At 73.3% G+C, this 56,552-nt stretch carries 51 protein-coding genes and 1 pseudogene (1 of these 52 running past the window's edge); 37 read left to right on the top strand and 15 right to left on the bottom strand.

Translation table 11 applies throughout. The features are described from left to right. Positions 1–142 precede the first annotated feature (142 nt). Positions 143–340, top strand: a complete 198-nt coding sequence (locus tag ABZW17_RS07100) for a hypothetical protein (RefSeq protein ID WP_354810554.1) — start codon at positions 143–145, stop codon at positions 338–340. Between the two features lie 10 nt (positions 341–350). On the opposite strand, the gene ABZW17_RS07105 is transcribed toward ABZW17_RS07100, so the two are convergent. Beyond that, entirely contained in the window at positions 351–602 is a 252-nt protein-coding gene (locus ABZW17_RS07105; RefSeq protein WP_354810556.1) for a hypothetical protein, read from the bottom strand. 346 nt (positions 603–948) lie between these two features. Between ABZW17_RS07105 and ABZW17_RS07110 the strand changes: the two genes are divergently transcribed. Further along, on the top strand, positions 949–1,452 hold the full coding sequence (locus ABZW17_RS07110; RefSeq protein WP_354810558.1) for a MarR family transcriptional regulator: 504 nt from the start codon (positions 949–951) through the stop codon (positions 1,450–1,452). A gap of 6 nt (positions 1,453–1,458) precedes the next feature. On the opposite strand, the gene ABZW17_RS07115 is transcribed toward ABZW17_RS07110, so the two are convergent. After that, entirely contained in the window at positions 1,459–1,803 is a 345-nt protein-coding gene (locus ABZW17_RS07115; protein WP_354810560.1) for a spore germination protein GerW family protein, read from the bottom strand. A 159-nt stretch (positions 1,804–1,962) separates the two neighbouring features. Between ABZW17_RS07115 and ABZW17_RS07120 the strand changes: the two genes are divergently transcribed. Genes ABZW17_RS07120 through ABZW17_RS07160 form a run of 9 tightly spaced genes read left to right on the top strand, consistent with a single transcriptional unit; the run spans position 1,963 to position 11,761 of the window. Further along, the gene (locus ABZW17_RS07120) at positions 1,963–2,856 is read left to right on the top strand and encodes a fructose-bisphosphate aldolase (RefSeq protein ID WP_354810562.1); all 894 of its coding nucleotides are present in this window, start codon (positions 1,963–1,965) and stop codon (positions 2,854–2,856) included. Next, positions 2,853–3,449 carry a 2-oxoacid:acceptor oxidoreductase family protein gene (locus tag ABZW17_RS07125; protein ID WP_354810564.1) on the top strand — a complete coding sequence of 199 codons (597 nt, stop codon included), beginning with the start codon at positions 2,853–2,855 and terminating at the stop codon, positions 3,447–3,449. The genes ABZW17_RS07120 and ABZW17_RS07125 overlap by 4 nt, the downstream gene beginning before the upstream one ends. Then, positions 3,433–4,674, top strand: coding sequence for a transketolase C-terminal domain-containing protein (locus ABZW17_RS07130; RefSeq protein WP_354810566.1), 1,242 nt, complete (start codon positions 3,433–3,435; stop codon positions 4,672–4,674). The genes ABZW17_RS07125 and ABZW17_RS07130 overlap by 17 nt, the downstream gene beginning before the upstream one ends. A 4-nt stretch (positions 4,675–4,678) precedes the next feature. Further along, positions 4,679–5,674, top strand: coding sequence for a thiamine pyrophosphate-dependent enzyme (locus tag ABZW17_RS07135; RefSeq protein ID WP_354810568.1), 996 nt, complete (start codon positions 4,679–4,681; stop codon positions 5,672–5,674). A gap of 1 nt (position 5,675) precedes the next feature. After that, entirely contained in the window at positions 5,676–7,298 is a 1,623-nt protein-coding gene (locus ABZW17_RS07140) for an NAD(P)-binding protein (RefSeq protein ID WP_354810570.1), read from the top strand. A 9-nt stretch (positions 7,299–7,307) separates the two neighbouring features. Beyond that, on the top strand, positions 7,308–7,577 hold the full coding sequence (locus ABZW17_RS07145) for a DUF1876 domain-containing protein (RefSeq protein WP_354810572.1): 270 nt from the start codon (positions 7,308–7,310) through the stop codon (positions 7,575–7,577). An 11-nt stretch (positions 7,578–7,588) separates the two neighbouring features. After that, complete coding sequence (locus ABZW17_RS07150; protein WP_354810574.1) at positions 7,589–8,110, top strand: flavodoxin family protein; 522 nt, start codon at positions 7,589–7,591, stop codon at positions 8,108–8,110. A 4-nt stretch (positions 8,111–8,114) separates the two neighbouring features. Next, positions 8,115–9,179 carry a YbdK family carboxylate-amine ligase gene (locus ABZW17_RS07155; protein ID WP_354810576.1) on the top strand — a complete coding sequence of 355 codons (1,065 nt, stop codon included), beginning with the start codon at positions 8,115–8,117 and terminating at the stop codon, positions 9,177–9,179. 11 nt (positions 9,180–9,190) lie between these two features. Further along, complete coding sequence (locus ABZW17_RS07160) at positions 9,191–11,761, top strand: HAD-IC family P-type ATPase (RefSeq protein WP_354810578.1); 2,571 nt, start codon at positions 9,191–9,193, stop codon at positions 11,759–11,761. On the opposite strand, the gene ABZW17_RS07165 is transcribed toward ABZW17_RS07160, so the two are convergent. The 3 genes from ABZW17_RS07165 to ABZW17_RS07175 form a co-directional block, all read right to left on the bottom strand. Then, on the bottom strand, positions 11,739–12,692 hold the full coding sequence (locus ABZW17_RS07165; RefSeq protein ID WP_354810580.1) for a magnesium transporter CorA family protein: 954 nt from the start codon (positions 12,690–12,692) through the stop codon (positions 11,739–11,741). The genes ABZW17_RS07160 and ABZW17_RS07165 overlap by 23 nt on opposite strands. A gap of 4 nt (positions 12,693–12,696) precedes the next feature. Next, complete coding sequence (locus ABZW17_RS07170) at positions 12,697–13,137, bottom strand: hypothetical protein (protein WP_354810582.1); 441 nt, start codon at positions 13,135–13,137, stop codon at positions 12,697–12,699. 134 nt (positions 13,138–13,271) lie between these two features. Then, positions 13,272–14,144 (bottom strand): universal stress protein, encoded by an 873-nt coding sequence (locus ABZW17_RS07175; RefSeq protein WP_354810584.1) that lies wholly within the window; start codon positions 14,142–14,144, stop codon positions 13,272–13,274. A gap of 47 nt (positions 14,145–14,191) precedes the next feature. On the opposite strand from ABZW17_RS07175, the gene ABZW17_RS07180 reads away from it, so the two are divergent. Next, positions 14,192–14,443: a hypothetical protein gene (locus ABZW17_RS07180; RefSeq protein WP_354811020.1), complete on the top strand. Its 252-nt coding sequence runs from the start codon at positions 14,192–14,194 to the stop codon at positions 14,441–14,443. Between the two features lie 27 nt (positions 14,444–14,470). Here ABZW17_RS07180 and ABZW17_RS07185 read toward each other — a convergent pair. Next, positions 14,471–14,988, bottom strand: a pseudogene (locus ABZW17_RS07185) (cell division protein FtsH); the annotation flags it as partial. Between ABZW17_RS07185 and ABZW17_RS07190 the strand changes: the two are divergent. From ABZW17_RS07190 to ABZW17_RS07200, 3 genes are all read left to right on the top strand, one after another. Next, positions 14,954–15,955, top strand: a complete 1,002-nt coding sequence (locus ABZW17_RS07190; RefSeq protein WP_354810998.1) for a zinc-binding alcohol dehydrogenase family protein — start codon at positions 14,954–14,956, stop codon at positions 15,953–15,955. The pseudogene ABZW17_RS07185 and the gene ABZW17_RS07190 sit on opposite strands and share 35 nt — an antisense overlap. 302 nt (positions 15,956–16,257) lie before the next feature. Continuing rightward, positions 16,258–17,139 carry a universal stress protein gene (locus ABZW17_RS07195; protein ID WP_354810586.1) on the top strand — a complete coding sequence of 294 codons (882 nt, stop codon included), beginning with the start codon at positions 16,258–16,260 and terminating at the stop codon, positions 17,137–17,139. Positions 17,140–17,158: 19 nt separating this feature from the next. After that, entirely contained in the window at positions 17,159–17,782 is a 624-nt protein-coding gene (locus tag ABZW17_RS07200; protein WP_354810588.1) for a CBS domain-containing protein, read from the top strand. Positions 17,783–17,796: 14 nt separating this feature from the next. Here ABZW17_RS07200 and ABZW17_RS07205 read toward each other — a convergent pair whose 3' ends face one another. Then, complete coding sequence (locus ABZW17_RS07205; RefSeq protein WP_354810590.1) at positions 17,797–18,807, bottom strand: HAMP domain-containing sensor histidine kinase; 1,011 nt, start codon at positions 18,805–18,807, stop codon at positions 17,797–17,799. 52 nt (positions 18,808–18,859) lie between these two features. Further along, positions 18,860–19,534, bottom strand: coding sequence for a response regulator transcription factor (locus ABZW17_RS07210; RefSeq protein ID WP_354810592.1), 675 nt, complete (start codon positions 19,532–19,534; stop codon positions 18,860–18,862). Positions 19,535–19,760: 226 nt separating this feature from the next. Between ABZW17_RS07210 and ABZW17_RS07215 the strand changes: the two genes are divergently transcribed. From ABZW17_RS07215 to ABZW17_RS07240, 6 genes are read left to right on the top strand one after another with little or no spacing between them, the layout of a single operon-like run. Then, entirely contained in the window at positions 19,761–24,908 is a 5,148-nt protein-coding gene (locus ABZW17_RS07215; RefSeq protein ID WP_354810594.1) for an SdrD B-like domain-containing protein, read from the top strand. After that, positions 24,905–26,167 (top strand): multicopper oxidase domain-containing protein, encoded by a 1,263-nt coding sequence (locus ABZW17_RS07220; RefSeq protein WP_354810596.1) that lies wholly within the window; start codon positions 24,905–24,907, stop codon positions 26,165–26,167. Before ABZW17_RS07215 ends, ABZW17_RS07220 begins: the two co-directional genes overlap by 4 nt. Positions 26,168–26,181: 14 nt before the next feature. Continuing rightward, complete coding sequence (locus ABZW17_RS07225; RefSeq protein WP_354810598.1) at positions 26,182–27,480, top strand: multicopper oxidase domain-containing protein; 1,299 nt, start codon at positions 26,182–26,184, stop codon at positions 27,478–27,480. Positions 27,481–27,509: 29 nt separating this feature from the next. Beyond that, a complete protein-coding gene (locus ABZW17_RS07230; protein ID WP_354810600.1) occupies positions 27,510–30,572 on the top strand; it encodes a multicopper oxidase domain-containing protein in 3,063 nt (1,020 codons plus the stop codon). A 38-nt stretch (positions 30,573–30,610) separates the two neighbouring features. Then, positions 30,611–31,057 (top strand): hypothetical protein, encoded by a 447-nt coding sequence (locus tag ABZW17_RS07235; protein ID WP_354810602.1) that lies wholly within the window; start codon positions 30,611–30,613, stop codon positions 31,055–31,057. A 1-nt stretch (position 31,058) separates the two neighbouring features. Further along, complete coding sequence (locus tag ABZW17_RS07240; RefSeq protein ID WP_354810604.1) at positions 31,059–32,861, top strand: copper resistance protein CopC; 1,803 nt, start codon at positions 31,059–31,061, stop codon at positions 32,859–32,861. Between the two features lie 132 nt (positions 32,862–32,993). Here the strand turns inward: ABZW17_RS07240 and ABZW17_RS07245 are convergent, their stop codons facing one another. Continuing rightward, entirely contained in the window at positions 32,994–34,019 is a 1,026-nt protein-coding gene (locus tag ABZW17_RS07245; RefSeq protein WP_354810606.1) for a hypothetical protein, read from the bottom strand. Positions 34,020–34,173: 154 nt separating this feature from the next. Here ABZW17_RS07245 and ABZW17_RS07250 point away from each other — a divergent pair, with 154 nt between their 5' ends. Together ABZW17_RS07250 and ABZW17_RS07255 are read left to right on the top strand one after the other, a co-directional pair. After that, positions 34,174–34,380, top strand: coding sequence for a hypothetical protein (locus ABZW17_RS07250; protein ID WP_354810608.1), 207 nt, complete (start codon positions 34,174–34,176; stop codon positions 34,378–34,380). Then, entirely contained in the window at positions 34,370–36,634 is a 2,265-nt protein-coding gene (locus ABZW17_RS07255; protein ID WP_354810610.1) for a heavy metal translocating P-type ATPase, read from the top strand. The genes ABZW17_RS07250 and ABZW17_RS07255 overlap by 11 nt, the downstream gene beginning before the upstream one ends. 4 nt (positions 36,635–36,638) lie before the next feature. On the opposite strand, the gene narI is transcribed toward ABZW17_RS07255, so the two are convergent. The 4 genes from narI to ABZW17_RS07275 are packed head-to-tail and all read right to left on the bottom strand — an operon-like array spanning position 36,639 to position 43,321. After that, positions 36,639–37,385 (bottom strand): respiratory nitrate reductase subunit gamma, encoded by a 747-nt coding sequence (gene narI, locus ABZW17_RS07260; protein WP_354810612.1) that lies wholly within the window; start codon positions 37,383–37,385, stop codon positions 36,639–36,641. Further along, positions 37,382–37,993: a nitrate reductase molybdenum cofactor assembly chaperone gene (gene narJ, locus ABZW17_RS07265; protein WP_354810614.1), complete on the bottom strand. Its 612-nt coding sequence runs from the start codon at positions 37,991–37,993 to the stop codon at positions 37,382–37,384. The genes narI and narJ overlap by 4 nt, the downstream gene beginning before the upstream one ends. Further along, positions 37,990–39,639, bottom strand: a complete 1,650-nt coding sequence (narH, locus tag ABZW17_RS07270; RefSeq protein WP_354810616.1) for a nitrate reductase subunit beta — start codon at positions 39,637–39,639, stop codon at positions 37,990–37,992. Before narH ends, narJ begins: the two co-directional genes overlap by 4 nt. Before the next feature lies 1 nt (position 39,640). Then, positions 39,641–43,321, bottom strand: a complete 3,681-nt coding sequence (locus tag ABZW17_RS07275; protein ID WP_354810618.1) for a nitrate reductase subunit alpha — start codon at positions 43,319–43,321, stop codon at positions 39,641–39,643. Between the two features lie 157 nt (positions 43,322–43,478). On the opposite strand from ABZW17_RS07275, the gene ABZW17_RS07280 reads away from it, so the two are divergent. Next, entirely contained in the window at positions 43,479–44,687 is a 1,209-nt protein-coding gene (locus ABZW17_RS07280; protein WP_354810620.1) for an MFS transporter, read from the top strand. Between the two features lie 6 nt (positions 44,688–44,693). Here ABZW17_RS07280 and ABZW17_RS07285 read toward each other — a convergent pair whose 3' ends face one another. Further along, the gene (locus tag ABZW17_RS07285) at positions 44,694–45,404 is read right to left on the bottom strand and encodes a site-2 protease family protein (RefSeq protein ID WP_354810622.1); all 711 of its coding nucleotides are present in this window, start codon (positions 45,402–45,404) and stop codon (positions 44,694–44,696) included. A 129-nt stretch (positions 45,405–45,533) separates the two neighbouring features. On the opposite strand from ABZW17_RS07285, the gene ppk2 reads away from it, so the two are divergent. Both ppk2 and ABZW17_RS07295 read left to right on the top strand, forming a co-directional pair. After that, positions 45,534–46,340: a polyphosphate kinase 2 gene (ppk2, locus tag ABZW17_RS07290; protein ID WP_354810624.1), complete on the top strand. Its 807-nt coding sequence runs from the start codon at positions 45,534–45,536 to the stop codon at positions 46,338–46,340. A gap of 13 nt (positions 46,341–46,353) precedes the next feature. Continuing rightward, positions 46,354–46,545, top strand: a complete 192-nt coding sequence (locus ABZW17_RS07295) for a hypothetical protein (protein ID WP_354810626.1) — start codon at positions 46,354–46,356, stop codon at positions 46,543–46,545. On the opposite strand, the gene ABZW17_RS07300 is transcribed toward ABZW17_RS07295, so the two are convergent. Continuing rightward, entirely contained in the window at positions 46,536–46,706 is a 171-nt protein-coding gene (locus tag ABZW17_RS07300; protein ID WP_354810628.1) for a hypothetical protein, read from the bottom strand. The two genes, ABZW17_RS07295 and ABZW17_RS07300, sit on opposite strands and share 10 nt — an antisense overlap. 342 nt (positions 46,707–47,048) lie before the next feature. Between ABZW17_RS07300 and ABZW17_RS07305 the strand changes: the two genes are divergently transcribed. The 11 genes from ABZW17_RS07305 to ABZW17_RS07355 form a co-directional block, all read left to right on the top strand. Then, positions 47,049–47,834 (top strand): universal stress protein, encoded by a 786-nt coding sequence (locus ABZW17_RS07305; RefSeq protein WP_354810630.1) that lies wholly within the window; start codon positions 47,049–47,051, stop codon positions 47,832–47,834. 21 nt (positions 47,835–47,855) lie between these two features. Then, positions 47,856–48,440 carry a CBS domain-containing protein gene (locus ABZW17_RS07310; RefSeq protein WP_354810632.1) on the top strand — a complete coding sequence of 195 codons (585 nt, stop codon included), beginning with the start codon at positions 47,856–47,858 and terminating at the stop codon, positions 48,438–48,440. Beyond that, entirely contained in the window at positions 48,437–48,961 is a 525-nt protein-coding gene (locus ABZW17_RS07315; RefSeq protein ID WP_354810634.1) for a flavodoxin domain-containing protein, read from the top strand. The genes ABZW17_RS07310 and ABZW17_RS07315 overlap by 4 nt, the downstream gene beginning before the upstream one ends. Further along, on the top strand, positions 48,958–50,337 hold the full coding sequence (locus ABZW17_RS07320; RefSeq protein ID WP_354810636.1) for a DUF4389 domain-containing protein: 1,380 nt from the start codon (positions 48,958–48,960) through the stop codon (positions 50,335–50,337). Before ABZW17_RS07315 ends, ABZW17_RS07320 begins: the two co-directional genes overlap by 4 nt. Before the next feature lie 12 nt (positions 50,338–50,349). After that, the gene (locus ABZW17_RS07325) at positions 50,350–50,628 is read left to right on the top strand and encodes a DUF1918 domain-containing protein (RefSeq protein WP_354810638.1); all 279 of its coding nucleotides are present in this window, start codon (positions 50,350–50,352) and stop codon (positions 50,626–50,628) included. Further along, a complete protein-coding gene (locus ABZW17_RS07330; RefSeq protein WP_354810640.1) occupies positions 50,612–51,517 on the top strand; it encodes a universal stress protein in 906 nt (301 codons plus the stop codon). Before ABZW17_RS07325 ends, ABZW17_RS07330 begins: the two co-directional genes overlap by 17 nt. Then, complete coding sequence (locus tag ABZW17_RS07335) at positions 51,514–51,921, top strand: hypothetical protein (protein WP_354810642.1); 408 nt, start codon at positions 51,514–51,516, stop codon at positions 51,919–51,921. Before ABZW17_RS07330 ends, ABZW17_RS07335 begins: the two co-directional genes overlap by 4 nt. Further along, on the top strand, positions 51,918–53,048 hold the full coding sequence (locus tag ABZW17_RS07340; RefSeq protein ID WP_354810644.1) for a CHAD domain-containing protein: 1,131 nt from the start codon (positions 51,918–51,920) through the stop codon (positions 53,046–53,048). Before ABZW17_RS07335 ends, ABZW17_RS07340 begins: the two co-directional genes overlap by 4 nt. Positions 53,049–53,129: 81 nt before the next feature. After that, on the top strand, positions 53,130–53,738 hold the full coding sequence (locus tag ABZW17_RS07345) for a CBS domain-containing protein (protein ID WP_354810646.1): 609 nt from the start codon (positions 53,130–53,132) through the stop codon (positions 53,736–53,738). Beyond that, a complete protein-coding gene (locus ABZW17_RS07350; RefSeq protein ID WP_354810648.1) occupies positions 53,735–54,628 on the top strand; it encodes a universal stress protein in 894 nt (297 codons plus the stop codon). Before ABZW17_RS07345 ends, ABZW17_RS07350 begins: the two co-directional genes overlap by 4 nt. Beyond that, positions 54,625–56,552, top strand: partial view of a phosphoketolase family protein gene (locus ABZW17_RS07355; RefSeq protein WP_354810650.1) — the 5' portion only. 418 nt of this gene lie beyond the right edge of the window; 1,928 of the gene's 2,346 nt are visible here — the first part of the coding sequence; its start codon is at positions 54,625–54,627; its stop codon lies off the right edge, out of view. The genes ABZW17_RS07350 and ABZW17_RS07355 overlap by 4 nt, the downstream gene beginning before the upstream one ends.

A 56,552-nucleotide genomic window follows, 5' to 3' on the forward strand; every position in this document is an offset into this window, starting at 1 on the left:
CGCCCCCCGCGCGCACCTGCCCCCCTGCGGGGGTCGCCCGGGGCCCCCCCCCCCGGGGCCTGGGGGTGCCGCATGCCGGGACGCGCTGCCGGCGCCCCGCGGGGCGCCGGCAGCGCCGTGGTCCGGATTGGACGGTGTCGGAGTGGACGTGCCGGTGGTCATGCTCTGCGAGCGGTGCTGGCACCCGATCGACCCCGAGGCCGGCCATGTCGTGCGGCAGTTCCGCGACGAGGCGCACCCGTTGCTCGCCGTGCTGTACAGCTACTCCCACCTGGAGGACGACCCGGCCTGCCGCGCCGCGCGGCCGTCGCAGGTCAGGGACGAGCAGCCGGACGGGTGACGCCGCGGGTTCAGCCGCGGTCGTGGGGCGGCCGGGTGAGATCGGCGAAGGAGCCGACTACGGCGGGGCGTTGTTCGATGACCGCCAGGGCGTAGGTCAGCACGAGGTGAGCGGTGCGCGCCTGCTGCGCTTCCGGCGCGTCCGAGCGGCTGCGGCCCAGGACCAGGTTCGCTTCGCGGCGCAGCCAGCGGTTGCGTTCGCGGCGGAGGAGTGCGGCCTCGGGCTGCGGGGCCGGGGGTTCGGGGAACAGGGTGTCGGACATCGGTGGATCTCCTCGAAAACGGGCGTGCTGCAGCCAGGTTAACGAGGATTTCGACGATTCGCTGTCCGGTTCTTCAAGGGAGTTTCTTCGATTCGCGGTATCTCGGCGTCGATTTCGTCCGGCATTTCGCCGGGGTCGGAAAGTGTCCGGCGGCTTTCGCGTCCTTCCTGCGGAGCAACCTATGTGCGAGCGGACGGCGTCGTGATTCTCGGCTGTGATCTGTTTCGCGAGCGGAGAATCTTCGCTCGGACGAGCGACCCGGTGACGCACGGGCGTCTTGTGGCTAGTTGGGCTAGAATCTAGTTTAACTAGGTAGTTTCGACGGTGATCTTGTGGGTTGTGGGGTATGGAACGTCTGGCCGAGCAGCTGAGATCGGTGATCGTGGCCACCGACGAATACCGGCGCGCCATGGCGTCCGCCTTCGGGGTCGGCGTGCACGAAGCGGCGGTGCTGGGCGAATTGCTGCACGAGGGGCCGCTGCCCCCATCGGCGCTGGTGAAGCGGCTGGGCATCGCCTCGGCGAGCGTGACCGCGCTGCTCGACCGGCTCGAAGCGGCCGGCTACACCCGGCGCGAGCGGCACCCGACCGACCGGCGCAGCGTCCTGGTCATGCTGACCCCCGGCGGCCGGGCGGCCGTCGAGGCCAGTTTCACGCTGTTCACCGCCGACGTCTACCAGGCGGTCGCGAACTCGGAACCCGAGCACATCCGGGAGTTCACCGTCGTGCTCGCCAAGGTCGCCCAAGGACTGCGAGAGCGCGCCTCGCACCCCGGGGCGCTCGGCGAAGCGCTCACCGAGCAGGTCCGAACCGCCGTCAAGGAGGACCGTTCGGCCGAGCCGGCCGGATAGCCCGGATCAGGCCCCTCCGGCTACCCGGAGCTTCGCCAGACGTGTCGCGGCGAAGAGGGCCGCGACGGCGATCGCCCCCAGGGTCGCCAGCAGGCGGTTCACGTCGATCGCCGGTTCCCAGCGGAGCTTGCCGTCCTTGATGACGTACGCCCCGACCGGTTTGGCCGACAGCCCGAACCCGCCGCCTTCGCCGGAGCGGCCCTTCTCGTCGCGGCTGTCGCCGCCGCCACCGCCGGTGCCGACGCTGGACGCCACGATCACCGTGACGCCGTCGACCTCGTACGGCTCGCCGTAGACCATCTTGGTCTCCAGCCCGTCCTTCGCCTTCGCGAGCAGTTCGTCGACCTTCATGCGGCGAAGTCTCACCGCCGGGCGCGCGGGGAGCCCAGAGCCGATGGTCCTCTCCGCCGGTGACCGAGGGCCCCGGCGCCGGTGGCGTTCGCCCGCGGTGGTGGTCACCGCGGCGCGATTTGCTGGGCGAACACGAAACCAGCAACCCCGGAGGCCGCCATGGCGCACCGTCCCCCGCTGGCCGAACTCGGGCTGAACACCGGCAAGAAGGCCCGGCTGCACCGCATCCTGCACGAGCACGGCCTGCGCAACGGCACCGCGTTCGTCCTGCCCTACGACCAGGGACTGGAGCACGGCCCGCGCGACTTCTTCGCCAACCCGGCCGCGAGCGACCCGAAGTACGTCCTCAAGCTCGCCATCGAGGGCGGCTTCAACGGCATCGCGATCCAGATCGGGCTGGCGGAGAAGTTCTACTGGGACTACGCGGGCGAGCTGCCGCTGGTGCTGAAGCTCAACGGGAAGACCGAAATCCCCTCCGACGCCGAGGCGCTGTCCCCGCTGCACGGCAGCGTCGAGGACGCGGTCCGGCTCGGCGCGGACGCCGTCGGCTACACCCTCTACGTCGGAACGCCGGCCCAGGAGCGGGACTTCGCGCAGCTGCGGCAGGTCCGCGCCGAGGCACACCGGCTCGGCATGCCCCTCGTCGTCTGGGCCTACCCGCGTGGCTCGGCGATCGAAGCCAAGGGCGGCCGCGACTCCTTCTACGCCGTCGACTACGCCGCCCGGACCGCGTCCGAGCTGGGCGCCGACGTCGTCAAGGTCACCTTCCCGCACCCGGCGAAGATCGACAACGTGCCCGGCGGCTACGCGCGGGAGATCACCGGCCAGCAGGCGATCGACGCGGTCGTGCGGTCGGCCGGGCGGACCCTGCTGCTGGTGTCCGGCGGCGGCAAGGCCGGTGACGACGCGATGCTGGAGAAGGCCCGCGAGTCCATGGAAGCCGGCGCGACCGGGCTCATCTTCGGCCGCAACGTCTGGCAGCGCGACCACGACGAGTCCCTGCGGTTCGTTTCGGCGCTGCGGGACATCCTGGCGAAGTACCCGAGCGCATGAGCGCGACCGAGGTCCGCATCCACGGCCGCGGCGGCCAGGGCGTGGTGACCGCGGCCGAGCTGCTGTCGGTGGCCGCGTTCACCGAAGGCCGGCACGCACAGGCGTTCCCCAGCTTCGGCTCGGAACGGACCGGTGCGCCGGTGGTCTCGTTCTGCCGGATCTCCGACGCGGTCATCCGCACGCGGGAACCGGTCGTCGCGCCCGACGTGCTGATCGTGCAGGACGCCACGCTGCTGCACCAGGTGAACGTCTTCGAGGGCTTCGGCCCCGGCGGCTGTCTGCTGGTGAACTCCGCCCACGACTTCGGCGAACTGGGGCTGGGGGAGTTCGTCCGTGGCTTCCGGCGCGAGCGGCTGCTGGTGGTGCCCGCGACCGAGCTGGCGCAGAAGCACCTCGGCCGCCCGGTGCCCAACGCCGCGCTGCTCGGCGGGTTCGCCGCGTTGACCGGCGTGGTCGAGCTGCGCTCGGTGGTCGCCGCGATCTCCGGCCGGTTCACCGGGCCGAAGGCCGACGGCAACATCGCCGCGGCCACCGCCGCGTACGGGTTCGTCCGCGCCGAACGGGAGGAGCTGGCCGGTGCGCAGGCAGATTGAGGGGTCCCGGGCCGTCGCCGAGACGGTGGCACGGTGCCGGCCGGAGGTGGTCTGCGCGTACCCGATCTCGCCGCAGACCCACATCGTCGAGGGCCTGGCGGAGCTGGTGAAGTCCGGTGAGCTCGCGCCGTGCGAGTTCGTCAACGTCGAGTCGGAGTTCGCGGCGATGTCGGTCGCCATCGGGGCGTCCGCCGCCGGGGCGCGGGCCTACACCGCGACGGCCAGCCAGGGCCTCCTCTACATGACCGAGGCGGTGTTCAACGCCGCCGGGCTCGGCCTGCCGATCGTGATGACGGTGGCCAACCGGGCGATCGGGGCGCCGATCAACATCTGGAACGACCAGAGCGACAGCATGGCCCTGCGCGACGCCGGCTGGCTCCAGCTCTACGCCGAGACCAACCAGGAAGCGGCCGACCTGCACGTCCAGGCGTTCCGGATCGCCGAGGAGCTGTCCACCCCGGTGATGGTGTGCATGGACGGCTTCGTGCTGACCCACGCCTGGGAGCCGGTGGACGTCCCGGGCCAGGACGAGGTCGACGCGTTCCTGCCGCCGTACGAGCCCCGGCAGGTCCTCGACCCCGCCGAGCCGTCGTCGATCGGCGCGATGGTCGGGCCGGAGGCGTTCACCGAGGTGCGCTACCTCGGGCACGCCCGCCTGATGGCGGCCCTCGACGTCGTCCCGGACATCGCCGACCGGTTCGCCGAGGCGTTCGGCCGCAACTCCGGCGGCCTGGCGCGCTCGTACCGCACCGAAGACGCGGAGACGATCGTCGTCGCCCTCGGCTCGGTGCTGGGCACGCTCAAGGACACCGTCGACGAACTGCGCGAGGACGGCCTGCGCGTGGGTGTACTGGGCCTGACCTGCTTCCGGCCGTTCCCCGCCGCCGCCGTGCGCGCGGCCATCGGGCACGCCCGTCGGGTGATCGTGCTGGAACGCGCCTTCGAGCCGGGTGTCGGCGGCATCGTCACGCAGAACGTCGTGACGGCGGCGCCGGCGGCCGAGGTCCACGCCGTGATCGCCGGGCTGGGTGGCCGGGCGATCACGAAGAAGTCCCTGGACCGGCTGCTGCGGCAGGCGGATCGGTTGCCGCCGCTGACCTTCCTCGACCTCGACCGCCCGCTGATCGACCGGGAGCTGGGCCGCCTCGCGGCGAGCCGCCGGTCGGGGCCGACGGCCGAAAACCTCCTGCGCGACCTCGGTGCGGTCGCCTCGCGAATCGGGTGATGGCATGGTGGTGACGCCGATCAAGTTCTACCAGACCGGCAGCTTCGCGGTCGGCGGCCGGCTGCTCGGTGAAGACGAGCGCAGCGTGCAGTCCGACCGGCAGCGGATCAACTCCATCGACTGCGGCCACCGAGCGTGCCAGGGCTGCGGCGAGGCGCTGGGCGCGCGGTACGCGCTCGACGCGGCCATGCGCGCGACCGGGAACCGGATGGTGGCGGTCAACGCCACCGGCTGCCTCGAAGTCTTCTCGACGCCGTACCCGGAGACGTCGTGGCGGATCCCGTGGCTGCACTCCCTGTTCGGCAACGCGCCGGCCGTGGCGACCGGGGTCGCCGCGGCGCTGAAGGCCAAGGGCCGCACGGACGTCCGGGTGGTCGGTCAGGGCGGCGATGGCGGGACCGTCGACATCGGCTTCGCATGCCTGTCGGGGATGTTCGAGCGCAACGACGACGTGCTGTACATCTGCTACGACAACGAGGCCTACATGAACACCGGCGTCCAGCGGTCCGGTGCGACGCCGGCCGCCGCGCGCACGGCGACCACCCCCGCGCTCGGCCCGGAGCCGGGTGCGGTGTTCGGGCAGGGCAAGAACGTGCCGATGATCGCACTGGCCCACGAAATCCCTTACGTCGCCACGGCGACGGTCGCGGACCTGCGTGACCTCGAAGCCAAGGTGACGCGGGCCATGGAGTTCCGCGGGGCGCGCTACCTGCACGTACTGGTGCCGTGCCCGCTCGGGTGGGGCAGCGCGTCCCACGACACGATCCGGATCGCCCGCCTGGCGAAGGAAAGCGGGATCTTCCCGGTGTTCGAGGCGGAAGGCGGCGAAGTCGTGACGACGTCGAAGATCCGCCACCGCGTGCCGGTGGAGGACTACCTGCAGCTCCAGAACCGGTACGCGCACCTGTTCGGCGACCCGCCGCGCGCGGACGTGGTCGGGAAGATCCAGGCGCTCGCCGACCGCAACATCCGCCGGTTCGACCTGCTCGGGGAGGACTGAGATGGAGCACGGAAAGCCGTTCGCGATCACGCTCGACGTCGGCTCGAGCCGGGCGAACAAGACCGGTGCCTGGCGCTCCGAACGGCCGGTCTACGTCGACCTGCTGCCACCGTGCAACCAGGCCTGCCCGGCCGGCCAGGACATCCAGAAGTGGCTCTACCACGCCGAATCCGGCGACTACGAGACGGCGTGGCGCGGGATCATGGCCGACAACCCGCTGCCCGCGGTGCTCGGCCGGATCTGCTACCGGCCGTGCGAGAGCGCCTGCAACCGCGGCCAGCTCGACGAGGCCGTCGGAATCAACTCGATCGAGCGGTTCCTCGGCGACGAGGGCATCCGGCAGGACTGGACGATGCCGGTCGCCGAGCCGAGCGGCAAACGGGTGCTCGTCGTCGGTGCGGGCCCGGCGGGCCTGTCCGCCGCCTACCACCTGGCCCGGCTCGGGCACGCCGTCACCGTCCGCGACGCCGAAGCCGCCCCCGGCGGGATGCTGCGCTACGGCATCCCGCGCTACCGGCTGCCGCGCGAGGTTCTCGACGCCGAGATCCGCCGCATCGCGGCGATGGGCGTCGCCTTCGAGCAGAACAGCCGGGTCACCGACGTCGTGGCCGCGAAGGCCGGGTTCGACGCGGTCTTCCTGGCCGTGGGTGCCCAGGTCGGCAAGCGGGCCTACATCCCGGCGGGCGACACGGCCCACGTCCTCGACGCGGTTTCCCTGCTGCACGGCATGGAGAGCGGGGACCGGCCGTTGCTCGGCCGCCGGGTCGCCGTCTACGGCGGCGGCAACACCGCTATGGACGCCGCCCGGACGGCGATGCGGCTGGGCGCCACCGACCCCGTGGTGGTCTACCGCCGCACGCGGGCGCAGATGCCCGCGCACGAGTCCGAGGTGGCGGAAGCCGTCGAAGAGGGCGTGTCGATGCGCTGGCTGTCGACGATCAGTGAAATCGACGGCGAAGGCATCACCGTGCAGAAGATGCGGCTCGACGACGCCGGTTTCCCGCAGCCGACCGGCGAGTTCGAACGGCTCGCAGCCGACACCGTCGTACTGGCCCTCGGCCAGGACACCGATCTGTCCTTGGTGGACGCCCTGCCGGAGGTCGAACGCGCGGACGGCGTCGTGCGCGTCGGCACCGGGATGATGACCGGGCACCCGGGGATCTTCGCGGGTGGGGACATGGTGCCGTCGGGGCGGACCGCGACCGTGGCGGTGGGCCACGGCGGGAAGGCGGCCCGCGAGATCGACGCCTGGCTGCGCGGGCTCGCCGTCCCCGAGCCGCGGCCCCGGCGTGAAGCGACGTTCGGCGACCTCAACACCTGGTACTACAGCGACGCCGACCGGACCGTCCGGCCGCACCTGGACCTGTCCCGGCGCGTGTCCACCTTCGACGAGGTCAAAGGCGGCCTCGAAGCGTCGACGGCGTTGTTCGAGGCACGCCGCTGCCTGTCCTGCGGAAACTGCTTCGAATGCGACAACTGCTACGGCGTCTGCCCGGACAACGCGGTGCTCAAGCTCGAACCGGGGGAGCGGTACGCGATCGACCTCGACTACTGCAAGGGCTGCGGGATCTGCGTCGCCGAATGCCCGTGCGGCGCCATCGAAATGGTGCCCGAGGAAACCTGAGGAGAGATCATGCAGGAAAAGCGCTGGCACGTCGAAGTGCACATCGACGAAGACGACGCAGGCCGCACCCGGGCCACCGCCCGGCTCCACACGGCCGATGACACCCGGGTCTCCGGGACCGGCGTCGCGCGGCTCGACCCCGCCGACACCGACGTGCCCGAGATCGGCGACGAGCTGGCCGCTTCGCGCGCGCTGAGCGACCTGGCCCACAACCTGCTCGAATGCGCGGCGGGCGACATCGAAGCGTTGACCCGCAAGCCCGTCCGGCTCGACCGCTGAAAGGAGCGGACATGCGGATCCTCGTCATCTTCGAGTCGATGTTCGGCGCCACCGAGAAGGCGGCCGAGGCGATCGGCAGGGGGCTGGCCGGAGCCGGCCCGCTCGAGGTGGTCAATGTCGACAAGGCGCCCCGGGACCTGACCGGTGTCGGCCTGCTCGTCGTCGGCGGCCCCACCCACGCGCACGCGATGAGCCGGGCGTCGACCCGGAAGTCGGCCAAGGGCCAGGTGGCGTACCCGACGCGGTCGCAGACGGGCATCCGGGAGTGGCTGGACGCGCTCGACACGGTGCCGGCCGGATCGGCCGCCGCGGCCTTCGACACCCGGATCGACAAGCCGCGGGTGTTCACCGGGGCCGCGTCGCTCGGGGTGGCCAAGCGGCTGCGCCGGCGCGGGTGCCGGCTCGTCCTGCCCGCGGAGAGCTTCTTCGTCGGTACGGGAACGATCGACGCCGGCCTGGAGCCGGGCGAGGCCGAGCGGGCCGAGGCGTGGGGTGCCGCCCTCGGGGCGGCGCTGGCCCGCGCCGGTACCTGAAGCCGTGGCGTGCGCCCCGACGGTCGGCGTGGAGGAGGAGTTCGTGCTGCTGGACACGCGGACCGGGGCAGCTGTTCCGGCGGCTCCGCGGATCCTGGCCGCGCTGGCCGGCGAGCCCGGCGTGGTCCCGGAGTTCCTGCGCTTCCAGCTCGAAACGCTGACCCGGGTGTGCCGTTCGCTCGCCGAGGTCCGCGCGGACCTGACGCGGCTGCGCCGCCGGGTGAGCGAGGCGGCGGCGAACGCGGGGTGCCTGGCCGTGGCGACCGGCGTCGCCCCGTTCGGCGCCGCACCGCTGGTCACCGCCGACGCCCGGTACGAGCGGCTGGCCGCGCGCTTCCCCGCCCTGGTCCCCGGCGCGGGCACCTGCGCCTGCCACGTCCACGTCGGCGTCCCGTCGCGGGCGGCGGGCGTGCGCGCGCTCGCCGGGCTCCGGCCGTGGCTGGGGGTCCTGCTGGGCCTCAGCGCGAATTCGCCCTACGCCGGCGGCGCCGACTCGGGGTGGGCGAGCACGCGGTACCCGCTCTGGTCGCGCTGGCCGACCGCCCGGCCGCCCGCTGCGTGGCACGACGTCGCCGAGTACGACACGGCCGTCGCCGAGGCGATCCGCGGCGGTGCCGCGCCGGACGCCCGCGGGGTGTACTTCTACGCCCGCCTGTCGCCGCGGCACCCGACCGTGGAGGTGCGGATCGCCGATGTCTGCCTCGACGTGGCCGACGCCGTCGTGCTCGCCGGGCTGGTGCGGGCGCTCGTGGCCACGGCGCTGACCGGGGAACGGGCGGCACAGCCGTCGGACGCGGCGATGGCGCAGTCGCTCCGCGCCGCCGCCCGGCACGGCCTCGACCGCGCCGGAACCGCGCGGCTGCTGGCGCACGTCCGGCCCGCGCTGGAGGCGGCCGGCGATCTCGAGGTGGTCCAGCGGGATTGGTGCGTGCTCGCGGACCGGGGCGGTGGCGCGGTCCGGCAGCGGGCACTGCGGGCGGTGTCGGCCACCCCGGCCGAGTTCGCCGCCCGGCTGGCCACGGTGACCCGGGGAAGCGGAAACGACAATGACCTGGAGGCTGTGCAGTGAATCCCGCAACCGTGACCGGCACCGCGGGATTCCACGCGCTGCCGGCGGCCGCGGTCGCCGAGCAGCTCGGCGTCGATCCGGCGCTGGGCCTGAGCACCGAGGAGGCCGAAGCGCGGTTGGCTCGCTTCGGCGGCAACACCGTGCCCGTGCCCGCCGGACCCGGGCCGGTCCGGCGGCTGCTCGCCCAGTTCCACAACCCGCTGATCTACGTCCTGCTGCTGGCGGGGATCGTCACGTGGGTGTTCGGCGGGCACGTCGACGCCGGGGTGATCGGCGGCGTCGTGGTGCTGAACGCCGTCGTCGGGTTCGTCCAGGAATCCCGCGCCCAGCGCGCGCTGGAGGCGCTGTCGAAGCTGGTCCCGGTGGCGGCGATCGTCGTCCGCGACGGGGTGCCGCAACGCGTGCCCGCGGCCCGGCTGGTGCCCGGTGACGTCGTCGAGCTCGCCGCGGGCGACCGCGTGCCCGCCGACGTCCGGCTGGCCGAGGTGCACCTGGCCGAGATCGACGAGTCCGCGCTGACCGGCGAGTCGGTGCCGGTCGCGAAGTCCGCCGAACCGGTTCCGCCGTCGGCCGCGGTCGCCGACCGGGCCGGCTCGGCGTACTCGGGGACGCTGGTGACCCGGGGCCAGGCCCGCGGCCTGGTCACCGCGACCGGCGGCGCGACCCAGCTGGGCGGCATCCAGCACCTGGTCGCCACGGCCGAGGTCGTCGAGACGCCGCTCACGCGCAAGCTCGGCCGGTTTTCGCGGCAGCTGAGCCTGGTGATCGTCGCCGTCTCGGCCGGGGCGTTCGTGCTGGGCGTCCTGCGGGGCACACCGGCGCCGGAGATGTTCACCGCGGTGGTCGCCCTCGCCGTCGGCGCGATCCCCGAAGGCCTGCCGGCCGCGGTCGCGATCGTGCTGGCCATCGGCGTCGTCCGGATGTCCCGGCGCGGCGCGATCGTGCGGCACCTGCCTGCCGTCGAGACCCTCGGCGGCACCACGGTGATCTGCACCGACAAGACCGGCACGCTGACCCGCAACCACATGACGGTGACCACCCTCGCCGCGGCGGGGTCGCCGATCCCGGTCGGCGAAGCCGCGGAGACGCTGCGGGAGTGCCTGATCGCCGGCGTCCTGTGCAACGACGCGGAGCTCGGCGAAGGCGACCCCACCGAGATCGCGCTGCTCGGCTCGGCGACCGCTGCGGGGCTGGACCCGGTCGCGATCCGGGCGGGCGCGCCGCGCACCGGGACCGTGCCGTTCGAGTCCGAGACCCGGACGATGACGACGGTCCACGGTGACGTCGCCTACCTCAAGGGCGCGGTCGAAGAGGTCGCGGCCCGCTGCGGGGACGAGGTGGTCCCCGGCGGCGGTGTCCGGCCGCTCGACCGGGACGCGCTGAACCGGGTGCACGGGACGCTGACCGCGCGGGGACTGCGGGTGCTGGCGTTCGCGCGGGTCACGGCCGGGACGACGCCGGTTCTGCTGGGCTTGCAGGCGATGCACGACCCGCCGCGGCCGGAGGCTGCCACCGCGGTCGCGGCCTGCCGGAGCGCGGGCGTCGAGGTCAAGATGATCACCGGCGACCACGCCGGAACGGCCCGCGCGGTCGCCGGCGAGGTGGGGCTGGCGGCCGATCCCCGGGTCCTCACGGGGGCCGAGCTGGCCTCGTTGCCCGAAGGGGGATTCGACGACGCCGTGGCGGCCACGCAGGTGTTCGCGCGGGTGTCGCCGGGGCAGAAGCTGGAGCTGGTGCGGGCGTTGCAGCGCCGCGGCCACGTGGTCGCGATGACCGGCGACGGGGTGAACGACGCCCCGGCGTTGCGCCGCGCGGACATCGGCGTCGCGATGGGCCGGGGCGGCACCGACGCGGCCCGCCAGGCCGCGGACATGGTCCTGACCGACGACGACTTCGCGTCGATCGAGGCGGCCGTGCGGGTGGGCCGCGGGGTGTTCGACAACCTGCGCAAGTTCATCGCGTGGACGCTGCCGGCCAACATCGGTGAGGGGATGGTCGTGCTGGTGGCGATCCTGGTGGGCGCGGTACTGCCGATCGTGCCGGTGCAGATCCTGTGGATCAACATGACGACGGCGGTGTTCCTGGGCTTGACGCTGGCGTTCGAGCCGACCGAGGACGGCGTCATGCACCGTCCGCCGCGGCCACCGGAACGGCCGCTGTTCACGGGGACGCTGCTGCGCCGGGTGGTGCTCGTCTCGGTACTGCTCGTAGTGGCGGCCTTCGGTGCGTACCGGCTGTGTCTCACGTCGGGTGCTTCGGTGGCGGAAGCGCGGACGACGGCGATCAACGTGTTCGTCGGCGTCCAGGCGGCTTACCTGGTCAGCTGCCGTTCCCTCGATCGGCCGGTGGTGCGCTCGTGGCCGGGGCACAGCCGGATGTTCCTGCTGGGGCTGGGGTTGACGGCCGGGCTGCAGGTGCTGCTGACCTACGTGCCGGTGATGAACTCGTGGTTCCACACCGCGCCGGTGGGGTTCTCTTCGTGGCTGTGGGTGCTCGGTGCCGCGGTGGTGGCGTTCGCGGTGGTGGAGGCGGACAAACTGCTCTGGCGGTGGTTCACCGTCAAAGCCAGTCGCGGCGCTTGAACAGCGTGTACAGCGTCGCCGAAATCACCAGGATGGCCAGCGTCGACACCCACACTCCCGACGCCGACCCGAACCCCGGGTACGGGATGTTCTGGCCGTAGAACCCCGTGATCGCCGTCGGGACCGCGATGATCGCCGCCCAGCTGGTGACCTTCTTCATGATCGTGTTGAGGCGGTTGCCCTGGATGCTCAGCTGGGTCTCGCGGATCGTCGCGATCAGGTCGCGCAGGGACTCCGTCCACTCCGTCACCCGGAGGACGTGGTCGTAGACGTCCTGGAAGTAGGGCAGCAGGGTGTCGTCGCGGCGCATCAGGGCGGCGACGATCTCGCGCATCGGCACCGCCAGGTGCCGCAGGCGGCTGAGGCTGCGGCGCAGCCCGAGGGACCGGCGCTGCAGGTCCGTGTGGTCGACGTGGTCGGCGAACACGAGGTCTTCGAGCGCCTCGACCTGCTCGTCGAGGGCCTGGACGGCGTCGAGGTGGCCGTCGGCGACGTAGTCGAGCAGGCCGTGCAGCAGGAATCCGGCGCCGTTCTTGGCCAGTTCCGGCGTCGTGTCCCAACGCGCGGTGAGTGCGTCGATGTCGGTCGTGTTGTTGCGGTGCACCGTGACCAGCACGCGGTCGGTGACGAACGCGTCCAGCTCCGAAGCCGCCAGGACGCCGTCGGTCACGCGCACGGTGTACACCGCGAGGAACGAGTGCCGGTCGTAGCGGACGAGCTTGGGGCGCTGGTGGTCTTCGTCGAGCACGGAGGCGACGGCGAGCGGGTGCAGGCCGAGTTCGGTGGCCAGCGTCGCCAGGTCTTCGGGGGTGGGGGCGTCGAAGTCGAGCCACAGGGTCACCGACGGGTCGGCGAGGTGACGGGCGGCTTCGGTGGCGGGGAAATCCTCCCGCTCGAGAACACCGCTGCGGTACAGCCGGCTGCGCGTCATCGGCTCAGCGGTCGTGCGCGGCGGCCAGGCTCGCGCGACAGGCGCGGACCAGCTGGCGGGTGGCCCTCGTGGCGGGCGTTTCGCCGCACGACGGGCAGTGGACCGAGACGTCGCCGGCCAGCTGGTCGACCGCGACGTTCAGCGCGCATTCGCAGGCGCGGCACCAGCGGGTGCCGGTGACGATCACGACGTGCAGCGGCGACGCGACGCAGTCGTGCAGCCAGCGGCGGTGGGTGCGGCAGGTCACGCGCTCCAGCGGGTCCAGACCGTCCTCTTCGGACCGGTCTTCCGCGGTCAGGGTGCGTGCCAGGTGCCGGTCGGCGACGCCGGCGTAGCGGGGGTCGACGAAATCGGCGGGTCGCAGGGCGATCCGGTCGCGGCGGTTGCGGCGGGGGGACGTCGGCTCGGCTGTGGTCGCCGGGGCGATTCCGCGGTGGGTGTCCATGGTGTGCCTCACTTTCGTCGGAGTCCAGCGTCCGCCTGGTGAGGCCGGGGGAGGAGGGCCGGACCGCCCCGGTTCCCGGGGCCTCCCGGCCCCGGTTCCGGTGGGGCGAAGGCCCATCCGCGCGAGGACTTCCGTCAGGAGGCGGTGCGTACCAGGTACACCGGGCACGCGGCGTTGTGCAGCAGCGCCTGCCCCGTCGAGCCCAGCAGCAGGCCGGGGAAGCCGCCGCGGCCGCGGTCGCCGAGCACGACGAGCTGCGCGGTCCGGCTGCGTTCGATCAGCTCGCGGCGCGGGTGCCCGCGGACGACCACCCGCTCGACCGGGATGCCGCCGACGTCGTGTTCACCGGTGAGTTCGCCGAGCAGCCGCTCTCCGGCATCGGTGGCGGCCTGCGGGTCCAGGTGCGGTTCCGCCTCCGGGCGCGGCTCGTCCGCCGACGCGTGCACCACGATCAGGTGGGTCTTGCGCACCTTCGCCTCGGCTACAGCCGCTGCGAGGATGCGAGCGCTGGGGTCGCTGCCGTCGATCCCGGCGAGCACCGGCCGGTTCGCCGCCTCCGGATCATCCCAGGAGTCGCCGCGGACGACCACGACGTCGGAGGCGGCGTGCGCGCCGACGGCCGCGGCGACCGAGCCGGCGAGCAGGCCGGTGAGCCGGCCGCGGCCGCCCGAGCCGACCACGACCAGCGCCGCGGTCCGCGACGCGTCGATGAGCGCCGGTGCGGCGCGGTCGGAGTCCAGCCTGGTGGTCACGGTGGGCGCGCCCTGCGCCTCGGCGATCTCCCGCGCCGCCCGCAGGTAGCGCTGCCCGTGCGCGCGGAGGACGTCTTTCATCTCCTCCGGCGGCGGGACGACCCCGCCGGCGAGCAGCGCCGGGAAGTCGAGGGCGTGCACGATCTCCAACGGGACTTCGCGCAGCCGGGCGACGCGGGCCGCCCAGCGGACGGCGTCGAGCGCCTCGCCCGACCCGTCGACTCCGGTGACGATGGATCGTCCTGTCGTGTTCATCGGCGGCTCCCGGTACGGCGGTCGTCCGCCGACCGTAGGGCGACGCCGTGACCGTCCGCTGCGGCCGGAAGTCCTCCCGCGAGGGGACTTCCGGCGGCCTCTTCCCGCAGCGCCGCGTCGCCGTCGACCGTCTCGTGCTCCTGCAGCTGCCCGGCGAGCGCGTCCAGGGCACGCCGGTGCTGTTGCAGCAGGCCGGCCGCCCGGTCCTGCGCCGGGCGATCTCCTCGTCGACGGCCCGCTGGGTCTGTTCCGAACACGGCCGGCCCAGCAGCTCCGGCTGTCCCTCGGGCGCGCGGTAGCCGATCGGGCCCAGCTCCGGCGAGGTCGTTGGCCGCTCCGGTCGAGGTCTCGCCGAACACCACCAGCTCGGCCGCGCGGCCGCCCAGGCGGACCGCGAGCAGGTCCGCGAGGTGGCTTTCGCGGTCTCGGCCTCCGGCAGCCGCTCGGTTGCGCCCAAGGCCATCCCGGCGGGCAGGATCGTCACCTTCGCCACCGGGTCGGCGTGCTCACAGAGCGCGGCGACCAGCGCGTGCCCGGATTCGTGCACGGCGACCGAGTGCCGTTCTTCGGGCAGGAGGGCGTTCGACCTGTCGCGCCGGCCCAGCAGCACCCGCTCGCGGGCGGCCGCGAGGTCGGCTGCGCTCAGCACCGTGCGGTCGTCCCGGACGGCGTTGATGGCCTGCCGGGGACGAAGGGCCCAACGTCCCCGGCCGGAACGACCGGGGCGCGTCGCGCGGCCGCGGCCGGCGGGGCATCCTGGCCTGGGAGTTCCCGCGGCCCGAGGAGGACGGATGACCCTGCCGACGACCATGGCGGCCTGGCGCGTCACCCGGCCCGGGCCCATGCCCTCCGGCCCCCTGGAACGGTCGCGGGTGCCGGTGCCGCGGCCCGCCGCCGGTGAGCTGCTGGTGCGGGTGCTGGTGTGCGGGGTCTGCCGGACGGACCTGCACGTCGCCGAGGGTGACCTGCCGGTGCACCGGCCCGGGGTGATCCCGGGGCACGAGGTCGTCGGCGAGGTCGTGGCCGCCGGGGCGGGCACCACCGGGTTCCGCGCCGGTGACCGGGTGGGAATCGCGTGGCTGCGCGAGACGTGCGGCGAGTGCCGGTTCTGCCTGCGCGGCCGGGAGAACCTCTGTCCCGGATCGCGCTACACCGGCTGGGACGCCGACGGCGGCTACGCGGAGTACGCCGTCGTCCCGGCCGCCTACGCGTTGCCGTTGCCCGGCGGCTACACCGATGACGAACTCGCCCCGCTGCTGTGCGCCGGGCTGATCGGCTACCACGCCCTGACCCGCGCCGAGGTGCCGGAAAACGGCCGCCTGGGCATCTACGGGTTCGGCGGCAGCGCGCACCTGACCGCCCAGGTGGCGATCGCCCGCGGCGCCACCGTGCACGTCATGACGCGCAGCGCCGCCGCGCGCGAGCTGGCGCTGGAGCTGGGCGCCGCGTCAGCCGGGGACGCCGCCGATCCACCGCCGGAGCCGCTGGACTCCGCGATCCTGTTCGCGCCGGTGGGCGAGCTGGTGGCGCCGGCGCTGGCCGCGCTCGACCGCGGCGGCACGCTGGCCATCGCCGGGATCCACCTCTCCGACGTGCCGCCGTTGGACTACCAGCAGCACCTGTTCCAGGAGCGGCAGGTGCGCAGCGTCACGGCGAACACGCGCGATGACGCGCGGGAGTTCCTGGACTTCGCCGGCACGCACCACCTCAGCGTCAGCACCGTGCCCTACCTGCTGGCCGACGCGGACCGGGCGCTGGCCGACCTGGCCGCGGACCGCGTGAACGGCGCGGCGGTGCTCCGGGCCGGCTGAACCGGGCAGCAGCCGGACGGTCACGGCCGCCCGGCCGGGGTCCGGAGTGCCGGACGGTCGAAACCACCCACAGCACGGCGAGCGGGCTGCCGTCGCCGGTGACGAGGGCCAGGACCGCGGCGGCGAGCGCGACCGCGCCATTCCTCGTGCATCGCGGATACCTCCTCACCGCTCACGATGGACCCCGGCCGGGCGGGAAGGAGCGGCCGAAGGTCACCGGGCGCGGGGACGAACGACCGCAGCGCCGGTGCCTACGCGCGCCCTACCGTCGGGTTCACGAACCGGAACGGAAGGGAAACGTCATGAGGGCAACCGGAAACGCGCCGGTCGTGGTGGCCGTGGACGGCTCCGAAACCGCGGCCGCGGCTGCGCTGTGGGCGGCCGCGGAAGCCGCCCGCCGGCACGCTTCGCTGCTCGTTTTCACCGCCTACGGCTACGAAGACTCCGCGTTGGGCGGCAAGGCGTACCCGCCGTCGGACTGGCTGGCGATCAAAGCGGCCGAAGCGGATGACCTCCTGCGCCGGACGCGGGCGACCCTCGAAGCCGCCGTGCCGGGGCTGGCGGTCGCCACCGAGGCCAGTGACCGCGGACCGGTCACCGCCCTGCTGGCCGTGTCGGCGCGGGCGCGGCTGCTCGTCACCGGAGAGCCCGTCGGCGCGATCGCCGGGCTGTTCAGCGGTTCCCCCGACGTCGACCTCGCCGCCAAGGCGCACTGCCCGGTCGTCGTCGTGCGCGGGCGGGAGAGCGTCGACGGCCCGGTCGTCGTGGGCGTCGACGGCAGCCCGCTGAGCGAGGCCGCGATCGCGTGGGCGTTCGAGGAAGCCTCCCTCCGCGCTGCGCCGCTCGTCGCCCTCTACACCTGGCACGACGGCGACACCGCCGGCCTGTTCAGTGACGGCAACGTCGCGTTCCAGGGCGAATCCCTGCGCGATTCCGGCCGGCGGCTGCTCGCCCAGCGGCTCGCCGGCTGGCAGGAGAAGTACCCGGACGTCCCCGTGGAGCGCCGCGTCGAGCACGACAAGCCGCGCCACCGCCTGCTTTCCGCGAGCCGCGGTGCCCAGCTGCTCGTCGTCGGCAGCCGCGGCCGCGGTGGCTTCACCGGGCTGGTCCTCGGCTCGACGAGCCAGGCCCTGCTGCACCACTCGGCCTGCCCCGTGCTGGTCGTCCGCACCGAGAACGCCTGAACGACAAGGAGCACCCGCCATGACCACGGTTTCCGCGGTGATGACCGCCGACCCGATCACCGTCTCCCCGCAGACGCCGTTCAAGGACATCGCCGAGCTGCTGACCGGCACCGGGATCAGCGCGGTCGGCGTCGCCGACAAGACCGGCGCGCTCGTCGGCGTCGTCTCGGAAGCGGACCTGCTGCCGCACCTGTGGGACGACCCGAAGCCCCGCCGCCGCGACCGCAGGCTGGCCCGCAAGGCGACGGCGTGCACCGCGAAGGACCTGATGACCACCCCGGTCGTCACGATCGACGCCGACGCCTCCCTGGCCACCGCCGCGGCGAAGTTCGCCCGCACCGGTGTCCGCCGGTTGTTCGTGCTGCGAAACGGAACGCCGGCGGGTGTGCTGTCCCGCCGCGACCTGATCCGGGTCTTCACCCGCGGCGACGCCGACCTCGAGCGCGAGGTCGGCGAGCGGATCCGGCAGCTGAACTGGGGCCCGGACCGGGTCCGGGTGGAGGTGCGGGCCGGAATCGTGACGGTGGTCGGCCGCGTGGAGCGGCGCAGCGACATCGACCCGGTGACGCGGTCGATCAGCGAGCTGTCCGGCGTGGTGGAGGTGCGCAACCGCCTCGACTACGTCTGGAACGACGTGGCCTGAGCGCGGTCCAGCCCTCAGCGCCGCCTTTCCAGCACCGGATCGGCCGCGGTGTCTCGGTGACCGGGCCGCGGCGCGGCGTGGTCGGCCGGTGCGCGCGGCAGCCGCAGCCGGAACGTCGTCCCGGCGCCGGGTTCGCTCGTCACCGAGACGGTGCCGCCGAGGTTTTCCACCGCCGTGCGGACGATCGTCAGGCCGAGGCCGCTGCTGCGGTTGCCTTCCCGGTGGGACCACTGCGGGGTGAAGATGCTGCCCAGGTGCCCGGGGCTGATGCCGAGGCCGGTGTCGGAGACCTCGAGCACCGCGTCCCCGCCCTCGGCGCGGGTGGCGACCGCGATGACGTCGCCGTCGCGGGTGAAGGCGACCGCGTTCTCGACGAGGCTGTCGAGCGCGGCCTGCAGCCGCTCCTCGTTCGTGACCGCGACGGCCTCCGCACAGTCGGTGCGCCAGTCGCGCTCGGCGACCGCGTGCCACCGCCGGAGGGTGCGGGCCGCGAAGGCGCCCAGGTCGACGGGGGAGCGTTCGACCGGGGAGTTCAGCTGCATCAGCGTCGTCAGGCCGGCGGTCATCTTTTCGAGCTTGGTCAGCTCGTCGAGCACGATGCCGGCGTCCTCTTCGGTCTGGTGGTTCTCGTGGGCGGCCCGGATCAGCTCGGCGTAGCCGCGCGCGACCGTCAGTGACGTCTTCATCTCGTGGGAGCCGAGCCGCACGAACAGGTCCTGGGTTTCCGCGCGCCGGTGCTCGGCCGCGGCCAGCAGCTCGGCCTTCGCCAGTGCCGCCTGCCGGCCCCGCACGTGCCACACCATGACCAGGAACACCGCGGCCATCAGCGGGATCTCGCTCGTCTCCTCGAGACCGATGTGCCCGGTCATCGCGTGGTGCCACAGGATCGCCCCGGTCGAGGCCGTCACGAAGACGAGGACGGCCAGCATGCCCCTGAGCGGCCAGGAATTGAGGCCGAAGACGATGGCGATGCTGATCCACACGAAGTGGAACGGGATCGTCTCGGCGCCGGGGAAGGTCCACATCAGCCAGAGGTTCACCGCGGCGAAGACGGCCCACCCGGCCAGGACGGCCCGCCTAGCCCGCGGAGAGGCAGTAACCCACATTGCGCACCGTCTCGATCCTGCGCAGCCCGTCCAGTTTGGACCGCAGCCGCCGCACGTAGACGTCGACCACGTTGCTGCCCGGGTCGAACTGGTAGCCCCAGACGTCGGCGAGCAGCTCGTCGCGGCTGCACACCTCGTCGGCGCGCTGCATCAGGTGGTTCAGCAGCAGGAATTCCCGGTGGGACAGCATGGTCTGCTGACCGCCGATCGACACGGTCCGGCGCTGGGTGTCCAGCCGCAGATCGCCCACCTGAAGGAATCGGGACGTGCCCGGCACGGCCGGGCCCGGGGTGCGCAGCCGCGCGCGGACCCGCGCCAGCAGCTCGGCGATCACGAACGGCTTGGGCAGGAAGTCGAGCGCGCCCGCGTCGAGCACCTGGACCCGGGCACCGATTTCCGGTACGGCCGACAGGACGATGATCTTCGCCTCCGGCTGCCGGTCGAGAATTTCCGTCAGCACTTCGGATCCGGGACGGTCCGGCAGCATCAGGTCGAGCACCACGAGGTCGTAGGAGTGGCCGACCGTGGCGGTGAGGCCGGCCGTCGCGCTGCCCGCCTGGTCCACGGCGTAGCCGGCGGACTGCAGGGCCCGCACCAGGAGGCTGCGCACGCGTTCTTCGTCGTCGATCACCAGGACACGGCTCATGCTCGTTCCATTCGCCGGACGGCCGGGCACAGGACACCGAGGCGGAGGTTCCCGTGTACCCGGAGAAGTCGCCTGGTCCGGCGCGGCCGTTACCAGCGTCGATAACGATCCGGGCACCCGGGTGAGTGCCGTGACAACCGGATGACGGCTCTGTCATCTGGGACGGCCGTGGCGGCGGTCGACCGCACGATCGGCGCCGGAGCGGTCCCGATCCGGGAGGATGACGATGCCCCGAACGACTTTCCGGTACGCGGTGGCACTGGTCGCCGCGCTCACCGCCATCGCGTTCTTCGTCCCCGTCGTCGTGGGCACGGGCGCGCCCGCCGCGCACGCGGCCCAGCCGGGGGCGATCACCCTGCACGTCCAAAGCGCGCGCACGGTCGGGGCCGCGCCGGGCCAGGTCCGCAAGGGCGACGCCGTACCGGCCTACCACTGGCTGATCGCCGGCGAGGACGTCGGGAACCCGCACGACACCACGCAGCACTGCCTGCCGGCCCGGGCGGGCGGCTCGGCCGGGTTCGCGACCGGCTGCCAGTGGCCGTCCGTGCGGTCCACGGCCGGTGCGGTGCCGATCATCGCCCAGGGCGACGAGACCGACCTGAACGACACCAAGGCCGTGCCGGACCTCCCGCCCGGCCGGTACCTGATCTCCGTCACCGCCGACGGCTACAAGATCGACGGCGCCCACTTCACCCTGGACGGCGGCACCCGGCGGGTGACCGTCGAGATGCAGCCCTACCCGCTGCCGCTGGGCACCGTCCGGGTGCGCGTCTTCGACGACTCGGTGCCGGTCGACGGCACCTACGAGGTCGGCGCGGAACACGGGCTCGCCGGGTTCACCGCCCACCTGTCCGATGTGCTCGGTGAGGTTTCCACCGACTACTACGGCAACCCGTTGTGCACCAGGTACGTGCACTCCGCACCGGACGCCACGCACCCGGCCGGGCAGATCGTGTTCACCGGCGGCAAGCCGCAGGTCGATCCCTCGTCGACGGGGAAGTGCCTGAGCGACGCCAACGGCGACGTCGTCATCCCCAACCTGGGCCCGGACCGCTACGCCGCCCAGATCGTGCCGCCGACCGGCACCGACTGGGCCCAGACCACGACCCTGGAGGGCGCGCACGACTGGGACATCTGGACCCAGGAGGGCGACACCGGCTTCGACACCGAGCAGACCGTCGGCGCCGAGCCGGTACCGGCGGTCGACTTCGGGTTCGTGCGGCCGAAGGCGCTGCCGGCCGGCCCGACCGGCGAGATCAAGGGCGTCGCCGTGCAGATCGACACCTACGTCGGCGGCACCAGCGGCGTGACCGTGCCCAACGCCGGGGTGGCCGGGGCCAGTGTCCGCGGCCCCGTCGACAAGCCGTTCGTCGCGCTGTCCGCACTCGGCGCGGGCGACCAGATGGTGTACATGGCGCGCGCCGGCAGCAACGGCGCGTACGACATCAAGAACGTGCCGAACGGTGACTACCAGCTCACCCTGTGGGACTACCCGCAGGAACTCATCCTCGACAGCTTCACGGTGACGGTGAACAACGGGCAGACCGTCGACACCGGGCAGAAAGGCCTCGTCGGCTGGCACACCGGCTTCACCGGCACGATCTTCGTCGACGCGAACGCCAACGGCAGGCAGGACCCCGGCGAAGCGGGTGTCCCGCAGTTCCCGGTCGCGCTGAAGGAACGCGACAACTCGGTGATGGACCAGGGCATCAACACCGTCACCACGGACGCCCAGGGCCACTACTCGATCCCGGAGGCGTACCCGCTGAGCAAGTTCCTCGTGCTGGAGGCGTTCAACACCCGGTACAAGACGACCGGCATCACCTACCAGGCCGACAACCAGCCGACGGCCACGACGCTGCTCGGCGCGGCCGTGGACGTCAGCGTGCTGCCGATCATCGGCCTGCACGGCCGGGTCGACTGGGGCGTGCAGCCCTACACCGGCGCCGACAACGGCGGGATCGTCGGCACGGTCACCTACGACACGACCCGCAACGAGCTCGACCCGCGCTACGCGGTGACCGAGACCTACCAGCCGGGCATTCCGGACGTCCCGGTGCACCTGTACGCGGTGCAGCGCGACGCGAACGGCGACCCGGTGAAGAACGCCGACGGCTCCGTGGCCCGCGGGCCGGAACTGGCCGACACCTACACCTCGGAGACCTGGCAGCAGCCCGCCGGGTGCGTCCCGCGCAAGTACGACGGCTCGGTGCTCACCGACCAGCAGGCCGTCGGGCTGCCGGACGTCGACCCGGCGTCCTGTGTGGAGGCTCCGCTGCAGGGCGTGCAGGTGCAGCCCAGCGACACCACACCGGGCAACTTCGGGCAGACGGTCAACGGCAACTACGGCTTCACGTCGTCGAAGCTGAACCTCTACCCGCCGGGCGACCCGCAGAACCCCGCGCCCGCGCACGATCTGCCGCTCTACGCCGACCTGGCCGCGGCCGGCTACGACGAGCAGACGCTCCTGCCCGACGACTACCTCGTCTCGGTCGACATCCCGCAGAACCCGGTCGGCGGCAAGCCGATGTACCAGGTGACCCGCGAGGAGGACGTCAACATCTTCGACGGTGACGGCTACCTGCCGCAGGAGAACTTCCCGCCGTCGCCGGAGCAGTCGGCCGACCAGCCGAACCCGGCGCAGCCGCAGCCGGACCCGGGTGCGCCGCCGTCGCAGGGCACCGGCATCGTCGCGCCGTGCGCGGGCGCGAACCACACCGTGCACGTCACCGACCAGGCCTACGTCGACGGCGGCGGCAGTCCCTTCGAGGGGCAGCAGAAACCGCTGTGCGACCAGAAGCTGGTCACCGTCCGGGGTGGACAGTCGACCGCGCCGAACTTCACCCTCTTCACGACCGTCCCGCTGCCCACCCACTTCTGGGGCCTGACGATCAACGACCTCGCGCTGTCCTACGACAAGCGCTCGGTCGAGTTCGGCGAGGCCGCGGGCCTGCCGAACGTGCCGATGGGCATCTACGACTTCAGCGGCCGGCTCGTGGACACCGTCGACACCGACTTCAACGGCTTCTACGAGGCCCTGGAGCCCTCGACGTCGACCTACAACTGCCCGCTGCCGGCCGGGCCGTGCCCGAACATGTACCGGTTCGTCGGCAACGACCCCGGCCAGCCCGGGCACGTCAACAAGAGCTACAACCCGCGCTTCCGCACGATCGCGACGAACTTCCAGGCCTGGCCGGGGCTGTACACGGTGACCGACACCGCGCCGACGCAGGTGGCGAACGTGGCGGTCGCCCCCGGCTCGACCCAGGTGAACCCGGTCGTGTGCACCCCACCGGACAGCGCACCGCAGATCTTCTCGGTGAGCCGCCCGTTCGTCCGCCAGAACGACGCCAACCGCGCGCTCACGCTGTCCGGCCTCGGCTTCGGGGCGGCCAAGGGCACCGGGCAGGTCGTGCTGACCCGGCCCAACGGCACGACCGTGAACCTCGCGACGACCAGCTGGTCGGACACCGCCATCACGGCCACCGTTCCGGCGGCTCAAGCCGCGGGCCAGGTCCAGGTGTCGGTGCGCAAGGCCGACGGCCAGACCACGGTCAACGGCATCGGCGTCCACCTGCTCGGCACCGGCTACAACCCGCGCGTCCTGCAGGTGAACCCGCCCACCGCGGCACCACCCGGCACCGGGTTCTCCACCGTGCAGGCCGCCCTGGAAGCCGCCTCGACCGGCGCCGGCCAGCAACTGGTCGTCGTGTGGCCCGGACCGCAGAGCCAGGACAACCCGCAGGGTGCCTACTACGAGAACATCGTCGTGCACTCCTCGGTGAAGCTGCAGGGCACCGGCCCGGGCGGGTTCCGGCCGGACGGCACCTACGTGCGCGGCTCGGTGCTCAACGGGCTCGGGTTCAACCCCGACCTGCCCGCGGGCGCGGCGTGGTTCGCCCTCGTCGGCGGCCTGCAGTACCAGGGCCCGGCGGCCGTGCCGGACTCCGCGGTGGTGACCGTGCTCAGCCCGGTCCGCGGCGGCAACACCGGCTCGGCGATCGACGGGTTCACCATCACCGGCGGCGCCCAGGCCGACTTCGCCACCAACCTCAACGACGTCTACGGCGGTACCAAGACGCCCGCCGGCGCTCCGGGCGCGGCCATCACGCAGGGCGGGGGCGTGTACGTCCACGCCGCGGTGAACAACCTGCAGCTGACCGACAACGTCATCGCCGGCAATGGCGGGTCCTACGGCGGCGGCATCCGCGTCGGCACGCCCTACACCACGGCGATCCACAACAGCGGCCTGGTCGTCTCGCACAACCAGATCCGCGACAACGGCGGCACCAACCTCGCCGGCGGCGTCGGGCTGTTCGACGGCACCGACAACTATTCGGTCGACCACAACGACCTGTGCGGCAACTTCTCCGCCGAGTACGGCGGCGGGATCAGCCACTACGGCCTCGGCCGCGGCGGCGACATCGGCCACAACCGGTTGTGGTTCAACCAGTCCTACGACGAGGCGGGCGGGATCATGCTCGCCGGCGAGTTGCCGGCCGATCCGAACCGGCCGTCCGCGGGCTCCGGCCCGGTGTCGGTGCACGAGAACCTGGTGCAGGACAACCTGGCCAACGACGACGGCGGCGGCATCCGGCTGCTGCAGGCGGGCACCGCGGCGGTGTCCATCGTGAACAACCTGATCACCGACAACATCTCCACCCACGAAGGCGGCGGTATCGCCCTCGACGACGCCACCAACGTGCGGATCGTGAACAACACCGTGATGAAGAACGTCACCACGGCCACCGCGATCACCAGTACCGGGCAACCGGCCCCGGCGGGCCTGTCCACGACGCTCAACAGCGCGCCGCTGCAGGCCACCCTGCCGGCGAACGCGCCGAAGTTCAGCAACCCGTTGCTGTACAACAACGTGTTCTTCGACAACCGGGCCGGGACCTGGAACGGGCTTTACGTCGCCGGGATCGCCTCACCGCAGGCCCCCGCGGGCGACCCGGTCCGGCACTGGGACATGGGTTCGGCTGACGCGGCCGTGGCATTGACCCCGACGAACTCGCTGCTGCAGCAGTACGACCCGGGTGTCACGCCGAGCGCGACGAACAAGATCGGGCTCGACCCGCAGGTCCGGGCGCCGTTCGACGTGTCGGCGACGATCCTCACCTCGCGCACGTTCCCGTCGTTCCGCGAAGCGGTGATCGTGGCGCAGAACGTCGCACCGCAGCTGCAGGGCGACTACCACCTGGCGGGCGCCGGCTCCCCGGCGAACGCCGCGGGCACCTTCGGCCGCACCTACAACGGCGGCCTCGTGCTCGCCCCGACCCTCGACTACGACGGCGATTCGCGGTTCTTCCTCGCCCCGGACGCCGGCGCCGACGAGTTCCCGCTGCTCGGTACCGCCAGGAGGGCGCAGTGACCACACCGGAGAAGAAGCGCGCCCTGACCCGCCGGGCCCTGCTCGGCGGCGGCGCGGGGGCCCTGGCCGCCGTGGCCGCCGCCCGGTGGCCCGGGCGGTCCGCCCAGCCCGCCGTCCGGGTGACCGCGGCGGCCACCGCACCGACCACGAGCCTGCACCTGGCCGCCACGGACGGGTGGGTGTCGATGCCGGCGGGCGCCCGGGCCAACGCGCCCTTCTGGCCCGACTCGCTCGCGCCGTCGCCGTTCGACCTCTACGTCTTCGGCTTCCGCGACGTCACCGGCATGGATGACGCCACCGTCAAGGCCCAGCGCGGGCACGCGCAGATCTCCGGGCCGCTCCTGGGCTTCGACGAGGGCACCGACATCCGCATCACGCTGACCAACCTGGGCCTGTCCCAGCGGCCGGACCTCGTCGACGGCCACACCGTGCACTGGCACGGCTTCCAGAACGCGATCCCGCTGTTCGACGGCGTCCCGGAACTGTCCATCTCGGTGCCGATCGGCCGGGACTTCACCTACTTCTACCGGCCGCACGACGCGGGCACGTACATGTACCACTGCCACTTCGAGGACGTCGAGCACGTGCAGATGGGCATGACCGGGCTGGTGTTCGTGCGCCCCGCGCAGAACGCGCACCCGGTGGCCGGGGACCCGCCGGGCACGAAGTACGCCTACAACGACGGAGACGGATCCACGCGCTACACGCGCGAGTTCGGCTTCATGATGACCGAGATCTGGTCGGAGGCGCACTACCGGGACGCGCACATCCAGACCACGGACTGGACCGACTTCGCGCCCAGCTTCTGGGCCCTGAACGGCCGCTGCTACCCGGACACCCTCGCGCCGAACGGCAACCCGGTGTCGACCGCGGCGGGCCGCCTCCAGTACCAGCCCAACAGCGCCCTGATCACCGCGAACGAAGGCGACCGGGTCCTGCTGCGGATGGCGAACCTCGGGTACCAGAACCACACGCTGACCGCCGACGGCATCGACCTGACCGTGGTCGCCAAGGACGCGGCCCTGCTGGCCGGGCGCGACGGGAGCAAGCACTACCTGACCGGCAACAGCGTCGAACTGGGCCCGGGGGAGAGCCGGGACGTCCTGTTCACCGCGCCCGCGCCCGGGACGTACCTGTTCTACGACCGCAACTACGCCTACCTGGACAACGGCGGTGGCGGCGGCTACGGCGGCCAGCTGACCGAGATCCGGGTCAGCCCGCGCGGCACCCTGCCGCCCCAGACCACCCCCAACGCGTGAGCGGGAGCGCAGCCATGATCCGCAAGCACCGCAAGGCCGCCGTGACCGCGGCCGTGGTCCTGCTCAGCACCGTGGGCGTCCTCGCCGCACCGGCTTCCTCCGGCGCCGTGAACGACGGCAGCCGCCGTCTCCCGTGCGAGGCGAACTCGGCCAACACGTTCTCCCTCGACGCGAAATCCGGGTACGTGTCGACCCCGGACGGGAACTCGATCTTCATGTGGAGCTACGCGCCGAGCACGCGTGGCTTCCAGCTGCCCGGGCCGACGCTGTGCGTCGACGCGGGCGTGCAGGTGACCGTCGTGCTGCACAACTCGCTGACCGAGCCGACGTCGATCGTCTTCCCCGGCCAGCAGCACCTGCGAGCCGACGGGCGCCCGGCGCAACCCCGGTTCGACGGCACCGGCCTGCTGACCTCGATGACCGACCCGGCCGCGGCCGGCGGCACCGTCACCTACACCTTCACCGCGGGCACGCCCGGGACGTACCTGTACGAGTCCGGCACCGACGTGTCGTTGCAGCGCGAAATGGGCCTGTACGGCGCACTGGTCGTACGGCCGCCGGGCGCACCGGACCACGTCAACGGCCGCGGCGACTCGGCGTTCGACCTCGACCGCGAGTACGTCTACGTGCTGTCCGAAGTGGACCCCGACCTGCACCTGGCCGTGGAGCGCAAGCGGGCCTACGACGTGACCAGGACCAAGGCGCGGTACTTCTTCATCAACGGCCGCAGCATGCCGGACACGATCGCACCGGACAACGCGGCCTGGCTGCCCAGCCAGCCCTACGGCGCCCTGGTCCACATCCGGCCGTTCGTCCCCGGCGACCCGAACAGCCGGCCCGCGCTGGTCCGGTACCTCGACGCCGGCTCGGTCAACTACCCGTTCCACCCGCACGGCAACGACCAGCGGGTGATCAACCAGGACGGGCAGCCCGCCGAGGGCGCGGGCGGCAGCGACGCCTCCTACGACAAGTTCCTCGTCGACGTCGCCCCCGGCCAGAGTGTGGACGTGCTCGACCAGTGGGTCGACGCCGAGCACTGGGACCCGGCGAGCAATCCGATCCCGGTGCCGCTGCCGCAGCTGCAGGACCAGATCGTCGGGCCCGGCACCGAGACGTGGTTCAGCGAGAACCCGTACCTCGGCGGCACCCCGGGCGAGCTGCCGGCCGGTGTGGTGCAGAACAACCAGTGCGGCGAGTACTACATGGTCGCGCACAGCCACGCGCTGGAACAGGCCACCAACTTCGGCGCCAGCTTCGGCGGCATGATGACGCTCGTGCGCATCGACCCGCCCGCCGGGTGCCCGGGCTCATGACCACCGCAGGCCGAAAGGACGGCATCCCGATGCGCACGAACGGACTGCGACGCCTGCTGGCGTCGGTCGCCGCCGGCGCCCTCGTGACCGCGGCGACGACCGCGCTCCCGGCCCCGGCGCTGGCCCTCCCGGCTCCGGCGGCGGAAGTCGCGGAGCCCGCAGCGGCCGGCGCGGGTGCTGCGGAAGCGGCAGCCGTGACACCGGCGGCCGTCACCGCTCCCGCCCCGGCCGCGGTGCCGCAGGGCCCGGTGACCGGCAGCGGCTGCACGGTCGCGGCCGGCGCCGCCATCTGCGACCTGTACGCCAAGCCGGGCACCCTCACGGTGTCCAGCACGGCGATCCCGATCTGGGGCCTGGCCACCACCGCGGCCGCCCCGGCCACCACGCCGGGCCCGGTCCTGGTGGTGCCGCAGGGCACCACCGTCAGCCTCACCATCCACAATGGACTGGCCGGCGCGCTCGGCCTGGCGGTACCGGGACTGCTCACCGGACCGGACGACCGGACCGGCGCGGCCGCGGGCGCGGCGAAGACCTACACCTTCACCGCGTCGCGACCCGGCACGTTCCTCTACGAAGCCGGGCACACGCCCGACGGCGCCCGGCAGACCGCGATGGGCGTGTTCGGCGCCCTGGTCGTCCGCCCCGCCGCCCCGGCGACCGCGTACGGCACGGCCGCGTCCGGCTTCGACGACGAAGCCGTGCTGGTCCTGTCCGAAGTGGACCCCGCGTTCAACGCCGATCCGCTGAACTACGACCTGCGCGCCTTCCGGCCGGCCTACCGGCTGGTCAACGGCAAGGCCTATCCGGAAACCGACCCGGTCGCGACCGCGCCCGGCCGCCGCGCGCTGCTGCGCTACGTCAACGCCGGGGTCGTCGCCCACGCGATGGGCGTGACCGGGACCGAGGAGACCGTGCTCGCCACGGACGCCCGGCCCGCGGAGAACCCGCGGCCGCACGTGTCCGACACGATCAACGCCGGCAGTACGGAAGACATGCTGGTCACCGTGCCCGGACCGGAGGACGGCGCGAAGTTCGCCCTCTACGAAACGGCGGGCCGCCTCGACACCGCCGGGCACCGCGTCGGCACCACGAACACGGTCGCCTTCGGCGGGATGATGACCTTCCTCGACACCGGGGCGACGCCGTCGACCACCGACATCGCGGGACCGGTGACGAGCAACCTGTCCGGTACCCCGGCCGCGGCGACCGCGCTGCAGACCGTCACCGTCCGCGCCGACTTCAGCGACGCGGCCAACGGCGGGTCGAACGTGACCCGCGCCGAGTACGTCGTCGACGACCCGTCGATCGCCGTCGGCACCGGCACGCCGTTCACCGGGGCCTTCGGCACCCCGGCGGTCACCGGGGCGACCGCGCAGCTGAACCTCACCACCTCGAACCCGCCCCTGACCACCGGCAAGCACCTCGTGTACGTGCGCGCCCAGGACAGCGCGGGCAACTGGGGCGTCGTCAACTCGTTCGTGCTGACGGTCAGCGCGTCCGGCCCGGTCACCACGGGCGGCTCGCTGACCCCCGACCGGGGCAACGTGACGACGGGGGTGGTCCTCCGGGCCACCGGGGACGACACGCTGCTGGGCGGGTCCATCGACCGAGCCGAGTACTTCCTCGGCGCCGCCGGCCCCGACGGGACCGGTACGCCGCTGGCGCTCACCCCGGCGTCCGTCGCCGCGGAGAGCGCGACGATCCCGGCGGCGGCGCTCGCCGGCCTGCCCGAAGGACCGGTCACGGTCTTCGTGCACAGCCACGACACGTTCGGCCTGTGGGGCCCGGCCCAGAACCTGACGTTCACGCTGGACCGCACCGCGCCGACCCTGGTCAGCGGGGTCGCCGAACCCAGTCCGAACAACGGGACCGCGGGGTCCGCGGTGGACTCGACGGCGATCAAGATCACCGGTGGCTTCACCGATCCGCCGTCCGGTGGCGTCAGCTCCGCGATCACCGCCGCCGAAGGGTTCGTCGACAACCCGGGTGGGACGCCGGGCACCGGGTTCGTCTTCGTCGCCGCGGACGGCGCGTTCGACAGCACCGCCGAGACCGCCTACGGGCTGCTGCCGCTGAGCCAGCTCACCGGGATGGCCGACGGGCTCCACCAGATCTACGTCCACGCCCGCGACGCGGCGGGCAACTGGGGCACCGCGGCCCCGGTGCCGCTGGTCCTCGACCGCGGCGGCCCGGCCGTCACGGCGGCGGCCGCCACACCGTCCACAGTGGTCCGGACGACGACCGCGCTGACCGTGACGGCGACGGCCACCGACGCGCTCACCGCCGTCACGGCGGCCGAGTGGTTCGAAGGCACCGACCCCGGCAAGGGCCTCGGCCGGCCGATGGCGGTGACCGGCACCGGCCCGCTGACCGCGTCGCTGCGCGCCGACGTCCCGCCGGGCGGGTTCGGGCTCGGACAGCACACGCTGTCGCTGCGCGCCCGGGACGCGGCCGGCAACTGGGGCCCGGTGACGACCGTGCAGTTCACCGTGTCGCAGTTGAGCAACACGCTGTTCGCCGACGGGTTCGAGAGCGGCACGACCCGGTCGTGGGCGGCCTCGACGGGCCCGGTCGCGGTGACCCCGGGCGCGGCGCTGTCCGGCGGCTACGGCCTGCAGGCGACCGCGGGCGGGGCGAACCCGGCCTACGTCACCGATCCCACGCCGCTCAACGAATCCGCCTACCACCTGCAGTTCCAGTTCCGGCCGGACACCCTGGCCACCGGAACCGGCACGGTGAACCTGGCCGCCGGGATGTCCGGTGGTGGCCAGCAGTTGTTCGCCGTCCAGTACCGCAAGTCCGCCGGAACCCCGCAGGTGCGGCTCGGCGCGCGGCGCAACACCGGCGCGATCGCCTACACCGCCTGGCAGAACCTGACGACGGGGACGAACACCCTGCGCGTCGACTGGGCGGCGGGCACCTCGGTCACCGAGTCGCTCACCGTCGGCACCGCCGTCCAGCGGCTGACCGGGTTCACCACCGGCACCGTCCGGCTGGAAACCCTGTGGCTCGGCTTGTCCGGTGGTGGCGGCGGAACCACCGGCGCCGCGTCCTTCGACGCCGTCCTGTCGACCCGGTTCACCCTGCCCTGACCGGCAGCCGTCTCTTCGAGGAGCACACGATGGGCAAGATGCGGGCACGGGGAGTGCGGCGCGCGGCCGTGGGGACCGCGGTCGCGGCGGCGGCCGGGCTGCTGCTGTGGGCCGCCCAGGCCCCGGCCGGCGCGGGCAAGCCGTACGCGGTGCCGTCCGACGCGAACATGGAGAGCAGCCTGGGCATCCGGGTGCAGCAGGCCGCGGTGGTGGCCGACGGCGGCATCGTCGAGCTGCGCTACACGGTGCTGGACTCGCAGAAGGCGAGCCGGTTCCAGAACGACGTCCACCACCCGCCGGTGCTGCGGAGCGAGCGGCGGCAGGGCGAGGTCTACCGGGCCGCGCTCATGAAGCAGGGTCACGAACTGCGGCCGGGCCAGACCTACTACATCCTCTACCTGAACAACGCCCACGCGATCCGCAGCGGCGAGACGCTCTCGATCGAGGCGGGCGGCTCGAAGCTCCCGCACGTCCCGGTGCGCTGACGTGTCCGCCCGGTCGGTGGCCGCGATCGGCGGCACCCTTCTTGCCCTGCTGGGGGCCGCGGTGCTGCTGGCCGGGCCCGCCGAGGCCCACGCCGAGCTCGGCTGGAGCGTGCCCGCCGACGGCAGTTCGGTGCCGGCCGCCCCCGGCCGGATCGAGCTGCACCTGACCGAGCCGGTCGAGGCCGCGGCGACGCGGGTGACGCTGCGGGACGACACCGGCCGCGCGGTGGCCACCGGGACGCCGGCCTCGGCCGCGACGGGACCGGAACAGCCGGCGACGCTGACGATCCCGCTGCCGCCGCTGCCCGCCGGGACCTACCGGCTCGGCTGGGCGACCGTCTCGAGCGACGACCTGCACCCGACCACGGGCACCCTGGTGTTCGGCGTCGACCGGCCGGTCGCACCCGCGACCGTCGGCGCACCGGCGGATCCGCTGCCCGCTCCCGGCGAGGTGGCCGCGCAGTGGGCGCTGTACCTCGGCTTCGCGGGCTGGGCCGGTGCCGTGGTCCTCACCGCGTTGCTGGGCCGGGCCGTGCTGCACCGCCGGTGGGCGGGCCCGGCCCGGCGCCGGTTGCTGCGCTTCGCCACCGGATCCGCGGTGTTCGCCGTGCTGGCCGGGGCGGCCGTGCTGGTGGTACGGGCCGCGCAGCTCGGAGGCGACCCCGTCGCGACGGCCTGGTCGCTGGTCGCCGGCAGCCCGGGCGGCACGCCGTGGCTGGTCCGCGAAGGGCTGCTGGCCGCGTCGGCCGTGACGGCGGTGTGGCTGCTCAGGAGCGGTCGCCCGGTGCGGGTGCTGCCCGCCGTGCTCGGGACCGGGACGGCGGCCGCCACGGCGTGGCAAGGACACCTGGCGGCCTCCGGTCCGCTGTGGCTGGCCACCGACACCGCGCACGTGCTCGCCGCGGTGGTCTGGGGCGGCACGGTCCTGGCCGCGGCCGTCGCCCTGCCCGGGGCGCGGACCGGGCTGTCCCGGCGTGCCGCACGGATCCTCCTGCGGCGCTTCGGGTTCGTCGCGCTCGGCGCGGTCACCGTGCTCACCGCGACCGGGCTGCTGCTGGCCGGTGACCGGATCGCGTCGGTCGACGCGCTGCTGTTCTCCACCTACGGCCGCACGATCCTGGTGAAGGTGTCGCTGGTGGCGATCGCGGCTCTCAGCGGCCTGTTCACGACGATCGTCCTGCACCGGCGGCGTGGCCGCCGGACCGGCCGGCTCGTCCGGGTCGAGGCCGCCGTCCTCGCCGGGGTGTTCGGGGTGACCGCCGGGCTGGTTTCGACCCACCAGGCGGCGGGCCCGCAGTGGCAGCCACCGGCCGCCTCGGCCGGCCTGACCGGATCCGCCCAGGCCGACGACCTGGTCGAGACCCTTTCGGTGCGGCCGGGCATCCCGGGCCGCAATTTCCTCACCGCCGGGGTGTTCGACACCCGCCGCCCCGCCCCGGCCCCGATCCAGGGGGTCACCTTCACCCTGCGCGGCCCCGCCGGTGGCGTCCGGATCGTGCCGGCCACCCCGGCGGAGAACGGCACGTACGTCGCGGCCGCCGATCTCGACGCGCCCGGCGCCTGGCAGGTCACCGCGATCGTCGCGCGTCCCGGCCTGGCCCCGGCCGCGCAGGACTACCACCCGCTCATCGCCCCGGCGACGCGCACCGCCCGCGAGCCCAGGGTTTCGCAGGACGCCCTGACCCCGGTGACCGGCCGGCTCGCCGCGCTCGTGCTCGCCGCGGGACTGGCCGCCGCCTTGGCCGCCCGGCGACGGCCGCCGGTCACCGGCCGCACGAAGGACCGGCTCGCGGTTCGCCGATGACGGGACCACCGGGAACCGCGGCGGAGTAATGCGGGCGCCGCTCTTCGGGCGGCTCCGACAACGACCTGGCTGCCCATGCCGGCGCTCTGGCTGTGCCGGCGGGCCCTGACCTTCCCGGTTCCCGCCGGTCCCTCAAGACCAGGTGTGGCCGCGCAGCTGGTCCGGGATCGGCAGGCCGACGCCGTACGGGCGGGGGAGTGGCCGCAGGACCTCGTCGATCGGCCGGCGCGGGGTTGCCGGGAGCGGTGCCGCGTCCTTCGGCGCGTAGCCGACCCGCACCACGAGCTGGGGCTCGTGCCGGCCGCCGAGGATGCAGTCGCGGACCAGGCCGCGCGTGCTCGTCAACTCGAACGGTTCGGTGTACACACAGGACGCCAGGTTCAGCCGGGTCGCCGTGAGCAGCACGGCACTGGCGGCTTCGCCGGCGCGGAGGCGGTCGAGTTCGGTGTCACCAGCGGTGGAGAGCACCGTGAGGGCCGCGCCGTCGGGGCCTGCCGTGTCCGGGATCCGGCCGCCCGCGAACTCGCGGATCCGCAGCTCGCGGCGGGGTGCAAGGGCCAGTACGGCGTTCCGGGCCGGCACGCCGTCCGGAGCGTGGTCGCGGCCGCTCCACGCCGCCAGCTCGAGCTCGTAGTCCTGGTCGGCCCGGTGCAGCCCGGCGGCCTCCGCGGCCGCGGAGGTGAGCACCGTCCGGTGCGGCGCCTCCTGCACCACGTGCAGCGTGACGCCCTGTTCGGAAGCGCTCTTCTGCAGCAGCACCTCGTCTCGCACCAGCAGCGGCCGCTCGGCGAACCGGCGCCGGTCGGAGCGGCGCCGGGGAATGGCCGCGGCGAGGGCGATGTCGCCGTCGGTCGTGTCGCCGGGAACCAGGTCGATCCGGGCGAGCAGCCCCGGCTCGGGCAGGCGGTGGATCCGCGCCGCCCAGCCCATCGCGGCCGCGGCGACGGTGAAGTGGTGCAGGGCGCAGCCGCAGCTGACGAGCAGGTCGCGGCCGTCGGGATCGGCGTGGCGCAACCGGCGGCCGGGATCGGCGCGCAGCTCGACCGTGCGCCCGCCGAACCGCCACTGCCACGGCTGGGAGTTGTGCACCGAAGGGGCCCGCACCGCGAGCGCGACGGCCGCTCGCACGGTGTAGGCGTCGGGCAGCGTGGAAGCCATCGGTCCTCCTCGGATCGGGTGCCTCCATGCTCGCCGCGGCGGATCGCCGGTCACAGGGTCCAAGGGCTTCGGGGAGGGGACCGGGTCGAGGCCCTTCGGCCCTTTCCGGCGCGCGGCAGGCGGTCGAACCTGGGCACCGACCCCGGGAGGAGCCATGCACCCGAACGATCCCTTCGCCCACGCGGACGACCGCGCGCGGAAACGGCCGGCGGTCGTGGGCGACCAGCTCGGCGTCTACCGCGTACGCCGGGCGTGGCTGGTCCGCGACCGGCTCTGCCCACCCGGCCGGCTCGTGCACGTCGTGAGGCTGATGTCGCACGGCTCCGCCGAGCTGCTGACCGGGAGCGGCTGTGCGAGCTGAAACCCGCCGGGAGGCCGGCCTGCTGGCGGGTGTCCTCCTGCTCGTCGCGGCCGGCGGTATCGCCTGGTGGACGGGCGCGCACGTCGTCGCCGACGTCGTCTGGGCCGGTGCCGACCTGGTCACCGTCGTCCCGGCCGTCGTGTGGGTCGCCGCCGATCTGCGCGCCCGGCGGTGGGGTGCCGACCTGCTCGCGGTGCTGGCCCTGGCCGCCACGCTCGCGGTCGGCGAATACCTCGCGGGCGCGATCGTCGCCGCGATGGTCGCCACCGGCCGTGTCCTCGAAGCCGGGGCGCAGCGGCGGGCGAGCCGGAACCTGACCGCGCTGCTCGACCGGGCGCCGCGGGTGGCGCACCTGCGGACCGCCGCCGGTCACGAGACGGTCCCGGTCGGCACCGTCCGGCCCGGCGACCTGATCGTGGTCCTCCCCGGTGAGGTCGTGCCGGTCGACGGCGTGCTCCCCGGCGGTGGCACCTTCGACGAGTCCGCGCTGACCGGCGAGCCTCTCCCGGTGCCGCGGCCCCCCGACGACACCGTCCACAGTGGAGTGGTCAACGCCGGGGCCGCCGTCGACGTCCGGGCGAGCGCGGCCGCGGCCGACAGCGCCTACGCCGGCGTCGTGCGGCTCGCCGAGCAGGCGGCCGCCCGCACCGCGCGCGTCGCCCGGATCGCCGACCGGGTCGCGGTCTGGTTCCTGCCCGCCTCCCTGCTGGTCGCCGCGCTCGCTTGGCTGCTGACCGGGGCGGCGGACCGGGCGGTCGCCGTGCTGGTGACCGCGACGCCGTGCCCGCTGCTGCTGGCCGTCCCGATCGCCGTCACCGGCGGGATGTCCCGGGCGTCGAAGGCCGGGGTGGTCGTCAAGGACGGGGCCGCGCTCGAAGCACTCGGGCGGGCCGCGGTCCTGCTGATGGACAAGACCGGCACCGTGACCAAGGGCCGTCCCGAGATCACCGACGTCGTGTGCGCGCCGGGGCATGACGTCGCCGAGGTCCTCGCCCACGCCGCGGGGGTGGAGCAGTACTCGCCGCACGTGCTCGCGGCGGCGGTGGTGCGGGCCGCGGCGTCGGCCGGTGCCGCCCCGGCGTCGGCCGAGGACGTCACCGAGGACGTCGGCTCGGGCGTGCACGGCCGGGTCGGCGGGCACCGGGTCCACGTCGGCCGGCGGGCCGGCGGGGAATTGCCCGCCTGGGCGCGAGGGGCCGCGCGGCGCGGCCGGCTGGACCTCGCGTCGGTGCTCTGGGTGGAGGTCGACGGCGAGCCCGTCGCGGCGCTGCTCGCGAAGGACCCGATCCGGCCCGACGCCGCCCGGACGATGCGCCGGCTGCGCGCCGCCGGGATCGGCGAGATCCGGCTGCTCACCGGCGACCGCGTCGACAACGCGCGCGAGGTCGCCGCGATGCTGGGGCTGGACGACGTCCACGCCGAAGTGACACCGGCGGAGAAGCTTCGCGAGGTGGAGGCCGCCCGCGGCCGGGGCGTGACGGTGATGACCGGTGACGGCGTCAACGACGCCCCCGCGCTGGCGGCGGCCGACGTGGGCGTCGCGCTCGGCTCCCGGGGTGCGACGGCGGCCGCGCAGGCCGCCGACGCGGTCATCCTGGACGACCGCCTCGACCGGCTCGCGGACGCGGCGGAGATCGCCCGCCGGTCACACCGGCTCGCGGTGCGAAGCGCGGTGGCGGGGACGCTGTTGTCGCTGGTCGCGATGCTCGCCGCGGCCGGCGGTGTCCTGGTGCCGGTCACGGGTGCGCTGGTCCAGGAGGCCATCGACGTGGTGGTGATCCTGAACGCGCTGCGGGCCCTGGCCGGCGGCCGCCCCCGTGGGCCGGCCCCGGCGGCGATGGTGCGGCGGTTCGAGTCCGAGCACGAGAAGCTGCTGCCGGCCCGGGCCGCCGTCCGCCAGGCGGCCGACGCACTGGCGGCCGGTGCGACCCCGGCGGCCGACGCGGCGGTGCGCACGGCCGCGCGGCTGCTCACCGACGAGCTGCTGCCGCACGAACGGGCCGAGGAGACCGAGCTGTACCCGGCGCTGTCGACGGCCCTGGGCGGCTCCGAGGGCACCGTGACGATGAGCCGCGAGCACGCCGAGATCGGCCGCCTCGCCCGCCGGCTGGAACGCCACCTGGCGGAGGCACCGGACGGGATCCAGCCCGACCAGGTCGACGACCTGCGCGCGACGCTCTACGGCTTGGATGCCGTGCTGACGCTGCACTTCGCGCAGGAGGAGGAAGCGTACTTCACGCTCCCGTCCTCGTGAGCGGTCACTTGCGGGACGAGCGCCGGCTGTCCGGCTGGGCCGGCGCCCAGCCGCGGCGCACCGGACGTGAAGCCGCCGCCCGGTCGCGGGAGCGGTAGACGATGTACGGCCGCACCAGGTACGTCACCGGGGCTGTGAAGGCGTGCACCAGCCGGGTGAACGGCCACAGCGCGAACAGGGCCATTCCTATGAGCGCGTGCAGGTGGAACGCGAAGCCCGCGCGGCTCATCGCTTCGACGTCCGGCTGGAACACGAACAGCGACCGGAACCACGGCGACACCGTCAGCCGGTAGTTGTGCTCCTCGCCGCCGGTGACGCCCAGCAGGGTCGTGGCGAGGCCGGCGACGATCGCCGCCACCAGCACGGCGTACATCAGCTTGTCGTTCGCCCTCGTGGCGCGGAAGACCGGGCCCGTGGTCCTCCTGCGGTAGACCAGGATCGCCACCCCCGCCAAAGTGGACAGTCCGGCGACGGTGCCGAGCAGGAGCGCCTGGACGTGGTAGGCCTCCTGGCTCAGACTGAGCGCGTCGGTGAAGCTCTTCGGGATCAGCAACCCGATGACGTGCCCGATGATCACCACCAGCAGTCCGAAGTGGAACAACGGGCTGCCGATCCGCAGCAGCCGGGATTCGTACAGCTCGGACGACCGCGTCGTCCAGCCGAACTTGTCGTAGCGGTACCGCCACACCGTCCCGCCCACCAGCACCGCGAGCACGACGTACGGGGCGATGCCCCAGAGGAGGACGTTCATCGCGGGGCTCCTGCGGGGATCGTGCCGAACGGGGCGAGGTCCAGGCCGACCTGCTCGCGGGGCGGGCCGCCGCGGGCGAGGGCCTTGGCCGCGGCGACGTCCCGAGGGGACGGGCCGGGCAGCAGCGCGCACACCGCCTGCACCGGTGCCGCGTACGGGGTGGCCGCCTCGAGCAGGGCGAGGCGCAGCAGTTCGAGGCCCGCGCGATGCTCCTGCAGGAGCGCGAGCCCGTCGGCGAGATCGGCCGTGGCCGCGTACTCGAGGACCGCCGGCAGGTAGTCGGGCAGCTCGGAACCGGAGAACTCGACACCGGCGGCCCGGTAGCGCGCCTTCAGCGCGGCGAGCGAGCTGCCACGGCGGCGGGTTTCCCCGTCGCTCCACCAAGTCAGGTAGAGGCAACAGCGGCGCCGGGTGTCGAACACCTTCACGTAGTGCTCGGCGTCCCCGCCCGAAACCAGGAACGCCTGGAGGTGCTCACGCGGGACGGACTCCGGGAGCGCCGAGACCGCCGCCCGCACGGTCGGCAGCGTCGCGCGCTGGGCGTCGTCGGGGTACTGCAGGCACAGTGACGCCGCTTGCAGCACCACCCTGGTCTGGTCCGGGGTCATCGGTCACTCCGAGGCGGGAACGGACGGCCCTTGCCGTCCCAGTTGAGCAGGTTGACGCGCGCCCCGGGCATCCCGAGGTCGGTGACGGTGTCGCTGGACTGGCGGTCGCGCAGGGCGTGGAACGTCTCGACGGAGACCGGGGTGGCGTGGCCGGAGCCCTCGCCGAACGGGCCGCTGCCGACCATGCCGGGCCCGCCGTCGACGTCGAGGCTGCAGCCGAGCTCCTCCAGCTGGTGGGCTTCCCCGGTGTACGCGGTGGGGATGACGTACCGCTCGTCGTACTTCGCGATGCCGAGCAGCCGGTACATCTCCACCAGCTCGCCGCCGGTCATGCCGACCGCCGCGGCGATCGACTCGTCCCGCGGCCGGTCGAGGCTGACGTCCCGCATGTACGAGCGCATCGCGGCCAGCTTCCGGAGCACCCGGTCCACCGGCTCGACGTCGCCGGCGGTGAACAGTTCGGCGAGGTAGCCGATCGGGATGCGCAGGGCCTCGATCGCGCCGAACAGGTTGCCCGCGGCCTCACCGTCGTGCCCGGTTTCCGTGAGCCGGTCGACCACCGGCGACAGCGGCGGGATGTACCAGACCATCGGCATGGTGCGGAATTCCGGGTGCAGCGGCAGCGCCACCCGGTACTCCTTGGCCAGCTTGTACACCGGCGAGCGCTGCGCCGCTTCCAGCCAGTCCTCGGCGATGCCGTCGCGGCGCGCGGCGGCCAGCACCTCGGGATCATGCGGGTCGAGCAGGACGTCGAGCTGCGCCTCGTACAGGTCGCGCTCGTCGACCGAAGCAGCCGCCGTGACGCGGTCGGCGTCGTAGAGGAACAGCCCGATGTAGCGCAGCCGTCCGACGCAGGTTTCGCTGCACACCGTCGGCAACCCGACCTCGACGCGGGGGTAGCAGAACGTGCACTTCTCGGCCTTGCCGGTGCGGTGGTTGAAGTACACCTTCTTGTACGGGCAGCCGGTGACGCACATCCGCCAGCCCCGGCACCGGTCCTGGTCGACGAGCACGATGCCGTCCTCGGCCCGCTTGTACATCGCGCCGGACGGGCAGGACGCCACACAGGCGGGGTTCAGGCAGTGCTCGCAGATGCGCGGCAGGAAGAACATGAACGCCTGCTCGTAGGAGAACTTCACCTTCTCCTCGGACTCCTGGCGCAGCCGCTCGACGATCGGGTCGCGCGGCCCGTGCTCGGGTGCCCCGCCGAGGTCGTCGTCCCAGTTCGCGCTCCACTCGACGGCCATCGGCTCACCCGACAGCAGCGATTTCGGCCGGGCCACGGGGAAGTCGTCACCCAGCGGGGCGTCGGTGAGGTTCTCGTAGTCGTAGGTCCACGGCTCGTAGTAGTCGCGGATGTTCGGCAGCACCGGGTTCGCGAAGATCGTGAACAGCTTCCGGAACCGGCCGCCGGCCTTGAGCTTCAGGCGGCCACGGCGGTTCCGGACCCAGCCGCCGCGCCACTGCTCCTGGTCCTGGTACCGGCGCGGGTATCCCTGCCCCGGCCGGGTCTCGACGTTGTTGAACCAGGCGTATTCGACGCCGCCGCGGTTGGTCCACGCCTGCTTGCACGTCACCGAGCAGGTGTGGCAGCCGATGCACTTGTCGAGGTTCATGACCATGCCCAGCTGGGCCATCACGCGCATGTCAGTACTCCACCTGCTGGCTGCGGCGGCGCCGGATCACCGTGACCTCGTCCCGCTGGTTGCCGGTCGGGCCGAGGTAGTTGAACGCGAACGACAGCTGGGCGTAGCCGCCGATCAGGTGCGTCGGTTTGACGAGGATGCGGGTCAGCGAGTTGTGGATCCCGCCGCGCCGCCCGGTGTGCTCGGACTTCGGGACGTTCACCACGCGCTCCTGGGCGTGGTAGACGAACACCGTGCCGGCCGGGATGCGGTGGCTGACGACCGCGCGCAGCACCATGACCCCGTTGCGGTTGACCGCTTCCACCCAGTCGTTGTCGCGCACGCCGATCGCGGTCGCGTCGGGCTCGCTCAGCCACACCACCGGGCCGCCGCGCGAGAGCGACAGCATGAACAGGTTGTCCTGGTACTCCGAGTGGATCGACCACTTCGAATGCGGGGTCAGGTACCGCACGGTCACCGAAGCGCCGTCGTTCTCGCCGAGCTCGGGTTCGCCGAAGAGCCGGTGCATGTCCAGCGGGACGCGGTAGATCGGCAGGGTTTCGCCCATCTCGTGCATCCAGTCGTGGTCGAGCAGGAAGTGCATGCGGCCGGTGAGGGTGTGCCAGGGTTTGCGGCGCTCGACGTTGACCGTGAACGGCGCGTACCGGCGGCCGCCGGTCTCGCTGCCCGACCACTCCGGGCTGGTGATCACCGGCACCGGCCGGGCCTGCGTGTCGGCGAAGGAGATCCGTTTCTCCTCGCTGCCGGCGGCGAGGTCGGCCAGCCGGACCCCGGTGCGGCGCTCCAGCTGCTCGAATCCCTGCACGGCCAGCCGGCCGTTCGTGGTGGCCGACAGCGCCAGGATCGCCTCCGCCATCTTCGCGTCGGTGTCGATCGCCGGGCGGCCGTCCCCGGCGCCGCCCAGCATGACGCCGTTCTTGGCCGCCAGGGCGGCGATTTCCTCGTCCGGGTGGTAGGTGACGGCCTTGGTGGTGACGCCGAGCCGGTCGACCAGCGGGCCGATCGCGGCGAGCTTGTCGGCCACCGCCGGATAGTCCCGCTCGACGACGACGAAGTTCGGCATGGTTTTGCCGGGGACCGCCTCGGTTTCGCCCGCGCGCCAGTCCAGGACCGTCCCGCCGGGCTGGGCGGTCTCGCCCGGGGTGTCGTGCTGCAGCGGTACGGCGACGACGTCCCGCCGCACCCCGAGGTGCGTGGTGGCGAGTTCGGAGAACCGGCGCGCGATGGCGTGGAAGGCGTCGAAGTCCGTGCGCGCCTCGAACGGCGGGTCGATCGCCGGGGTGAAGGCGTGCACGAACGGGTGCATGTCGGTGGTGTTGAGGTCGTGCTTCTCGTACCAGGTCGCGGCCGGGAGCACGACGTCCGACAGCAGCGTGGAGCTCGTCATCCGGAAGTCCAGGGACAGCAGCAGGTCCAGCTTGCCCTCCGGGGGCTCCTCGCCGCGCCACTCGACGTCCCGGGGGCGGCGGTCCGGCGGGGTCTGCTCGGCCTGGAGGTTGTGGTGGGTGCCGAGCAGGTGCTTGAGGAAGTATTCGTCGCCCTTGGCCGACGAGCCGAGCAGGTTGGCCCGCCACAGGGTCAGGCAGCGCGGCCAGTTCGCCGGGTCGTCGGGGTCGTCGATGGCGAACCGCAGCGTGCCGTTCCGCAGCCTTTCGGTCACGTGCGCCGAGACGTCTTCGGCTTCGTCGGCCAGGTCGAGGGGGTTGACGTCGAACTGCGGGTAGGACGGCATCCAGCCCAGGCGGGCGGACAGCGCGATGGTGTCCATCGTGTGCTTGCCGGCCAGTTTGCCCTCGGCGAGCGGGGAAGTGAGCGCGTCGGCGCGGTAGCCGTCGTAGCGCCACTGGTCGGTGTGGGTGTACCAGTAGGCGGTGCCGATCATCTGGCGCGGCGGGCGCTGCCAGTCGGTGGCCATCGCCATGGTGGCCCAGCCGGTGACCGGGCGGCACTTCTCCTGCCCGACGTAGTGCGCCCAGCCGCCGCCGTTGCGGCCCATCGAGCCGGTGAGCATCAGCAGCGCGAGCACCGCGCGGTAGGTCGTGTCGCCGTGGAACCACTGGCAGATCCCGGCGCCCATGATGATCATCGTCCGGCCGTGCGACTCCTCGGCGTTGGCCGCCAGCTCCCGGGCGATCCGGACGACCTGCCCGGCCGGCACCGACGTGATCGCCTCCTGCCACGCGGGCGTGTACGGCTCGGCCGCGTCGTCGTAGCCGGCGGGCCAGGTGCCCGGCAGGCCGTCGCGGGGGACGCCGTACTGGGCCAGCATCAGGTCGAACACCGTCGTGACGAGCTTGCCGGCGACGCGGCGGACCGGAACGCCCCGGCGCAGCACCCCGCCCGAGCCGTCGAGGGCGTCGAAGCGGGGGAGCAGCACCTCGACGGCGTCGCCGCCGTGCAGGGTCAGCTGCGGGGCGACGTCACCGAGTTCGAGGTTCCACTTCCCCGCGCCGGTTCCGGTGTGGCGGAAGCCGAGGGAACCGTTGGGCACCACGGGGTCGCCCGTCGCGCCGTCGATCAGCACCGTCTTCCAGGCCGCGCCTTCGGTGTCCTCACCGAGGTCGGCGGCGGTCAGGAACTTGCCCGGGACGTACGCGCCCTCGCGCTCGGTCAGCGTCACCAGGAACGGCAGGTCCGTGTTGCGCTGCACGTAGTCCACGAAGAACGGGACCCGCCGGTCGGCGAAGAACTCCTTCAGGATGACGTGGCCCATGGCCATCGCCAGCGCGCCGTCGGTGCCGGGCTGCGCGGGGAGCCAGGTGTCGGCGAACTTCGTGTTGTCGGCGTAGTCCGGTGAGACCACGACGACCTTTTGGCCCTTGTAACGGGCTTCGGCCATCCAGTGCGCGTCCGGGGTGCGCGTCACCGGGACGTTGGACCCCCACATGAGCAGGTAGGTGGCGTTCCACCAGTCACCCGACTCGGGGACGTCGGTCTGGTCGCCGAAGACCTGCGGGGAGGCCACCGGCAGGTCGGCGTACCAGTCGTAGAACGACGTCATCGCGCCGCCGATCAGCTCGATGAACCGCGAGCCCGCCGCGTGGCTGACCATCGACATCGCCGGAATGGGGGAGAAGCCCGCGATCCGGTCGGGGCCGTGGGTCCTGATCGTGTGGACGTGGGCCGCGGCGACGATCTCGGTGGCTTCGTCCCACGAGACCCGCACGTGCCCGCCCTTGCCGCGCGCGGACTGGTACCGCCTGCGCTGCACCGGATCGGTGGTGATCTCGGCCCACGCGGCGACCGGGTCGCCCAGCCGCTCCTTGGCCTCGCGGTACATCTCGACCAGCACACCCCGCGCGTACGGGTACCGGACGCGGGTGGGCGAGTAGGTGTACCAGGAGAACGCGGCACCGCGCGGGCAGCCGCGGGGCTCGTACTCGGGGGAGTCGGGGCCGACCGAAGGGTAGTCGGTCTGCTGCGTCTCCCAGGTGATGATCCCGTCCTTGACGTAGACCTTCCACGAGCAGGACCCGGTGCAGTTCACCCCGTGGGTCGAGCGGACCACCTTGTCGTGGCTCCAGCGGTCGCGGTAGAAGACGTCGCCCTCGCGGCCGCCCTTCTCGAACACGGCCCGCAGGTCGCCGGAGGTTTCGCGCCGGGTGAAGAACCGGCCGGTCCTGAGCAGGGCGTCGGCCAGCGGGCCGTCCGTCCCGGCGGGGTCCTTCGTGCCGCGCGCCATGGTGCCTCCCACGATTTCGATCTCCGGCGAAACGATGGCAGGGACGGCGGTCCCGAAGCTACGCCGAAGGTCCCCGATCGAGACGACCAAGGACCATTCCTCACCGGAGGCGGTGATCCGAGGATCGACCCGACCGTCCACCAGTGAGGAGCCGGCCGTGACCCAGTTCCTGCCCCGAGAATCCGTCTCCCCCGCGCGGCCGGGAGCGCGGCCCGGCCTGATGCTCGCGATGGCGACAGCCGGCTTCGCGCTCACGTTCTGGGCGTGGGCCCTGCTGTCACCGCTGGGCGCCTCGCTGCGGGATCAGCTGCACCTGTCGTCGTTCCAGCAGGCCGTGCTGGTCGCCGTGCCCGTCGTCGTCGGCTCGCTCGGGCGGATCCCGGTGGGCGCGCTCACCGACCGGCTCGGCGCCCGCCGGATGTTCCCGGTGGTGGCGCTGCTGACCGCGATCCCGGTGCTCTACCTCGGGCACGGCGCCGGGTCGTTGACCGGCTACCTCGTCGGCGGCTTCTTCCTCGGCCTCGGTGGGACGACGTTCGCGATCGGCATCCCGTTCGTGAACTCCTGGTACCCGCCCGGGCGGCGGGGGCTCGCGCTCGGCGTCTTCGGTGCCGGCATGGGCGGCACGGCGATCTCGGCGTTCTCGACCGTCCAGCTGACGAAGGCGGCCGGGCACAGCTTCCCGTTCGACCTGGTGGCCGGCGTCCTCGTGGCCTACGCGGTGCTCGCGTTCTTCGTCCTGCGTGACCGCCCCGACCGGCCGCGGGCGGCCGGCAGCCTGCTCGGCAGGCTCGCCATCGCCCTGCGGATGCCGGTGACCGGCCAGCTGAGCGCGCTCTACGCGGTGGCGTTCGGCGGGTTCGTGGCGTTCAGCGTGTACCTGCCGACGTACCTGGTGACGTCGTTCGGCCTGGACCGCGGGGACGCCGCCCTGCGCACGGCCGGGTTCGTGGTGCTCGCCGTGGCGATGCGGCCGGTGGGCGGCCGGCTCTCGGACCGGATGGATCCGGTGAAGCTCCTCGTCGGGGTCTTCGGCGTGGTCACCGTCCTGGCGCTGGGGGCGGCGTTCGAACCACCGCTGGTGCCGGTCGGGACGCTGCTCTTCCTCGGCCTGGCGGGTGCGCTCGGCACCGGGACGGGCGCGGTGTTCGCGCTGGTCGCCCGGCTCGTGGCGCCGGGCGAGGTGGGTGCGGTGACGGGTGTGGTCGGCGCGGCGGGCGGCCTGGGCGGGTTCTTCCCGCCGTTGGTGATGGGCGCGGTGTACAGCGCGACGGGCGCGTACCTGCTCGGGTTCGTGCTGCTGGCGGCCACGGCGGCCGCGGCCGGTCTGCTGACGGCCACCGTCATCCGGCGGCGGGCCGCGTGACGGGGGTCAGGACCGCGGAGAGCACGTCGCCAGCTCGGCCCGGGCGCACCAGGCGAGGAACCAGCCCAAGGCGGCCGGCCACAGCCCCGCCGTGCTGCCGGTCCACAGCAGCTGCAGCAGCCCGGCCGACGCCAGCACCACCCCGAGGACGTGGCCGGAGCGCGCCGCCGCGGCGCGGGCTCGGCGGGGGTTGCCGGTGTGGCGCCAGACGACCGCCTGCAGGACGCGGCCGCCGTCCAGCGGGGCGCCGGGCAGCAGGGTGAACGTCGCCAGGAGGAGGTTCGCCCAGCCGAGCCAGGTCAGGGTGGGCGCCACGATCCCGGAGGCCAGCAGGCCGACCCCCAGGAACCCGGCCCCGGCCGCGAGGCTCGCCACCGGCCCGGCGACCGCGACGGCGATCGCGGTGCGCGGCGACGGCGGATCGTCGTCCGGTTCGGTGCGGCCGCCCAGCAGCCACAGGGTGATGCCGTCGACGACGAGGCCGCGGTCGCGGGCCGCAAGAGCGTGGCTGAGCTCGTGCACCAGCAACGACGCGAGGAAGACCAGGGACCCCGTCACGCCGGTCGCCCAGTAGACGGCCGGGGACAGGCCGGGGACGGCGCCCGGCAGCAGCGACCGCGCCAGGAACCCGGCGAGCAGGGCCATGATGGGGAGGACGGACCAGTGCGCGCCGACGTCGATGCCGGCCGGGCGCCCGAGCGGGAAAGTGGCATGCATCGTCCGACCGTCCTCCGCCGGGAGCACGCGGGGGAGAGCCACTCCGCCCTTGGGCGAGGGACCAAAGACCCCGGCTCCGCCGACGTCCGGCCGCAGCACCGACGCCCACCGGGTTCGTAGCGTCGGGGTATGCCCGGAACCAAGAAGCTCCCGCGCGCGGTCTACGAGCGCGAACTGCTGCGCCTGCAGGCCGAACTGGTGAAGCTGCAGGAGTGGGTCCGGGCCGAGGGGGCTCGTCTGGTCGTGGTGTTCGAAGGGCGCGACGCGGCCGGCAAGGGCAGCACCATCAAGCGCGTCACCGAGCACCTCAACCCCCGCGTGGTGCGGATCGCCGCCCTGCCGAGCCCGACCGAGCGCGAGCGGACGCAGTGGTACTTCCAGCGCTACATCGAGCACCTGCCCGCGGCGGGGGAGATCGTGCTGTTCGACCGCAGCTGGTACAACCGCGCCGGCGTCGAGCGGGTGATGGGGTTCTGCACGCCGGAGGAGCACCGCCGGTTCCTGCAGCAGTGCCCGATCTTCGAGCGGCTGCTCGTCGACGACGGCATCCTGCTGCGCAAGTACTGGTTCTCCGTCAGCCTCGACGAGCAGGAACGCCGGTTCCGGGCCCGCATCGACGACCCGATGCGCCGGTGGAAGCTCTCGACGATCGACCTGCAGTCGGTCACGCACTGGGAGGACTACTCGCGGGCGAAGGACGAGATGTTCGTGCACACCGACACCACCGAATCGCCGTGGCACGTCGTGGAAAGCGAGGAGAAGCGGCGCGGGCGGCTGAACATGATCGCGCACCTGCTCGCCAGCGTGCCCTACTTCGAGGTGCCCCGCCAGGCGGTTTCCCTGCCCCCGCGGCCCGAGGCGACCGGCTACTTCCGGCCCGACCGGCGGCTGCAGACCTACGTTCCCGACCACGCGGCCACCCTGCTGCCGCACTGAACAGGAGAAAGCCATGGACGACAAGGAAAAGGCGGCCATCGAAGCCGAGGCGCGCCGGGACGTCGCCGGGCGCGGGCGGCACGGCCCGAAGGTGGGCCGGTACCTGCACGTGGTCGAGCACCACGCGGTCAAGGAGAACGAAGAGGACCTTCCGCCGGCCGCGGCGGAGGAACCACGGCAGCCGGCGGGTGAGCGTCAGGTTTGATCGGTTCGCACGTAGGCCGCGAGAGCGTGTTCCCGGGCTTTCGCGGCCACCGTGCGCGCGAGGGCGGTGTGCACCGAACCGATGACCGGCCGGGCGATCCGCCAGTAGCGGCGGAACTTCAGCCACCTTTCCGGGTCGCTCAGCCGGACCCGCGTGTGCACGGTCAGCACCGTCCGATGCGCACCGTAAGGCACCACCGTCCGGTGTCAGGCGGGTCGGGCGGCGGGGTGGACCGTGGCGCCGGTTGTGCCGGCGTTCGGGCAGCGCGCGCAGCCACTGGGAGATGGAGGCGACGATGCCGCCCCGGACGTCGGTGAAGTCGAGGTCGCGCGCCGCCGAGTAGGTCTCCTTCACCGGCGCGTCCACGGTCATCGTCCCAGCGTCGGCGACGACGTCTCGCGCGGACAGGCGGATTTGGTCCCCGGTGAAAGGGACTTCGGGCCCTGACCGGCCAGTACCCGCCCCGCCCATGCTGAACCTCCCGGGACTCGCAGGAGGAACCCATGACCGCAAACCGGCCGGTGCTCGCCGGGGTGGACGCTTCCGAGCCGTCGTACGCCGCCGTCCGCTGGGCCGCCCGAGAGGCAGGGCGGCGTGACACCACGCTGCGCCTGGTGCACGCCTGCATCTTCGAAGGCACCCGCGCGAACGAGCACGACGAGCTCCTGCTGGAGCACATTTACCGCCGGCTGCACCGCGCGGCCGCGATCGCCCGTGACTGGGCGCCCGGCGTGCGGGTGCAAACGGCGGTCCGGCTCGGGCTCGCTGCCGATCTGCTGCTCGAGGAGTCGGCGGACGCGGCACTGGTCGTGCTCGGTTCGCACGGCCTCGGCGGCCTGCGCGGCGCGCTGATCGGTTCGGTCGCCCTGCGGGTGGCCGCGGAGGCGCCGTGCCCCGTCGTCGTGGTGCCCGGGTACCAGCCGGCCCGGACGGGACCGGTCGTCGCCGGGATCGACCGGTCCGAATCCAGTGAGCACGCACTGCGGTTCGCCTTCGAAGAGGCGGCCGCGACCCGGGCGCCGGTGCTGGTCGTGCACGCCGGCCACGGCGGCGACGCCGAACTGGCGGCCCGCGTCGCCGCCTGGCGCCGCAAGTACCCGGACCTCGATGTCCGCACCCGGTTCGCGCCGGAGCGGGAACCGGCCCGTGCCCTGCAGCGCGCCGCCCCGGACGCCCGGCTGATCGTCGTCGGCACCCGGGGCCGCGGGCCGGTCGCCGGCGGAATCCTCGGCTCGACCGGCAACACCCTGCTCGCACACGCCGCCTGCCCGGTGGCGGTCGTGCACTGAACTCCCAGGAAAGGAGCCGTCGTGAAAGCACGCGACGTCATGACGAGGCCCGTGGTGCGCGTCGGACCCGCGACGCCGGTCCGCGAAGCCATCGTGCTGCTCACCGAACACTGCGTCGCGGCGCTGCCGGTCGTCGGCGAGGACGATGCGATCCTCGGCGTCTTCACCGAAGCCGACGCGCTCCGCAGCGGCGTCGCCGGCACCGGTCCGGCACCCGACGTGCTGGTGGCCACGGTCATGACCGCGCCGGCGGAGACGGTCGGTCTCGACACCGACATCACGGAGATCGCCCGCCGCATGCTGGGTGACCGGCTGCGCAGCATCCCGGTGGTCGACGACGGCGTGCTCGTGGGCATCGTCAGCCGCCGCGACATGCTCAGCCCCCTGGTGCGCCAGGACGACTCGATCGCCTCCCACCTCAACGCGCTCCTCACCGACTACTGCGGGCACCGCGACCGCTGGGCGGTTTCGGTGACCGGCGGCATGGTGACCATCCGCGGCGCCTTCACCGACGAGGCCGAGCGCCGGGTCGTGACCGCGCTGGCGAAGACCGTCCACGGCGTCGTCGGCGTCGAGCTGTGGGAAGAAGCGGCGGTGCGGACGTGAAGATCCTCGTCGCGGTGGCCACCCGGCACGGGGCCACCAGGGAGATCGCCGAAAGCGTGGCTGCCGCGCTCGGCGCCGCGCTGTCCGACGCGGGGATGCCGTCGCCGGTCGAGGTCCGCGATGCGGGCCTCGTGCGCTCGGTCGAGGGTTTCGACGCGGTCATCGTGGGCAGCGCTGTCTACCTGGGACAGTGGCTCGAGCCGGCCAGGAGCCTCGTCGAGTCCTTTTCGGACGAACTGCGCGAGGTCCCGGTCTGGCTCTTCTCCAGCGGGCCGGTCGGGGAGCAGACCCGGCCCGCCGAGGAGCCGGTCGCCGTCGAGGACCTCGCCCGGCGGCTGAACGCCCGCGGGCACCGCCTGTTCGGCGGCAAGATCGACCGGCACACCCTCGGGTTCCCCGAACGCGCCGTGGTGACGGCCCTGCGGGTGGCCGACGCCGACAACCGGGACTGGCCCACCATCCGCGCGTGGGGCCGCGAAATCGGGACGAGCCTCGCCCGCCTGGAAAGGAGCGTGTCATGACCGGCTACCCGGTCCGCGTCGAGGCGACGCTGGACGAGCCCCTGTCCCGCGGGCTCTGGCTGGTGAAGTGGCTGCTCGCCGTCCCGCACTACGTCGTGCTGACCTTCCTGTGGCTCGCGTACCCCTTCGTCACGATCGCGGCTTTCTTCGCGATCCTCGTCACCGGGCGGTACCCGCGGCCGCTGTTCGGATTCACCTCCGGGGTCCTGCGCTGGAGCTGGCGGGTGCAGTACTACTCCTACGCCGCGCTCGGGACCGACCGTTACCCGCCGTTCACGCTGGCCGACGTCCCGGACTACCCGGCCCGGCTCGACATCGCCTACCCGGAACGGCTTTCGCGTGGCCTGGTGCTGGTGAAGTGGTGGCTGCTGGCCATCCCGCACTTCGTCGTCGTCGGCCTGTTCGTCGGTGGCGGCACCTGGCTGGCCTCCCGCACGAGCGACGGCACCTTCGACTGGGCCGCCGGCGGGCTCGTCGGCGTGCTGGTCGTCGTGGCCGGCGTCGTGCTGCTGTTCACCGGCCGTTACCCGCGGCCGATCTTCGACTTCGTCCTCGGCATGGACCGCTGGGTGCTGCGCGTCGCAGCCTACGTGTCGCTGATGACCGACGAGTACCCGCCCTTCCGGCTTGACATGGGCGGCGCCGAAACCGGCCACGACGCGCCGCACCCGCCGCCGCCCCACCCGCACGCCTCCGGCTGGACCGCCGGGCGGATCGCCGCCGCGGTCACCGGGGCCGTGCTGGTGCTCGGCTCGATGGGCCTGCTCACCGGCGGCGCGACGGTGCTCTGGGCCGACCGCACCCAGCGCGACGCGGACGGCTACCTCACCGCGTCCACCACGTTCGTCGCGAGCGGGTACGCCGTCGCCACCGATCCGGTGCGGCTGGAGGGCGTGCCGGTGCCGAAGCTCGAGAGCTTCCTCGGCGACGTCCGGATCCGGGCGACCGACACCGGCGGCCGTCCGGTCTTCGTCGGCATCGGCCGCACCGCCGACGTCGAGCGGTACCTGGCCGGGACCGAGTACACGACCGCGGGCAACCGCACGCACGTCGGCGGCGCCCCGGCCGTCCCGCCCGGCGACGCACCCGGCTGGATCGCGAGCGCGTCCGGCGCGGGCACGCAGACCGTCGGCCGGCCGGTGGCGAGCGGGGAGTGGACCGCCGTCGTGATGAACGCGGACGGCTCGCGCGGGATCTCCGTGCGCGCCGAAGCCGGCGCGACCGCACCGGCCCTCGGCTGGATCGCCCTCGCCCTGCTGGTGTCCGGTCTCGTGGTGCTGGCAGGCGGTGTCGTCCTGATCGCCGTGGCCGCGCACCGCTCCGCGCAGCACCCGGCGGCACCCACCGCACCCGAGCCGTCCACTGTGGACATCTAGGAAGGAACGATCATGCACGCACAGCCGGGCGACTGGCTCGTCGTCAAGGGACCGTGGGTCGACGCCCCCGAACAGCGCGGCCGGATCCTCGAGGTCCGCTCGGCCGACGGCACCCCGCCCTACGTCGTCCGCTGGACGGCCGACGACCACGTGTCGACGGTCTTCCCCGGCCCCGACGCGGTCGTGGTGACCGCCGAGGAGGAACAGGCCGCCGAAGTCCGGGCCCGCACCCGGTTCGAGCGGGTCCGGCAGTACCTGCGCGAGGAGGACGGCCATGTCCGGGTTCGTTGACGGCGCGGTCGTCGCCGGCCTCGACGGCTCGGCCTCCGCGGTGCAGGCGGCCGTGTGGGCCGGTGCGGAAGCCGTCCGCCGGAGCCGTCCGCTGCGGCTGGTCCACGTCTACGCGCTGCCACAGGTCAAGGCGCCCGTCGCGTTCGGAACGCACGAGCAGGTCCGAGCCGGGCTGGCCGAGCGGGCCGAGGGCCTGCTGGCCGACGCGAAGGCCGCGGTGCTCGCCGAGTGCCCCGGTCTGGACGTCGGCACCGCGGCCCGCGAGTGGAGCCCGGTCACCGCGCTGGTCCAGGAATCGCGGCACGCCGAGCTGGTCGTGCTCGGCTCGCGCGGACTGGGCGGGTTCACCGGCCTGCTCGTCGGCTCGACCGCCGTCGCGGTGGCCGCGCACGCGCACTGCCCGATCGTCGTCGTCCGCGGCCGGACACCGCACGATCCACCGGCGCGCACCGGCCCGGTGGTCGTCGGGTCCGACGGTTCGCCCGACAGCGAGGCCGCGATCGCGTTCGCCTGCGAAGAAGCGCGGTTGCGCGGCACGACGCTGGTCGCGGTGCACACCTGGAGTGACGTCCTCGCCGACGGCATGCTGCGCCCGCACCCGCTGCAGGAGGACCCGGCCGAGATCGCGGCCGCCGAGCGCGGCAAGCTGACCGAGCAGGTCGCGGGCTGGCAGCGCAAATACCCCGAGCTGGGCATCGAGCTGGAGGTCGTCCGCGGGCGACCGGTGCGCACGCTGCTGGAACGGGGCGAGGACGCGCAGCTGATCGTGGTCGGCTGCCGCGGCCGCGGCGGGTTCACCGGCATGCTGCTCGGTTCGACGAGCCAGGCGCTGATCGCGCACTCCCCGTGCCCGGTGGCGGTCGTGCGGCCGATCGGGAGCGCCCGATGACCACCGCCCGGACCCGCGCCGCGATGCGCCTGCTGGCGACGTTCGAGAGCCTGCTCGCGGCGAGCGCGGTGTACGGCGGGATCTCCCTGATCGCCCGGGCGCCGGGGTTCGCCATGCCGGTCGAGTGGCTGGCGCCGCTCGGCCTGACCAGCTGGGTGCTGCCGGGGCTCGCGCTCGTGCTCGTCGTCGGCGGGTCACTGGCCGCGGCATCGGTGTTCGCGTGGCGGATCGACTTCCGCGCCCCGATCGCGGCGTTGGCCGCGTGCGCCGTGCTCACCGGCTGGCTGGCCGTCCAGTTCGGCGTGATCGGCGTGCGGGCCCCGGTCCAGTGGGTGACCGTGGCGCTCCTGGTGGTGCTCCTCGGGCTCGCGCTGCTGGCCCGCCGCCGGCTGGGGTCGTCATGAGCGCCACCGTGACCGGCCTGAGCGAGACGGAGTTCTTCGACACCGACTCGCTGCGCCTGCTCCGGCACGATCTCACGCTCGGGATCCGGGACGGCCGGTGGTGCCTCGACACCCCGGACGGGCCGATCAGCCTGGCCGGTTCGGACCGCGGGGTGCCGCCGACCCTGTCCCGGCTCGTGCGCGCCTACACCCGGGACGACCAGCTGGTCGCGGTCGCGCGGCTGCGGGGTGGCCGGGCGGAGCTGCGGGCCCGCCTGGGCGACCGGATCGCCGTGCCGCCCCGGCCGCACGACGGCTCGGCCCGGGGCGTGGTCATGGACTACGTGCGGACGCAGATCGCGGCGCTGGCCGCCGCGGACCTGGCCGTCCGGCGGGGTGCCCCCGATTCGGTGCACCGGCTGCGCGTGGCCGCCCGTCGGCTGCGGGGAGTCTTCGCTGCCTACGAGCCGGTGCTGGGCGGGCGGAAGCTGCTCAAGGAGTTCGGCGGCGCCCTGCGCCGGCTGGGCGGCGAACTGGCGCCCGCGCGCGACACCGAAGTCCAGTGGGCGCGGTCCCGGCCCTGGGCCCGGGAGCAGACGGACGCCTACTTCGCCCAGCTGGCCGAAGACGCCAACGCCCGCGTGCGGCGCGCCCTCGACAGCTACCGGTACCTGCAGCTGCTCAACGCCCTGGATGTGCTCGAAGTGGTGCTCAGCGAACAGCCCCGCCACGAATGGCCGAAAGCCGCCCGCCGTCCGGCCGCGAGGGTCCTGCCCGGGCTGGCCCGCGCGGTCGCCGAGGAGGTGGACGGCCGGGTCGCCGCCCTGGCCACGGCACCCGACCGGGATCGGGCCGTCCACGACGTCCGCAAGGCCGCGAAGCGGCTGCGGTACGCGCTCGAAGCCGGGGCGGCCGGGCTTCCCGTCGACGTGCCGGCGCTGCGGGCCTTCCAGGACCTGCTCGGCGAGTTCCAGGACTCCGTGGTCGCCCGCGGGCACCTGCGCGTCCTCCAGGCGCGCCACGGCGGGTTCGACGCGGTCCTGGCCGCCGAGGCGGAGACGGCCGAGCGGTGCGCGGACGGGCTGCCCGCGGCGTGGCGGCGGATCGACCTCGGTCCTTTGTGGACCTGGCCGGGCGAAGGGACGTAAGTCCTCGCGACCGGTGACCGATGACGGCGGTGGCCGGGGACCGGTCTTCCTAGATTGGTGGGGACCGGAAAGGAATTCCCGATGCGAGCACGCGACCTGATGACCGCGCCGGTGATCACCGTGCACCCGTGGACGTCCGCCAAGGAGGCGGCCGAGCTGCTGGCGGCGCACGGCTTCACCGCTCTGCCCGTGGTGGACGACGACGACCGGCTGGTCGGCATCGTCACCGAGGCCGACCTGATCCGCGGCCGCATCCCGGCCGACCCCCGCTACGTCCACGAACCCGCCGAAGCCACCGCCGGCAAGACCGTCGGCGACCTGATGACCACCCCCGTCACCGCGATGAGCAGCGGCACCGACGTCGCCGACCTGTGCCAGGCACTGGTGGACGCCCGGATCCGGGCGATGCCGATCGTCGACGGCTCGGCCGTCGTCGGCATCGTCACCCGCGGCGACGTCGTGCGGGTGCTCGCCCGGGACGACGTCGACATCGCCCGGGACGTCCGGCACCGCCTGGAGATCTACGGCGGCGGCGGCCGCTGGCACGTCGACGTCCGCGACGGGTTCGTGCACATCACCGACCAGTTCGACGACGACTCCGACCGGCACGTCGCCCAGTTGCTGGCGCTCGCCGTGCCGGGCGTCATCGCCGCAGAGACCGCACACGCGGGTGAGGAGCAGACACGATGACCGCCAACGATCCGAGGATCACCGTCGGCGTCGACGGCTCGGCCGGCTCGGCCGCCGCCGTCACGTGGGCGGCGGAACTCGCCTCCCGGCGCCACCTCCAGCTCAAGATCGTGCACGGCCTGCAGGTCGCCGGCCTCTACTACGGCGGCGGCATGACCGGGATCGGCGCGGCGACGCTGTTCGAGGCCGTCCAAGCCGACGGCGAACGGGCGATCGCCGACGCCCGCGCCCTCGCCGCGTCGGTCGACAAGGAGCTGGTCATCGTCACCGACCTGCCCAACGACCCGCCGGTCCCGATGCTGATCGAGGAATCCCGGCACGCCCGGATGCTCGTCGTCGGCCGGACCGGCACCGGCGGGTTCGCGGACATGCTGGTCGGCGGCACCGCGGCGGCGGTCGCCGCGCACGCGCACTGCCCGGTCGCGATCATCCGCGGCCACCACGACTCGACGACCGGCCCGGTCGCGGTCGGCATCGACGGCGGCCCGAACAGCGAGCAGGCCATCGCCGTCGCGTTCGAGGAGGCCTCGCTGCGCGGTGTCCCGCTGGTCGCGGTGCACGCCTGGAACGACATCACCTACGAGGACACCCGGGGCACGGCCCGGATCCTGACCCAGCCGGAGTCTCTGGAAGAGGGCGAAGACCGGTTGCTGACCGAGCGGCTCGCCGGCTGGCCCGAGAAGTACCCGGACGTCGAGATCCGGCGCGTGCTCGTGCGCGACCGGCCCCGGCACGCGCTGCTCGACGTCTCCGCGGAAGCGCAACTGGTCGTCGTGGGCAGCCGTGGCCGCGGCGGCTTCACCGGCATGCTCCTGGGCTCGACCAGCCAGGCGCTGGTCCAGCACGCTCAGTGCCCGGTGCTCGTGGTCCGCCCGGAGCGGAAGGCATGACCGCCGTCGAAGCCCGGCCCGCGGTGCTGGGCGGCACCGAACTCGCCCAGGTGGACGCCCTCTGGCGGGCCGCGAACTACCTCTCCGCCGGCCAGATCTACCTGATGGCCAACCCGCTGCTGCGCGAGGAACTGCGGCCCGAGCACGTCAAGCCGCGGCTGCTCGGGCACTGGGGGACCTCGCCCGGCTTGAACTTCGTCTACGCGCACCTGAACCGCGCGATCCTGACCCACGACCTGAACGCGATTCTGGTCACCGGCCCGGGCCACGGCGGCCCGGCGCTGCTGGCCAACACGTGGCTGGAGGGCAGTTACACCGAGGCGTGGCCGGAGGTGACGCGGGACGCCGCCGGGATGGCCGAGCTGTTCCGGCAGTTCTCCTTCCCGGGCGGGGTGCCGAGCCACGTGGCACCGCAGGTGCCGGGTTCGATCCACGAGGGTGGTGAGCTGGGCTACTCGCTCGCGCACGCCTTCGGTGCCGCGTTCGACAACCCCGGCCTGCTCGTCGCCTGCGTGGTCGGCGACGGCGAAGCCGAAACCGGGCCGCTGGCGACGTCCTGGCACGCCAACAAGTTCCTCGACCCGGCCCGTGACGGCGCGGTGCTGCCGATCCTGCACCTCAACGGCTACAAGATCGCCAACCCGACGCTGCTCTCGCGCATTCCGCCGGCCGAGCTGGACGCCCTGCTGCGCGGCTACGGCTACGCCCCGATCTACGTCGAAGGCAGCGACCCGGAAACGATGCACCAGGCGATGGCGGCCGCGCTCGACTCCGCGATCGCCACCCTCGCCGAGCGGCGCGGGGTGTGGCCGGTGATCGTGCTGCGCAGCCCCAAGGGCTGGACCGGACCGTCCGTTGTGGACGGACAGCAGGTCGAGGGCACGTGGCGCGCGCACCAGGTGCCGCTGGCCGGAGTCCGGACGAACCCGGACCACCTGAAGCAGCTGGAAGAATGGCTGCGGTCGTACCGGCCCGCGGAGCTGTTCGACGAGTCCGGCCGCCCGGTCGCCGACGTCACGGCGATGATCCCGGCGGGGGAGCGGCGGATGGGCGCGAACCCGCACGCGAACGGCGGTGTGCTGCTGCGGCCGCTGACGTTGCCGGACACCGCGGCCCACGCGGCGCCGGTGCCGGCACCGGGGACGACGGTGGCCGAGCCCACCCGGGTGCTGGGCCGGTTCCTGCGGGACGTCTTCGCGCTGAACGCCGACCGGGCGAACTTCCGCCTGTTCGGCCCGGACGAGACGGCGTCCAACCGGCTCGACGCGGTCTACGACGTCACCGGCAAGGAGTGGCAGGCGGCGATCGAGCCGGTCGACGAGCACCTGGCACGCGACGGGCGCGTGCTCGAGGTGCTGTCGGAGCACCTGTGCCAGGGCTGGCTGGAGGGCTACCTGCTCTCGGGCCGGCACGGGCTGTTCTCCTGCTACGAGGCGTTCGTGCACATCGTCGACTCGATGGTCAACCAGCACATCAAGTGGCTGCGCGTGCACCGCGAGATCCCGTGGCGGCGGCCGGTGGCGTCGCTGAACTACCTGCTGACCTCGCACGTCTGGCGGCAGGACCACAACGGGTTCTCCCACCAGGACCCCGGGTTCGTCGACCACGTGGCGAACAAGAGCGCCGAGGTCGTGCGGGTGTACTTCCCGCCGGACACGAACACGCTGCTGGAGGTCGCGGCGCACTGCCTGCGGTCCCGCGACTACGTGAACGTGGTGGTGGCGGGCAAGAACGACACGCCGAACTGGCTCGACGCCGAGCAGGCGGCGCTGCACTGCGCCCGCGGCGCGAGCATCTGGGAGTGGGCGAGCACGGGGGTGGACCGCGAACCCGACGTGGTGCTGGCCTGCGCGGGCGACGCCCCGACGCTGGAGGTCCTGGCCGCCGCGAAGATCCTCCGGGAGGAACTGCCTTCGCTGGCCGT

It is taken from the genome of Amycolatopsis sp. NPDC004625 (genome assembly GCF_040609695.1).
GTDB lineage: Bacteria > Actinomycetota > Actinomycetes > Mycobacteriales > Pseudonocardiaceae > Amycolatopsis.

What these genes read in the sequence shown, in the direction of transcription:
- ppk2 (WP_354810624.1), top strand. Translation starts at nt 45,534, where the DNA reads ATGCCCGGAACCAAGAAGCTCCCGCGCGCGGTCTACGAGCGCGAACTG.
- ABZW17_RS07235 (WP_354810602.1), top strand. Translation starts at nt 30,611, where the DNA reads ATGCGGGCACGGGGAGTGCGGCGCGCGGCCGTGGGGACCGCGGTCGCG.
- ABZW17_RS07210 (WP_354810592.1), bottom strand. Translation starts at nt 19,534, where the DNA reads ATGAGCCGTGTCCTGGTGATCGACGACGAAGAACGCGTGCGCAGCCTC.
- ABZW17_RS07345 (WP_354810646.1), top strand. Translation starts at nt 53,130, where the DNA reads ATGCGAGCACGCGACCTGATGACCGCGCCGGTGATCACCGTGCACCCG.
- ABZW17_RS07105 (WP_354810556.1), bottom strand. Translation starts at nt 602, where the DNA reads ATGTCCGACACCCTGTTCCCCGAACCCCCGGCCCCGCAGCCCGAGGCC.
- ABZW17_RS07195 (WP_354810586.1), top strand. Translation starts at nt 16,258, where the DNA reads ATGAGGGCAACCGGAAACGCGCCGGTCGTGGTGGCCGTGGACGGCTCC.
- ABZW17_RS07250 (WP_354810608.1), top strand. Translation starts at nt 34,174, where the DNA reads ATGCACCCGAACGATCCCTTCGCCCACGCGGACGACCGCGCGCGGAAA.
- ABZW17_RS07165 (WP_354810580.1), bottom strand. Translation starts at nt 12,692, where the DNA reads ATGACGCGCAGCCGGCTGTACCGCAGCGGTGTTCTCGAGCGGGAGGAT.
- ABZW17_RS07110 (WP_354810558.1), top strand. Translation starts at nt 949, where the DNA reads ATGGAACGTCTGGCCGAGCAGCTGAGATCGGTGATCGTGGCCACCGAC.
- ABZW17_RS07305 (WP_354810630.1), top strand. Translation starts at nt 47,049, where the DNA reads ATGACCGCAAACCGGCCGGTGCTCGCCGGGGTGGACGCTTCCGAGCCG.
- ABZW17_RS07350 (WP_354810648.1), top strand. Translation starts at nt 53,735, where the DNA reads ATGACCGCCAACGATCCGAGGATCACCGTCGGCGTCGACGGCTCGGCC.
- ABZW17_RS07285 (WP_354810622.1), bottom strand. Translation starts at nt 45,404, where the DNA reads ATGCATGCCACTTTCCCGCTCGGGCGCCCGGCCGGCATCGACGTCGGC.
- ABZW17_RS07330 (WP_354810640.1), top strand. Translation starts at nt 50,612, where the DNA reads ATGTCCGGGTTCGTTGACGGCGCGGTCGTCGCCGGCCTCGACGGCTCG.
- ABZW17_RS07320 (WP_354810636.1), top strand. Translation starts at nt 48,958, where the DNA reads ATGACCGGCTACCCGGTCCGCGTCGAGGCGACGCTGGACGAGCCCCTG.
- ABZW17_RS07150 (WP_354810574.1), top strand. Translation starts at nt 7,589, where the DNA reads ATGCGGATCCTCGTCATCTTCGAGTCGATGTTCGGCGCCACCGAGAAG.
- ABZW17_RS07140 (WP_354810570.1), top strand. Translation starts at nt 5,676, where the DNA reads ATGGAGCACGGAAAGCCGTTCGCGATCACGCTCGACGTCGGCTCGAGC.
- ABZW17_RS07295 (WP_354810626.1), top strand. Translation starts at nt 46,354, where the DNA reads ATGGACGACAAGGAAAAGGCGGCCATCGAAGCCGAGGCGCGCCGGGAC.
- ABZW17_RS07340 (WP_354810644.1), top strand. Translation starts at nt 51,918, where the DNA reads ATGAGCGCCACCGTGACCGGCCTGAGCGAGACGGAGTTCTTCGACACC.
- ABZW17_RS07205 (WP_354810590.1), bottom strand. Translation starts at nt 18,807, where the DNA reads ATGTGGACCTTCCCCGGCGCCGAGACGATCCCGTTCCACTTCGTGTGG.
- ABZW17_RS07230 (WP_354810600.1), top strand. Translation starts at nt 27,510, where the DNA reads ATGCGCACGAACGGACTGCGACGCCTGCTGGCGTCGGTCGCCGCCGGC.
- ABZW17_RS07115 (WP_354810560.1), bottom strand. Translation starts at nt 1,803, where the DNA reads ATGAAGGTCGACGAACTGCTCGCGAAGGCGAAGGACGGGCTGGAGACC.
- narH (WP_354810616.1), bottom strand. Translation starts at nt 39,639, where the DNA reads ATGCGCGTGATGGCCCAGCTGGGCATGGTCATGAACCTCGACAAGTGC.
- ABZW17_RS07125 (WP_354810564.1), top strand. Translation starts at nt 2,853, where the DNA reads ATGAGCGCGACCGAGGTCCGCATCCACGGCCGCGGCGGCCAGGGCGTG.
- ABZW17_RS07245 (WP_354810606.1), bottom strand. Translation starts at nt 34,019, where the DNA reads ATGGCTTCCACGCTGCCCGACGCCTACACCGTGCGAGCGGCCGTCGCG.
- ABZW17_RS07225 (WP_354810598.1), top strand. Translation starts at nt 26,182, where the DNA reads ATGATCCGCAAGCACCGCAAGGCCGCCGTGACCGCGGCCGTGGTCCTG.
- ABZW17_RS07170 (WP_354810582.1), bottom strand. Translation starts at nt 13,137, where the DNA reads ATGGACACCCACCGCGGAATCGCCCCGGCGACCACAGCCGAGCCGACG.
- ABZW17_RS07275 (WP_354810618.1), bottom strand. Translation starts at nt 43,321, where the DNA reads ATGGCGCGCGGCACGAAGGACCCCGCCGGGACGGACGGCCCGCTGGCC.
- ABZW17_RS07200 (WP_354810588.1), top strand. Translation starts at nt 17,159, where the DNA reads ATGACCACGGTTTCCGCGGTGATGACCGCCGACCCGATCACCGTCTCC.
- ABZW17_RS07120 (WP_354810562.1), top strand. Translation starts at nt 1,963, where the DNA reads ATGGCGCACCGTCCCCCGCTGGCCGAACTCGGGCTGAACACCGGCAAG.
- ABZW17_RS07145 (WP_354810572.1), top strand. Translation starts at nt 7,308, where the DNA reads ATGCAGGAAAAGCGCTGGCACGTCGAAGTGCACATCGACGAAGACGAC.
- ABZW17_RS07135 (WP_354810568.1), top strand. Translation starts at nt 4,679, where the DNA reads ATGGTGGTGACGCCGATCAAGTTCTACCAGACCGGCAGCTTCGCGGTC.
- ABZW17_RS07175 (WP_354810584.1), bottom strand. Translation starts at nt 14,144, where the DNA reads ATGAACACGACAGGACGATCCATCGTCACCGGAGTCGACGGGTCGGGC.
- ABZW17_RS07215 (WP_354810594.1), top strand. Translation starts at nt 19,761, where the DNA reads ATGCCCCGAACGACTTTCCGGTACGCGGTGGCACTGGTCGCCGCGCTC.
- ABZW17_RS07190 (WP_354810998.1), top strand. Translation starts at nt 14,954, where the DNA reads ATGGCGGCCTGGCGCGTCACCCGGCCCGGGCCCATGCCCTCCGGCCCC.
- narI (WP_354810612.1), bottom strand. Translation starts at nt 37,385, where the DNA reads ATGAACGTCCTCCTCTGGGGCATCGCCCCGTACGTCGTGCTCGCGGTG.
- ABZW17_RS07335 (WP_354810642.1), top strand. Translation starts at nt 51,514, where the DNA reads ATGACCACCGCCCGGACCCGCGCCGCGATGCGCCTGCTGGCGACGTTC.
- ABZW17_RS07325 (WP_354810638.1), top strand. Translation starts at nt 50,350, where the DNA reads ATGCACGCACAGCCGGGCGACTGGCTCGTCGTCAAGGGACCGTGGGTC.
- narJ (WP_354810614.1), bottom strand. Translation starts at nt 37,993, where the DNA reads ATGACCCCGGACCAGACCAGGGTGGTGCTGCAAGCGGCGTCACTGTGC.